The following is a 56,775-nucleotide window of genomic DNA, read 5'->3' on the forward strand; positions in this document are numbered from 1 at the left end:
GAACTCATCACCGACGCTCACCTGGCTGACGGGCTTGCCGTTCAGGTCGAGGTATTCGTGGATGATTTCCAGGCCATTACTGATGGAATGGAGGGTCGCACTCCGATCAAAACCGGCCTCGCTGAGCATGTAGAACGCAGCAGGACCGTCAGTTTTTTCCATCAGCAGTTTTTGCGTGCCTGGCGGGACTGCCGCACGAGGCGGTTGACCGGCCATCTGTAACAGTTGTTGCTGCTTGTCTCCCAGCCAGGCCGTGGCTTTGAGGGTCATGTTGCTTTGCGCCCGTTGGCCGTAGTTGTCCAGGGCGCGCAACAACAGTGCGGCCGACAGCGAGTTGTAACGCTGCTCATTGAGGCGCTTGCCGAGCTTGTCCAGCAGGTTCACCGGCACGTCGCCCAGCAACTCGGGGAAGTGGCGGCTGAGCAAATGCAGGTGCTCGGCGTCGTGGACCAGTGGGTCGTAATACAGGCCGTCGCTGTCCCAGGCATCGCTGATGGAGCGCCACGGGATTTTGCGCACCAGTGCATCAGCCTGACGATCCTGCTTCAGTAACTTGTAACTGGCGGCGAGGTAGGCGGCGCCCAGGTCATTCTTCCAGCTGTCGCGGAAGTAGCTCTCGTAGCGCTCGCGGATATCGCTCAAGGCACCACTGACCAGAATCCCCTGACGGCTCAGCAGGTAGCTGGCGTAGGCACGGTTGCGCAATTCCGACAGGCCTTCGCTGGGACCGTTGGCCAGGTCGGTGAGGTAAGCGTTGGCGCGCACCAGCACATCTTCCGGCACCGGCAGACCGCGCTCCTTGGCTTCGATCAGGAAGTCAGTGGCATACAGGCTGGCATAAGGCGCGACGTCAGGATTGGCGGCCCACAGGCCGAAACCACCGGCTTGATTCTGCCGCTGTCGAAGCATGCGCACCGCACCGGTAAAGGCCTGTTCCGCTTCTGGTGCGGTGCCGCCCCAGATCAACGCCGGCATGGCCTTGGACACCAATTGCTCGGTGCAGGCGTAACCGTAGTCATCAAGGTAGTGCTTGAGGCCATTAGCCCAGACCAGAGGCGAGGCGGCCACCCCCAGTTGCACATTGCGCAGTTGGGGGAACAGTTCGCGCGTGGGTTTCAACTCTTTGCTGGTGCTGTCGAAGCGGCCGAGGCTGAGGGCGACCCGGTGTTCACTCAAGGGCCGGATCGAGGTGGTTTCGGCCACCTGGATACGCTTGCCGTCCGGCAGCACCGCGACAAAGCGCAAATCCGCCGAGCCGAGGTTTTCCAGGACCTTGATCCGGAATTCGGCTATGTCTTCCTTGCGCGGTTGCAGGTCCAGGGTGCTGTTGGGGTCGCCTTCGACTTTCAGGCCGGCGCTGGTTTGCAGCTCAAATTTCACACGGGTGGGCGCTTCCAGATTGCTGAAGACCCCGGCACTGACACTGAACACATCCCCAGGTGCAACGAAGGCCGGCACGTTCGGCGTGATCACCAGTGGCCCGCGCACATCGGTGCTGGCCTCGCTGACACCGACGCTGTCGGCATCCACCGCCACCGCAAACAGGTGCAACTTGCCGTTGAAGCTGTCCGGGATCTGGTAATGCAGCACGGTATCCCCGGCCGGCAAGTCGATCAGCCCTGACCACCATGCCACGGGCGGCTGGTGTTTGCGTTTGAACGGGTTGAGGTGCGAGGCCAAGGCGTTTTCCGTATCGCCACCGGGTGCAGCGCCACTGAGCAAGCGGCTGAATTCCGGCAGGATCAGGTCAAGAATCTGGCTGGTACCGACCTCCAGCGCCCGTTTCTGAAAAAAGAAGCCCAACGGGTCCGGCGTCTGGTAACGCGCTACTTGCAGAATGCCTTCGTCCACTGCGTAGACCACGGCGCGGGAAGGGCGGTCGGCATTGACCTTGATGTCCAGCACCTGCCCCGGCTCGGTCTTCGTCGGGCCTTCGACCTTCAGCGCCATGCGCCGCGCATCGAGGTTGATGCTGAACGGCACCACGCCGTAGGACAATGGACTCATATAGACCTCGGATGAGCCGATGTCCCGCACGAATTGCACGTTGATGTAAGCATTGCCCTCCAGCCCGGCTGGCACACGGATGTGCTGCACGCTGTTGGTGCTGTCGGCCTTGAACCACTGCTGGGTGTAGACCTTATCGCGCTCGATGGTGATCAGCCCGGCGCCGGTGTAAGGCGCGCGGATGCTGATGGCGATCTCGTCGCCAGTGGCATAGCTGCGTTTGTCCAGGCGCAGTTGCAGCTCGGCGTTGCGCTCCAGGGAGCGGGAAGTGTTGCCACGCCCGGCGACGCTGTAGTCGATGGCGTTGAGCAGGTTGCCGTTGGCGTCCTTGAGTTGCAGGGTGTAGTCGCCTGGTGTGGCGGTGTTCAGCGTCTGTTTCGCGCCGTCCTTACCCAAGGGCAGGGGCGTGGCTGACTGGTTGATGTGCTTGATCCGCGACTCGTATTTGTAGGTGCCGTTGGATTGCTTGATCAGCACCGAAACGTAGCGGTGTTCCACCAGCTCGGTGCTCAGACCCTCGACCGCTACCGGCGTGAGGTCCGGTGCGACGGCCAGCCATTGCACCTGGCGCGACGCATCCTTGGCCACGTAGCCCAAGGAATCCTGGCTCTTCACACCTACCAGGTACGGCGCCGAAGACACCAGCAAAGCACTCTGGGCGGCGACGTTGCGACCGCCTTCGGCCTCGTAGACCTGAGCCATGACTTGCAGGCGATAGGTGCTGTTGGCAAAACGTTGCAAGTTGAGGTCAAGGACGGCCTGGCCGTTGTCGTCGGCCTCGGTCTCTGCCAGGTCCTCGGAGTTGGCTTCTTCCAGGGAGTCTCTGAGACGGAAGCGGTAATCCGGGAAGCGATCGAAGGCGGCCAGCGTTGGGCTCAGGGACATTTTTGCGGTCACCCGCCGACCCGACGCCGGAGCGCCGAACAGGTGCAGCGCAGTGACCTTGGCCACCACTTGCTCCGGCGGTATCCAGCCTTGTACCGGCGTATCGTGCAGGCTCAGACTGACTTTCATGCGGTCCGGCTCGAAGTCGCGAACCTTGAAGCTGACGCTGCCCAAATCGGTGCGGGTCTGTTGTTCGCCAATCAGTTGCAGGGTCGCGGTGTAATCCCCGGCCGGCGCTACTTCACTGCTGGCGAAATCGAAGCTTTCAAAACCCGAGGCCGACAGCTTCAGCGGCTGGCGTATCACTTCGAGGCCCCGGGGGTCGGTGATTTGCAACTCCAGTGGCAGGCCTTGCAGCACACCTTTCCAATTGCCGCTACGCACGATCATGCCCAGATGCGCGGTCTCGCCGGGGCGATAGAGGCCGCGGTCGGTAAACAGGTAAGCGCTCAAGCGGTCGATGGCGCCGTCTTCTTTCAGACCGCCGACGTCGAAACGCGACAGGTCCAATTGCTGGGACTGTCGGGCAATTGGCAGGAAGGACTGGTCGTTACCACGGGTTACCACGTACATCAGTGGCGTTTTTTCGCGGCGCAACTCGTCGAGTTTGGCAAAGTGGGCGTGGCCTTCGGTGTCGGTTTTACCGCTGCTCACTGGCAAGCCATTGCGGCCGATGATATCGACCTGAGCGTCGGCCACGGGTGAACCGTTGCCGATGGATTGCACGTACACATCGTGGCTGCCGTCGCTGGAGCGTTTGGCTATGATCCCCAGGTCTGTGACCACGATAAAGCGCAGGTCACTGGTGGTGTTGCGCGAATAACCGTCGAAGGTGCGCTCGGCCGGATCGTCCTGGGGGCTCAGCTTGAGGACGAAAATCCCTCGACGGCCACCGTTGGCGGTGAGGTAACGGCTGAGATCTACGTTGTCATAGAGGGTTTTCGACGGATCGGCGGCCGAAAGCGGAATGTCCAGGGACATGCGCTCTACCATCCGGTCGAAATAGTCGTTGCCGAAGTTTGGCCGGGCGAAGCTGCCGCTGCTTTGATCCACCAGGTGCTGCAATTGGTTGGGCAGTAAACGGGCGATTTCCACATGGGCGCCGGGCACGCCACGAGCCATGAAACCCAGGCGTTTTTCGCCGTTGAGGCTCAGCAATGCACCGTTGGAGAGGAACTGCAAGGTACGCGGATAGGCCGGCATGCTCACCAGCGACGCCACAGGATTTTTTGCCAGGTAACCGCCGATGGCTTCCAGATTGGCCGGAACCCGTGCATACAGCATGCGGCCCGCCGGGGCCTTGAACTTGAAGGCGTGCTGAGTGTTCAGCGGCTCGATGCTCGGTACGTGGGTCAACTTGACCGGGATGCTGCGGGCCAACAGTTTTTCGTCTATTTCGCTGGTGGACCAGGGGCGATGGTCATTCTCGGCTTTTTCCGGCAGCAGCCAGGCCTGGACCTTACCGGCGATGGTCTCATCGGCCACAGCGTTGGAGCTGCTGAACATCAGCACAGGTTCCGGCTCGCCGCGTTCGTTGTCGACAAACTGGATGTCGGCGCTGCTGAAGGTCAGGCGATAACGCCCGGGCACCGTCACATCGGCGCTCAACGGCGCAGGGCTGGTGTTGCCGCCATCTCGAGCCTTGATGCCTTCGTCGAGTTTGATCGTAACCGAGGCGTTTTCCAGCGGCGTGGCCAGGGCGGCGGAACGGATGTAGGCGTTGAGCTTGCGTTCGTCGAAGCTGATTTCCGGCAGGTTAGGCGCCTGGGCATCGCGGTAGGCCAAGCCTTTGCCAAGGGTAACGGACACTCGCTTGCGCAGGCTTTCTTCGTCCACCGGGTGGGAGAAGCGGAAGGTCGCCACCTGCTGTTTCAGTGTCGGATTGACTGGGTCCTGGTACAGCTCGTTTTGGGTCAGTTGGCCGCGGAATGGCGGGGTGGTTATCTGGCTGTTGTATTCCGCCAGTAGCACACCGTCAGCCAGCAGGTTGCTCTTTGAAAGTTCGAGACTGTAATGGGCGTCAATCGGCCAGTCCTGGTCCGGCACGAACAACAGGCTGCGATCATCGGCCCAGCTCCAGGTGCCTTGGACGGCGGGCTTGAGGCTAATACCCTGAGTGACGGGCTTGCCAATGTCCTGCAACGGCGCCACCGATTCGGCGAAGCGGATTTGCAGGGTATCGACGATGGGGGGCTGCTGGGTGTAATCCGTCAGGTTCGGCTTGTGCACCGAATAGGCCACGGTGTGCGGTTTTGGCAGGTTTGAATACCAGTGCCAGCCGTAAAAAACCGCTGCCACTACCAGCAGCAAGCCCAACACGCCGCCAGTGGTCTGGCGCGGATAAGCTCGGGCCTTGTGCCCCAGCGTCGTCAGCCCAGCGCCGATAGCCCTCAGCCAGAAGGGCGGCTGCCACTGGCCAAAGAGGCTTTTCAGCAACCAGCCAACGACTTTGGAAAGAACGCTCACCACGGTGAGAAAGACCCCGGATATCCGGCGCCAGGCTTCCTTGCACGAGTCAAACATTGTGAGCATCCTTGGCAAAATGGCACATATCCTACACGCGAACAGGCTAGAAGCCCTAAGGACTACCCCCTATTCAGCGAATTGCTGTCTCACTGGTCAACGTAGTGCTGCCCGGCTGCTCCAGCACGGTCCGTGCAAGCGCATTCGCGCTCATCATCCCCCCGCCTTATTGCACACCATTCAGCCTCAGCCCTGTTGATTGTGACTGCCCGCGCCGTGCCTGACACTCGGGCTCACTGTCCCTGGCCTGCTGGAGTTTGGTAATGAAAGAGTCTGTGCGCTTTGAAGATAAAGTGGTGATCGTCACCGGTGCGGGTGGCGGTCTCGGACGGGCTCATGCGTTGTTGTTCGCCAGGCAGGGCGCCAAGGTACTGGTCAATGATCTTGGTGGTTCGGCTCAAGGCGAAGGCGCCAATGCCTCGGCAGCCGACCGCGTGGTGGCAGAGATTCGCGAGGCTGGCGGCAGCGCCGTGGCCAACCACGATTCGGTGACCGACGGCGACAAACTCGTGCAGCACGCCCTCGATACCTTTGGTCGCATCGACGTGGTGGTCAACAACGCCGGGATATTGCGCGACAAGACCTTCCACAAAATGGAAGACGGCGATTGGGACCTGGTTTACCGCGTGCATGTCGAAGGTGCTTATAAAGTCACCCGTGCCGCGTGGCCGCACATGCGTGAGCAAAACTACGGTCGAGTGATCTTCACTGCCTCGACCTCCGGCATCTACGGCAACTTCGGCCAGTCCAACTACGGCATGGCTAAACTCGGTCTTTATGGCCTGACCCGCACCCTGGCCATCGAGGGCCGCAAGAACAATATTCTGGTCAACGCTATCGCCCCAACCGGTGGCACGCGCATGACCGAAGGCTTGATTCCGCCACAGGTCTTCGAACAGCTGAAACCGGAACTGGTCAGCCCGCTGGTGGTGTACCTGGCCAGTGAGAACTGCCAGGAAACTTCCGGCCTGTTCGAAGTCGGCGGTGGCTGGATGGGCAAAGTACGCTGGGAGCGCAGCCTCGGCGCCGGTTTCGATCCGCGTGAGGGCTTCTCGCCGGAAGATGTTGCTGCTCACTGGCAGCAGATTTGCGACTTTGAAGGTGCGGTGCATCCCAAGGACAACATTGAGGCGCTGAAGGAAATGATGGCGAATCTGCAGAGGTATTCGTTGTAACTCCGAAGACTATTGCCAGCGTACGCTCAATCAGCTTCGCCTCCGAGCACTTCCCCCATCGAACCCCGTGCTCACGGGGTTCTTTATTTCGCCCATAAAAAAGGCCGCTGCAAACGCAGCGGCCAAGGTAAGACGTTGGATCAAGGAGCTACAAATCAACGTCAGTGAACACGGGTCGATGAGCTGAAACGGATTCAAATCACCTGGATTCTGTTGCTGATGAGGCGGGAAAATCACACCTCGGTACTTCGTGCTTTCGGCCCCATTGCCCTGAAAGCCAGGCAAGGATAAGTCCTTATCCCCAAAGGAAAAATAGCGATTCGAGACAATGACTGTTACAGCATCGGCAACAGTCGCTGCCATGGGCCGATGCACGTCAGGTGGCGCCTTTTGTACAAAAACCGTTGAGTTAACGTGAAATAGAAGTGCTCAAGTTAGTCTCTCAAGGTAACGCGAACTAACGAATAGCCGACCTCTTGTTTATATCGTTACATGCGGTAAATGCCCTGGCGCGACGGATCAATGGAACGTTGGGCGTGGGGCGAGGAACTCCAGCGGTGGCCAGGGAAACAGTGCAGGGGGTCAGTGTTTTAAGTGTGGGTGGAACATGATCTTGTTGTGGTTATTTACGAATGCATACATGTTTCGGGGTGTACTTTGATGGCTGGAATCTTTATAAGGTGTTCGTCAGCCCGGTTCATCTGAATTTATCTGTTGTGCAGGGCGATCACTTATTTATTAAAAGGATTTAAGAGATGTCGAATATGGATTTGTTGAAAGAAATCAGTGCGATGCTGGATAAGGATTTTAAACAGTTGAAGTATGGTATCAAAGCCGATGAGACTTACCTGACCTCGACAGTGGTCAATGATCTTGGGCAGCCGGTAGTCGATTACTCGCAAACCCTGAGCTGGGCGATTATGGAGAAGGTCCAGGATGACGAATTTCCTGCGTTCGGCGACGAGTATGCGGGTGTGTTTACCCGGCAGTGGACGTTTGATCCGCTTTATCGCGTGGATAACAACATCTTCAATATTGAAAAGCTGAATTTGTTTGGCCGCGGTATCGTCGAGTATTACCGAGCCCAATAAGCAGCTTCTTATAAGCCTGTGCGGTGGCCGATGAATGGATGGAGTCGGTAGAGTGCCCCGCGCGATCAGTGTGCGGGGTGTTAAAGAATTTTATTGGCTGTGACTAATGATAATAATTTGTACTTGGTAATGTCATTGGATGCCAAAAGGAAGTGTGCATGAGTGTTAATGATTTAACGATAGGTGCGGGTAATGAAGTTCAGGAAGAACTTCGGCGCCCTTCGAAACGAGCAATGGCCGAACAACCTCATCTGATACCGGATTGGTTGCAGCGTGCCAGTGAAGAAGACCGCCAGTATTATGTCGATACGGAGCAGTCCCTGGCAGCAAAAGAGCAAGCGCTTGATGCACTGCTGAAAGAAACCAGGTCACTCAAGGCGTTCGCACATTTTTATGCCCGGGAGTTTGTCCGGATTCTCTCCGGTGAACTCATCGACCCGGAGCAGATTTTCGTCAATGCTCGTCATATGTTCTATGTGGGTCAGCAAAAGGTGGTTCAACGTAATCGCCTGATGCTTCCCGAGTTCATGCTCAATGGTTTGTATGATCCGTCCTCTGTTCCATTGGAGATCACTCTTGAAGGTGAGGCGCTGCCGTCAGGCGTGACCGAACAAGACCTTTTGGAGGTGATAGGCAGCCAGAGCATGCGCTCGCTGTATGCCGAGAAATTTGAAGAAAAATACACCAGCGAAGCGGTGCTGCAAGCCCTGCAAGCCGTGCTGGACAGTCGCACGGACCTGAGTTCGTTCAGCGCGAAGTTGCAAGGGCATCTCAGTGACGACAGCCTCAAGATCGTCGAACTGGCCAGCCAGAACGTCAGAAACTATTCCATGGGGAGTCTTTCGTTTGACACCTGGAAACACGCCTTCCAAGGGATGATTGTTTATTGTGGACCGGAAGGTGAGGACGGTCCTTGCGTGCTCTATGCGCCGCAAGCCCCCGGGGGCAGGGTCTGGTTCGAGTTTGTGAGCATCAAACAACTGAACTTCCATATGGCCGATTGGACGAATCAGCCGGCAGGACGCAGTTACCTGAGTCGGCAGTCTCACGCCGCTGAGCGAGAGCGCACCGATGCTTACATGAGATTTGTGCTGGAGTTGCCGAGTCAATGGCGCGGCCTCAAGCGTACCCCATGGCCGCAGTTCGGTGCAGGGGCATTACGCCAGGCTGTTCTGCTCAATGTCGGTTGGCTGCGGGGCGAAGTGGAGGCGGTCATTCCTGCTGGTTATCGTTCGGCGTCCTCTTACCATCGACGGTATTTCGCTCGTTTGAATACCGAGCTTAAAGCGTTGACCCGGCTCGCCAGCCATGAGGCGGCGCTGATCAGTTACGAGAAGTTTGCGTACAACCTCATCAAACAAAGGGTTGAAGATGTTCTGGCGGAACACGGCGAAACAGTCGTCGTGAACCCCGATCTGATAAAGGTGGTGCTGGACGAGTCGCAAGAAATGACCTTGTCTCAGCTCATCATCAAGGAACAACACATCACGGAAGATAGCGGGCCGATACATAACCCGGGAATCTACCCGAAACTGCGTTTGTTGGCCGGCCATCCCCCCATCTCCGACACCTTGATGGCCGACGTGCTGATGAAATACATGGTGGGCTGGTCGAAGACGTTGCGTCCGGGTGAAAAATATATCGACATGCTGTCCAGCGACTACCTGGACCCCAATGCCCCTGGTTACGCGCTGAAACGCGATGTGTATGTAAACACGCAACTGCATGAGATGCAGCGCGCCGCATTGGCGGAACTCTTCAGCGGCAGAATTGATAAGCGTCAAAGTTGGGATATCGAAGAAGCTATTGATCGGTTGCGAGTACCGGAGTCCACCGATCCAATAGAAAATGATGAGCCTGAATCTCCCCAACGCAACGGTGTGTACCAGTTTTATCTGCAAAACCGCAGGGTCCAGGGCGTTTATGTTTTCCGCTTGATGAACGATGGCGTGGCCACGGATCTGTTGTATACCCCGAATGCACCTGACGGCCGATGGTTTCGACCACGGGCCGAGTTCACCAGGTCGGTGAAAGTGGGGGGGTTAGGCAGTTATTACTGCAAGCGCGTCAAATACACCGACCAGCGAGTGATCAGCGCATACATCGAAGAGCTGACGCAACGTAGTACCGACGACGAGCCGCCGGCACTGCACGTTCATAGCCGGGTATTCGACTTTTCGCATTGTTACAGCGAGATGATCAGGCAGATCATTGACGGTGTCGATGCACAAACCACGAGTCTCATCGAGATTGTTGCCAAACTGAGCTACGACGCTGCGGTAGCGGCAGTCACCGTCATAGGCTGTATCTTCCCACCGATCGGTCTTGGATTAAGCGCGGTCGTGATGGCTAAAGGGGTGTTCGAGGGGGCAAAGGCTTATCACGAAGGAGATCATTCGGGGGTATTCGCAAGCTACCTCGATTGCATGCTGGAACTGGCCACGATGCGTATCGGCAAGTTGGGTTTCTCGCAGGTGCAGAAGGCGATTGCCAAGCGCTTGGGCGATGCGAATACCTGTTTGAGCGTTGTCTCTGCGTGCAGTGGAAAAACCGTGGATCTGGCGGTGATGACCGCATTGATGAAGGAGGCGCTCGAAGAGCCTGATTCCAGCGAGCAGACGCTACTGGAATAAACACAGGCGTTCAGCGCCGTACAATTTAACCGGCGACGCTGGGCTCGTAGCCCATCCGCCAACTCACGGCCCGGGTCGCCGCCAGCAATCGCTGCGCCGCCGGGCCGTTTTCGTCGGCGTGGAACAACGACGTCGGGCCGACGATGGTCAGCACTGCCGCCACCTGGCCGACGGCATTGAACACTGGAGCCGAGAGCGCATCGACTCCCGGCATCAGCAAACCATGCACATGATGCAGGCCGCGTTCGCGGATCTGTTCACACAAGGTCGCGTAGACCTGGTCATCGGCCAGCGGATGGGCCGCCATTGCCTGCACTTCCAGTTCGCGTAACTCAACGGTTTCGCGGTTCGGCAAAAAAGCGCTGAACACCAGGCCGGTGGATGAGCTGAGCAGCGGCAAGACCGAACCCAGTTGCGTCACCACCGTCACTGCACGCACCGCCGGTTCGATATGCACCACGGTTGCGCCCTGGTTGCCCCATACCGCGAGGAAGCAGGTTTCGTTCAGGTCGTCGCGTAACTCGGCGAGTGGCAGGGCGGCGACTTTCAGCACGTCCATACTGTTTAAAGCGGCCAGGCCGACGCGCAAGGCTTCGCGGCCGAGACCGTAATGATTGGTGGCGGCGTTTTGCTCGGCAAAGCCGCTGGCGATCAACGCCTGTAAATAGCGATGAACCTTGCTCGCTGGCATCTGCACGTGTTCGGCCAAGCGCGACAACGATGTCGATGGCGACAACTCGGCCAAGGCCTTGAGGATGTCGGTGCCGACCTCGGCCGAGCGGACTTTTTGTTTACCGCTGTCGGCGGTGCTGCTACGCGGCTTTTCCATGGAGGCGGTGTGATCCCGGGACGAATGGGCGTCTTTATAGCTTGACGGTCAATACCAATCAAATTACGTTATGCGTAATCGAATTACGATAAAAATAACCTGGGCGTGCCGAGACTTCTGAAAGGGAGCCACAGGCCACGGCCTACTCCCTGTTCAGGAGGCTCCATGAACCTTGATTCAACGGCGCCAGCGCTGGTTTACCAGTCAGGTTTCGGCAACGAATTCAGCAGCGAAGCGTTGCCCGGCGCACTGCCCGTCGGCCAGAACTCCCCGCAAAAAGCCCCGTACGGTCTCTACACCGAACTGTTCTCCGGTACTGCGTTCACCATGGCGCGCAGTGAAGCGCGACGCACCTGGATGTACCGTATTCAGCCGTCGGCCAATCACCCGGCGTTCGTTAAACTGGAGCGGCAATTGGCTGGCGGACCGCTGGGCGACGTGACGCCCAACCGCTTGCGCTGGAACCCGTTGGAGATCCCTGGCGAACCGACCGATTTCATCGACGGCCTGGTGTGCATGGCGGCCAACTCGGGTTCGGAGAAACCGGCCGGGATCAGTATTTATCACTACCGCGCCAATCGCTCGATGGAGCGGGTGTTCTTCAACGCCGATGGCGAGTGGTTGCTGGTGCCGGAGCAGGGGCGGTTGCGCATCGCCACCGAACTCGGGGTGCTGGAACTGGAACCGCTGGAAATTGCCGTGCTGCCGCGCGGTTTGAAGTTCCGCATCGAATTGCTCGACCCGCAAGCCCGTGGCTACCTGGCCGAGAACCACGGCGCGCCGCTGCGCCTGCCGGACCTCGGGCCGATTGGCAGTAACGGTCTGGCCAATCCACGGGACTTCCTGACTCCGGTCGCGCACTACGAAGACCTCAAGCAACCGACCACCCTGGTACAGAAATTCCTCGGTGAGTTGTGGGGCTGCGAGCTCGACCATTCGCCGCTGAACGTGGTCGCCTGGCACGGTAATAATGTGCCGTACAAATATGACCTGCGCCGCTTCAACACCCTCGGCACGGTTAGCTTCGATCATCCGGACCCGTCGATCTTCACCGTGCTGACGTCGCCGACCAGCGTCCACGGTCTGGCCAACCTCGATTTCGTGATCTTCCCGCCGCGCTGGATGGTGGCCGAAAACACCTTCCGTCCACCGTGGTTCCACCGCAACCTGATGAACGAATTCATGGGCCTGATCCAGGGCTCCTACGACGCCAAGGCCGAAGGTTTCCTGCCGGGTGGCGCGTCGTTGCACAGCTGCATGAGCGCTCACGGGCCGGACGGTGAAACCTGCACCAAGGCGATCAATGCCGAACTGGCGCCGAGCAAAATCGACAACACCATGGCCTTCATGTTCGAGACCAGCCAGGTGTTGCGCCCAAGCCGCTTTGCCCTTGATTGCCCGCAACTGCAAAACAACTACGATGCATGCTGGGCCTCGCTGCCCGTCACATTCAATCCGAACCGGAGATAACCCATGACTCAGACCACCCCCACTCGTAGCTGGGTTGCCTCCGCCAACGGTCACACTGACTTCCCGCTGCAGAACCTGCCGCTGGGCGTGTTCAGCACCAAGGGTTCGGCGCCGCGCAGCGGTGTGGCGATTGGCGAGCATATTTTCGACCTGGAAGCGGCGCTCGAAGCAGGTCTGTTCGACGGTGCTGCGCGTGCAGCCGTCGAAGCCACCCGTGGCGGTCAGCTGAACGCGTTTTTCGACCTCGGGCGTGGCGCCCGCGTGGCCCTGCGTGAGCGTCTGCTGGAGCTGTTCACCGAAGGCAGCACCCTGCGCGGCAAGATCGAAGCCCAAGGCGCAAAACTGTTGCCATTGGCCGCCGATTGCCAGATGCACCTGCCAGCCAAGATCAATGACTACACCGACTTCTACGTCGGCATCGAGCACGCGCAAAACGTCGGCAAACTGTTCCGCCCGGACAACCCGCTGCTGCCGAACTATAAGTATGTGCCGATTGGCTACCACGGCCGTGCATCGACCATTCGCCCATCCGGCACCGACGTGCGTCGCCCGAAAGGCCAGACCCTGCCCGCCGGTCAGACCGAGCCAACGTTTGGCCCGTGCGCGCGGCTGGACTATGAACTGGAACTCGGCATCTGGATCGGCCAGGGCAATGAAATGGGCGACTCGATTGCCATCGGCGACGCCGCCGAGCACATCGCCGGTTTTTGCCTGCTGAATGACTGGTCGGCGCGCGACATCCAGGCCTGGGAATACCAGCCACTGGGGCCGTTCCTGTCGAAAAGCTTCATTACCAGCATCTCGCCATGGGTCGTCACCGCTGAAGCATTGGAGCCGTTCCGCCGTGCCCAACCGGCGCGTCCAGAGGGCGATCCGCAACCGCTGCCGTACCTGTTCGACAAACGCGATCAGGCCGCGGGTGCCTTCGATATCGAACTGGAAGTGCTGCTGCTCACCGAAGCCATGCGCGAACAAAACCTGCCAGCCCATCGCCTGACGCTGAGCAACACTCAATACATGTACTGGACCGTGGCGCAAATGGTTGCGCACCACAGCGTCAACGGGTGCCAGTTGCAGGCCGGTGACCTGTTCGGTTCGGGCACCTTGTCGGGGCCGGAAAACGGTCAGTTCGGCAGCCTGCTGGAAATCACCGAAGGCGGTAAAAAGCCGATCGAGCTGGCTTCGGGCGAGGTGCGCAAGTTCCTTGAAGACGGCGACGAAATCATCCTGCGCGCACGCTGCAGCCGTGACGGTTTCGCCTCCATTGGTTTCGGTGAATGCCGCGGCAAAATCCTGCCGGCACGTTAAGAGGTTCAGGCCATGGAACTCTTTACCTACTACCGTTCGACGTCGTCCTTTCGGGTGCGCATTGCCCTGGCACTCAAAGGGCTGGAGTACCAGGCGCTGCCGATCAACCTGATCGCGCCGCAAGGTGGCGAACACCAGCAACCGGCGTATTTGCATATCAACCCGCAAGGCCGGGTGCCAGCCTTGCGTACCGATGAAGGCGAGTTGCTGATCCAGTCCCCGGCGATCATCGAGTACCTGGAGGAGCGTTATCCACAGGTGCCGCTGCTGTCCAAAGACCTGGCCAGGCGCGCGCATGAGCGTGGGGTGGCGGCGTTGATCGGTTGCGACATTCATCCGCTGCACAACGTCAGCGTGCTCAATCAACTGCGCCAACTCGGTCACGATGAGCCGCAGGTGGTGCACTGGATCGGCCACTGGATTACTCAGGGGCTGGCGGCGGTCGAGCACTTGATTGGCGACGAGGGGTACTGTTTCGGCAGCGCGCCGGGGTTGGCGGATGTCTACCTGATCCCGCAGTTGTACGCGGCCGAGCGGTTCAACATTTCCCTTGAGGCGTATCCACGGATTCGCCGGGTCGCGGCGCTGGCAGCGCAGCATCCGGCCTTCATCAAGGCCCACCCGGCGAATCAGCCCGATACCCCATAGCTGAGTGGACACTGATTGTTCCTGTGGCGAGGGAGCTTGCTCCCGCTGGAGTGCGAAGCGCTCCAAAAACAGGCAGTAACACTGTTTCTGAAGGATCTCATTCGCCGGTTTTGGGGCTGCTGCGCAGCCCAGCGGGAGCAAGCTCCCTCGCCACAGGAATGCAGTGGTTAAAGGGTTAATGCACGATGGCGTTAGGTGGCAAATGCCCCAATCGTTCGGTCAGGCGGATGCGCTGGATCGGGTCGTCGGTGAGCAACAAGGCATGCTCCAGGTCGAAACGCTCGGCGTTGGGGCATTCCAGCCGTTGATAGAGGCTGGCGCGGGCCAGGTAGTCGCTGACGCAAGCGTTGCCGAGTTCCAGCACCCGCTCGGCATCGATCAGCGCGTCGATGTTGTCGTCGTTGGTTAAATGCAACTGGCGCAAATTGCGCGACAGTCGCTGGAGCATCTGGACCGGTTCGCTGGTAAGCAGATGCTCGGCGTTGAGCTGCATGTTCGGACCGTACTGGCGCTGCAGCAACTCGCGGCAGTCGTTGGGGTACAAGCGCCGACCGCCACACGGGTCGAGCAAATGATCGGCACCCGGCACCCGCAACAGAAAATGCCCGGGAAAATTCACCCCGACCATTGGGATCTCCAGCCGTCGGGCCAGCTCCAGCGCGATCAAACCGAGGGCCAGCGGTTGTCCGCGCCGGCGTTCCAGCACCTTGTTGAGCAGCGCCGCCTGCGGGCGCAGCGGGATGGACTCGTCCTGTCGATAACCCATGTCATTGAGTCGCCGCAACAACGGTTGGGCCAATTCGCTGACCGGCAACATGGGTAAACCGGCACTGACCCGTTGTTGCAGGTCCTTGAATTGCTCCAGCAGTACCTCGGGCTTCACCTGTGGATCGTGTTCGGCAGCGATCCACAGCGCCGCTTCGAAGAGCGCCGGTGGCGAGCGTTGCAGACAAGCGAAAAAAGCGTGGCGCGGGTTCATCAAAATCTCCGGCGGATGCCTCGTTTTAGCCCCGTCTCAGGCATTCGTCCAGTGCTCTACACATGCGGTTGCAGGTTATGTCTTAAAGGCTGTAAAACCGCTTCTGCTTATTCCGGTGCGCTTCAGCAATTTTCAGCCGCAGGCCTATACTGGCGACTACAAGAAGTGATTCGGGAGCCCTACGATGTTCGCTCTCATGCAAAGCACTCGCCTTGAATCGCTGCACCTGAGCGTTGACCCGGTGACCGGGTTGAAGGCGGTGATCGCCATTCATTGCAGCCGTTTGGGTCCCGCCCTTGGTGGCTGCCGTTACCTTGCCTATCCCGACGATGAAAGCGCCGTGGTGGATGCTGCGCGCCTGGCGCAAGGCATGAGTTACAAGGCCGCGCTGGCCGGGCTGGCGCAGGGTGGCGGGGTGGCGGTGATCGTTCGTCCGCCCCATGTCGAAAGCCGCGCAGCCTTGTTCGAGGCCTTCGGCCGCGTTGTCGAACAGCTCGACGGTCGCTACATCACGGCCATCGACAGCGGTACTTCGGTCGCCGACATGGATTGCATTGCCCAGACAACCCAGCATGTCACTAGCACCACCGCCGCCGGCGATCCGGCGCCGCATGCCGCCATGGGGGTGTTCGCCGGTATTCGCGCCACGGCCATGGCCCGCTTGGGCAGTGACAACCTCGAAGGCCTGCGGGTGGCGGTCCAGGGGTTGGGCAATGTCGGTTTTGCCCTCGCCGAGCAACTGCATGCCGCCGGGGCTGAATTGCTGGTCAGCGACATCGACGCCGGCAAGGTACAACTGGCCATCGAACAGTTGGGCGCCCGTCCGATTGCCAACGAATCGCTGCTCAGCACCCCGTGCGACATTCTCGCGCCTTGTGGGCTGGGCGGCGTGCTCAACAGCCACAGCGTTGCGCAATTGCGCTGCGCCGCAGTGGCCGGTTCGGCCAACAATCAGCTGACCAACCTGCTGGTGGCCGACCAGTTGGAAAACCGCGGCATTCTGTATGCGCCGGACTACGTGATCAATTCCGGCGGGTTGATTTATGTATCGCTCAAACACCGTGGCGAGGCGTTGTCGAACATCACCGCGCACCTCTCGAAAATCAGCTCGCGGCTGACTGAAGTCTTCGCCCATGCCCAGGCTGAAAAACGCTCGCCGGCCCGGGTGGCGGATGAGCTGGCAGAGAAAGTGCTGTACCGATGACGGAGTGAGGGCCTTACCCGGTCGACTTGCTCCCTGAGCCTGGCGCCACAAGCATCAGGCCCGACAACGGCACGCTGACCCGGCGTGCAAGGAGCCGTTTCATGCCTCGTAACAAGGTCGACCTTCCCTATACCCGTTATTTATCCCCCGACGGCCAGGCATTGAGCGAACTTCCCGCCTGGGCCGACGACTTCAATCTGCTGACCCGCCTCTACCGGCAAATGGTCCTGACCCGTCTCTTCGATCAAAAAGCCGTCGCCCTGCAACGCACCGGGCGCATCGGCACTTACGCGCCGACCCTCGGCCAGGAAGCGATCGGCGTGGCCGTCGGCAGCCTGATGCATCCTGAGGACGTGCTGATCCCGTATTACCGCGACACTGGCGTGCAATTGATGCGCGGGGTGCGCATGGAAGAGATTTTGCTGTACTGGGGCGGCGATGAGCGCGGCAGCGACTTTGCCGAGCCGGCGGCGGTCGAGGACTTCCCGATCTGCGTGCCGATCGCCACCCAGGCGCTGCACGCGTGCGGAGTCGCCAGTGCATTCAAGATTCGTGGCGAGCACCGGGTGGCGGTGACCACCTGCGGCGATGGTGCCACCAGCAAGGGCGACTTTCTTGAGGCCTTGAACGTCGCGGGGGCCTGGCAGTTGCCGGTGGTGTTCGTGATCAACAACAACCAGTGGGCGATCTCGGTGCCTCGGCGGATTCAATGCGCGGCGCCGACCCTGGCACAGAAGGCGATCGGCGCCGGTTTCCACGGTGAGCAAGTCGATGGCAACGACATAATCGCAGTCTACGACCGGGTGCAAATCGCCCTCGAGCGCGCGCGTCACGGTAAAGGTCCGGTGTTGCTGGAGTGCGTGAGTTACCGCCTCGGCGATCACACCACCGCAGACGACGCGACCCGCTATCGCCCGGCCGAAGAGGTCAAACAGGCCTGGCTTGAAGAACCGGTAAAACGCTTGCAACGTTATCTGGCCGGGCAGGGCGTGTGGGACGAAGGGCGTGAACAGGCGCTGATTGCCGAATGTCAGGCGCTGGTGCAGGGCGCTGTGGATAACTTCGATGCGGCTGGCCAACAGTCAGCTGAATCGGTGATCGATCACGTTTATGCCCAGTGGCCGGCGGCTTTGGCCGAGCAGCGCGAGTGGTTGCTCGAACGCGCGGCGCGCCGAGCAGGAGGGCCCGCCCATGAGTAACGGCAAAGTCACGCTGCTGGAGGCGATCAACCTGGCGTTGCATCGAGCGATGCGCGAGGACGAAAACGTGATTGTGCTCGGTGAGGACGTTGGCGTGAACGGCGGTGTGTTTCGCGCCACGCTAGGATTGCGCGACAGCTTTGGCTTCAAGCGGGTGATCGATACGCCGCTGGCCGAAACCATGCTCGGCGGGCTGGTGATCGGCATGGCGGCCCAAGGTTTGAAACCGGTGCTGGAAATCCAGTTCATGGGCTTCATCTACGCGGCCATGGAGCACCTGGTGTCGCACGCCAGCCGCATGCGCAATCGCACGCGCGGGCGGATCACTTGCCCGATGGTGCTGCGCACACCGATGGGCGCGGGCATTCGTGCGCCGGAACATCACAGTGAAAGCACCGAGGCGCTGTTTGCGCATATCCCAGGGTTACGCGTGGTGATTCCTTCGTCACCGGCGCGGGCTTATGGGCTACTGCTGGCGGCCATCGATGACCCGGACCCGGTGATCTTTCTCGAACCGACGCGGCTCTACCGAATGAACCCGCAACCGTTGATCGACGATGGCAAACGCCTGCCGCTCGATACCTGCTTCACCTTGCGTGAAGGCAGCGATATCACCCTGATCAGCTGGGGCGCCAGCGTCATGGAAACCTTGCAGGCGGCCGATGCGCTGGCGGAACAAGGGATTTCGGCCGAGGTGATCGATGTCGCGAGCATCAAGCCGCTGGACCTCGACACGCTGGAGGCCTCGGTGCGCAAGACCGGCCGTTGCGTGATCGTCCATGAAGCGCCACGAACCTGTGGCGTCGGCGCGGAAATCGCCGCCAGCCTCTATGAACGTGCGTTGCTGGATTTGCAGGCGCCGATTCTGCGGGTCACCGCGCCGGACATTCCGCCACCGCTGTATCGGCAAGAGTTGCTGTACATGCCCAACGTCGAAGACATCCTTCACGCCTGCGACAGCGTGCTGCACCACTTCTAAAGAGGCGCCTGAGGCCCGGGAGGCTGCAATGAAATATTTCAAACTGCCTGACTTGGGCGAAGGGCTTCAAGAAGCGGAAATCGTCGAATGGCACGTCAAGGTCGGCGATACGGTGAAGGCCGATCAACTGTTGGTTTCGGTGGAAACTGCCAAGGCCCTGGTGGATATTCCCGCACCTTACGACGGTGTGGTGGCGAAAACCTTCGGCGGTGAAGGTGACATCCTGCACGTCGGCGAGCCCTTGCTGGGGTATGAAGGCGAGGCGGATGCCGGCACGGTGGTGGGGCGGCTTGAAGGCGGTGGCAGCCATCAGGACGATCAGTTTTTCGTTGGCGCCGCGCCCTCGACCCGTGAACACATGAGTCCTCGCGCAACCCCGGCGGTGCGGCAACTGGCCCGGCAACTGGGCGTCGAGTTGACTGGGCTGAGCGGGTCCGGCCCCGATGGGCTGATCACCCGCAGCGACGTGGAAAGTGCCTCGCAAACCGCGCGCGACAAATTTGGCGGGGAGAAGCTGCGCGGGGTGCGCCGCAGCATGGCGCAAAACATGGCCAGGTCCCACGCGGAGGTGGTGCCGGTGACCATCTACGCCGATGCCGACCTGCATCGCTGGGGCCGTGCCCGCGATCCGTTGATCCGTTTGGCCAAGGCCATGGCGGCTGCCTGTGCCGTGGAGCCGATGCTCAACAGTGGCTTTGATGGCAAGTCCTTGTCGATCAAGCACCACGACGCCCTGAATCTGGGCATTGCCGTCGACACCCCCGATGGTTTGTTCGTGCCGGTGTTGCGCGATGTGGGTAATCGCTCGTTAGATGATTTGAAAGAAGGCATCACCCGCTTGCGCGCCGACGTGCAGGCGCGTTCGATCCCGGCCAAGGAAATGATGGGCGCGACCCTGACCTTGTCGAACTTCGGCACCATGTTCGGGCGCTATGCCAACCCGGTAGTCGTACCGCCGCAAGTAGCAATTCTTGCCGCCGGAGCCATTCGTGACGAGCCAGTGGCAATGGACGGCAAGGTGCTGGTGCACCCGATACTGCCGCTGTCGCTGACCTTCGATCACCGGGTGGTGACGGGAGGGGAAGCGGCACGGTTCTTCAAGGTGTTGGTCGAGGCACTGGAACAACCGGACAGTTGAAACGCGGGCATGAAAAAGGCCCTGAGTCAGTGACTCAGGGCCTATTCAATTCGGGCGTTGCTTACTTCGCGGGCTTAGCCGATTTTGCGGGTTTGGCAGGTTCCGCTGGCTCGGCTGGTTCCGTTGGCTCTGCAGGTGCAGCGGCTGCAACCGGCACGTTGAGCAATTCGGACAGGGCGTCCGGCTGGCTCTTGAACGCCTTGGCGAACACATCGCGGTTTTTCGCCATGTAGATCCCGGCTTCTTCCACCTGTTGCTCGGTCAGCGACGGAACCGCTTTTTGCAACACTTCAGCCAGCAATTCGGCCAGTTCGAGCATTTTGTCATGACGGTCAGCTTCGGCTTTATCCATGAACAAGCGCTCCAGATCTCGGCTGCTGCGGTATACCACTTCGACGGCCATTCACCACCTCACATGCCTTCACGATAGTTGTCTTTTGCGACTACTGTATTTATATACAGCCAAAAGGATAAGCGAATCCCTGCGCTTTGGGTAGTGGCTTTTTAATGTAGACCGGATTCAGGATTTGTCAGGCGGAGCGAGTGGCCCAATCGCTGGTAATAGCTCCCGTTACTGCCGTAGCAGCTGTCGAGCCTGCGAGGCTGCGTCCGGCCGCAAAGCGGTCGTAAAATCAGGCAATGCGTTCTTTCAGGCGAACCGCGTATCCAGGATTTGCGAGGACTGCGCCCGATCGCGGTCCGCCTCTGACGCAGCCTCGCAGGCTCGACAGCTGCTACGGCAATAACGGGAGTTACGGCAATAACGAGAGTTAGGCGCAGGCCGTGGTTACTGTGCCGCGATGCTGTAGCCGTCGAACGCCGTCTGCTGTTGCAGGGCGGTGACGATGGCTTTGCGGGTGGCCGGTTGTTCGGTACCGGCATTGTCGATGAAGGTCTCGCTGGCAAGCTCTGCCTCGTCGCCTTCACCCACAAAGGTGAAACCGAGGAATTCGAAGGCTTCACGGTCGACGTACGGTTTGGAGCGCGGATTGCGCAGCGGCAGGCTGACGCTGACACCGTCCTTGCTGATGCTGAACACTTCGATTTCTTTCTTGGCGCGGGCTGCTTTGCTCTTGCCGGCGCTTGGGTTGCTGATGGCCTGATGGGTCTGGTTCAGCACTTTCAGCGCCAGGCCGTAGACCAGCTCCTGAAAGTCTGGGTCATCCTTGAAGCTCGACAGAATCCGGCTGATCGGGAACTTGCTGCTCAGGTCTTCCAGGGCTGCGATATCGGCGGCCTCGGCGTCCTTGAGTTGTTTGAGTTCGCCCATCAGTTCGTAGGCTTTGTCGTCGTCGAAGCGGTCGTGAGCCTGGCGGATGGCCGCGCGAAGCTCGCGAATCTGGTCGCTTTCTTTCGAGGTGTGGAAGGCGTCCAGGACCATCTCGCTGATGGTTTTGGCCTGCGGCACGTGTTGTGAAAGATTGATGGAGTTTTCGTATTCCGCTTTGGACGACAAGGTGATTACGGATTCAGCGGTGTTGGAATCTGGCATTGAAAATTCACTACTTCTTTAAACAGAATTTGAGACGAGAACGGCATCGGCGTTTTCGGGTCGCTTAATCTATTGGACCGCTGCGATGTTGTCACGGACCAACGGACGATCAGGGCAACACAGCGACCGATGTGACCGCAACAGCGGCCAATCGTTGCGCAAAAAAAGCCCCGCGTTCGATTCGAAGGCGGGGCTGGCAGTCCGGCGGGCATTGGGTATTCAGTTCATTTCGGCGACCAGCACTTCAACCATGGCCTTGGCGATAAAGCGTGGGTTGTTTTTTAACCAGCGGGAGCGCTTTTGAGTGCCCGCAGCGTCATCAACTCGCGGTACAGCGTGATTGCCCGACCGCAAAAGAGCCCGAGCGTAAACCCCGAGGCGATACCGGTGAGTGCCAGCATCTGCACACTGGCCGAGTGCTCCGGGTGAACGGCGGATTGATAGCCGATGAAGTACTTCACCGCAAAGAACAGCAGAGAGATGTAGAGAATTTTCCAGGTGCCGGGAACGATCAGGTCTTTACCGTCGCTGTCCAGCGTCAGGCCATGGCGCGAGAACAACGCAATCGCCGCCAGACTGCCCAGAGCGATACCGGCGAGCCAGCTGCCCAGCGCCAACTCGGGTTGTTCGTGGTAGTTCAGTGAAAAGAATGACCAGAGCGTCAGGATGCCCGGTGTGATGAACAGGGACCGTTTGCTTTCGCGGCTGGGCGTCCTGGCCCTGAGCCCGTAATAACAGATCAACAGGAAAACCCCGTAGACCCACAGCGGTGTGCCTTGCAGGATATCGAGCATCAGCGGATACCTGCGCGGGGTTGAGGCGGGGTGGTTTGGTAAAACATGGTCAGCGTCCTTGCTTGAGTCAATGTCAGGGAGGCTAGTGGATTATCGCTGGGGCGAATTCAGATTCATCGAACGAACCGCCAACGTGCTCGCCGTTTCCTCATCCACCGGCAGCGAAAAACGGAAGGTCGCGCCTTGTCCTGGCACATCGAGCAAGTGAATCTCGCGGCCATGCAGCTGCAGAATCCGGTGCACGATGCGTAATCCCAAACCACCGTCGCGGCGTGCGCCACCAATGTTGAAGGGCCGCAGGAACAAGCCCTCGCGCAGTTCTGTGGCGATGCCCGGGCCGCTGTCGCTGACGGTGATCTCGACGAACTTGCCTTGCGGGGCAAGGCTGATGTCGATTTCCCCACCATCGGGCGTGTGGCGCAAGGCGTTGTCGAACAGGTTGGTCAGCACGCGCTCGATCAACCCAAGGTCGGCGCAGACCGCCGAGACATTCGGTGCGAAGCTTGCCTTGAGCTGCACGTGTCGGGCTTCGGCGGTCAGCTCGAATTTTTGAAAGATGTCCTGCACCAGATCGGTCAGGGAAAAACGCTCCAGCACCGGTTGGACGAAGCCGTGTTCCAGGCGCACCAGTTCCAGCAATGACTGCGCCAGGCCGCCGACCTTGCGGCTCTGGTCGAGGGCGATGCCCAGATAGCGGCGGCGCTCGGCCGGGGTCAGGCTGGCGTCTTTCAACGACAGGGTTTCGAGGTAGCCATGCAGCGATGCCAGCGGTGTGCGCAGGTCGTGGGAGATATTGGCGACCAGCTCGCGGCGCTCCTGATCCTGGCGGGTCAGGGAACGCCATTGTTCGCCCAGGCGTTTTTGCATCTGCCGGAAGGCGGCATCGAGCACGGCGATTTCGTCCTGAGTGGCGAGGTTCTCCGCTGGACCTGAGGGCGCCGGCGAGGGCGGGGCGACCGGTACGCCGTCAATGTCGAAATGCGCGACCGTGTCGGTCAAGCGGCGTAGCGGCCGGGTGATCAGGGTAAACGCCGTGAGACCGGCGATCAGGCACAGCAATGCGACCATCCCGATCGACCACAGTGCGGTGTTCAGCGCGGCGCTGGTGGCGCCGCGTTCGGCGTAGCGGTCATGTTCTTCGCTGAGCAGCACCACGTAGAGATAGCCGACCTGCTGACCGTTGACCTTGAGCGGTGCGGCGCTGAACACCTTGCATCCGTCGATGCTGCGCGGGTCGTCGCCGAGAATCGGCAGGGCTTCACCGTTGAGCAGGCGCCGCACGGGCGCCAGATCGACCTGCTCGCGACGCAGGTGGCCTTCGGGCGCCGCATTGCCGACCACCCGGCCGCTGCTGTCGAGCAGGTACACCTCGACGCTCGGGTTCACCAGCATCAACTGGCTGAACAACTCGCGCAGTGCATCGGGTTTCAGGCCATTGGCGTCCATCAACTGGGTGTCGTGGGCGATGTGCTGCGCCAGATCCCGGGACAAGCCTTGCACCACTTCCAGCTCATGCATGTGGTTGGAGCGCACTTGCATCCACACCGACGTGCCGCTGCACACCAACAGCAGCAGGGCGAACACCGCCGACAGGCGCTGGGTGAGTGTCAGTCTCATGGCTGCTCCTGCGCCGGGGCGAATTTATAGCCACGGCCCCACACCGTGAGAATCCGCACCGGTTGCGCCGGGTCGGTTTCGATCTTGGAGCGCAGACGATTGATGTGAGTGTTGACGGTGTGCTCGTAGCCTTCGTGGCTGTAACCCCAGACGGCGTTCAGCAGGTCCATGCGCGAGAAGACCTTGCCCGGCTGCCGGGCGAAAAAGTACAGCAGGTCGAACTCGCGTGGGGTGAGGTCCAGGCGCTTGCCGTCGAGTGACACGTCGCGGGTGATCGGGTCGATGAACAGCCCGTCGCAGGTCAAGCTGCCAGCGTCCATTTTCAGGTTGCGGGCCATGGCGTCGACCCGTCGCAGCAGGGCCTTGACCCGCGCCACCAGCTCAAGCATCGAAAACGGTTTGGCCAGGTAATCGTCGGCGCCCAGCTCCAGGCCAAGAATGCGGTGCATTTCGCTCGACCGGGCGCTGGTGATGATGATCGGGGTGTAACGGGCCATGGCGCGGGCGCGGCGGCAGATTTCCAGGCCGTCGACGCCCGGCAGCATCAGGTCGAGGATCAGCGCATCCCAACTGCCTTGCTCGAGCAGGCGCAAGCCTTCGTTGCCATCGGCGCTGTGCACGACCTCGAAGTGTTCGTCGCGCAGGTGCAGGCAGATCAGGTCGGCGATGTGTTTGTCGTCCTCGACCACCAGGACGCGTTTGGGTTGATCCATTGGGACTTAATCCTGTTGCGCAGTGCACGTATTGTGCGGGGTTTTCCCTCGGCGAGTTATCACGAATTGTTTAACTCCACGTGAGGATTTGGCGATCACCTCAAGCCTAGGCTGTGTTCCATGTCATCCACGGCGGATTTAGGGAGAGGGCCATGTTTTCACGGCGACAGATTCTTCTAACGGGCGGCGGGCTGGGCCTTGCGGCGCTGGTTGCCGGTGTATTGCCAAAAATGACCGGAGGCTCGCTGCTGATCAGCGAGGCGAGCGCTGCCGAGACCTTTGAGGTCACCCATAGCGATGCCGAGTGGCACAAGCTGCTCAGCGCCGAGCAGTACGAAATCCTGCGCGAAGAGGGCACCGAACGGGCCTATTCCAGCGCACTGAACAATGAACACCGCGACGGTATCTTCGCTTGCGCCGGGTGCGATCTGGCGCTGTTTTCATCGAAAACCAAATTCGACAGCCATACCGGTTGGCCGAGTTTCTGGGCGCCCCTGGAGCATGCCGTCGCGACCCGCGAAGACCGCTCGTTCGGCGTGCTGCGCGAAGAAGTTCACTGTCGACGCTGCGGGGGGCATTTGGGCCATGTGTTCAACGACGGGCCAAAACCGACCGGTCTACGCTACTGCATGAACGGTCTGGCGATGACCTTCAAGCCGCAAACGGCCTGACACCATGGGCAGGTTCTTTCCTTCACTTCATACAGGTCCTTGTTATGTGGCTTCTGGTCCTCGCTTATCTCGGTGGTGTGCTGACGATTCTCAGCCCGTGCATTCTGCCGGTACTGCCGTTTGTCTTCGCTCGCACCGGGCAGCCGTTTATCAAGAGTGGCTTGCCGCTGTTGGCGGGGATGGCGCTGACCTTCGCGCTCGTCGCCTCGTTGGCGGCGGTGGGCGGCGGTTGGGTGGTGCAACTCAATCAGTACGGTCGCTGGCTCGCGTTGCTGTTCGTAGCACTGTTCGGGCTGACGCTGTTGCTGCCACAACTCGCCGAACGGCTGACGCGTCCACTGGTGGCCGCCGGCAGTCGACTGTCGGAAGCGGCGGGCGCCGATGCCCGGCCGCGTCCCGCTGCTTCGTTGCTGATCGGCGTCGCCACGGGCCTGCTTTGGGCACCGTGCGCCGGGCCGATTCTCGGGCTGGTGCTGACCGGCGCGGCGCTGCAAGGGGCAAGCATCGGCACCACCTTGCTGTTGCTGGCCTACGCGTTGGGCGCCGCCACTTCCCTCGCGGTCGCCTTGCTGCTGGGCGGTAAAGTCTTCGCGGCGATGAAGCGTTCGATCGGTGCCGGCGAATGGCTGCGCCGTGGTCTTGGTGCGGCGATGCTGGCGGGTGTGGCCGCCATCGCCCTGGGCCTGGACACCGGGATTCTGGCGCGGGTGTCGACCGCGTCCACTGGTGGGCTTGAACAGGCGCTGGTCGGTCGACTGGCAGGTAAATCACCGGCCAACAGCGGGGCGATGATGGCGCAGATTCCGCCGTCCGCCGACGATCAACCAGGCTCAGCCATGATGGCCGCCGGTGGTGCGATGAAAGTGGCCGCCAACGCTCCCGCGCCGCTGCCCGTCGAAGGTAACCTGCCGTCGTTGGACGGTGCGGTGCAGTGGCTCAACTCGCCGCCGCTCAGCGCTCAAGCGTTGAAGGGGAAAGTGGTGTTGGTGGATTTCTGGACCTACTCCTGCATTAACTGTCTGCGCACCTTGCCGTACGTCAAAGCCTGGGCCGAGAAATATCGCGATCAGGGCCTGGTGGTGATCGGTGTGCACGCGCCGGAGTTTGCCTTCGAACGGGATGTGGGCAATGTGACCAAGGCCATGAAGAATCTGGGTATCAATTACCCGGTGGCCATCGATAACGACTACCGGATCTGGCGGGCTTTCAACAACGAATACTGGCCGGCGCACTATTTTGCCGACGCTCAGGGACGCATTCGTTACCACCATTTTGGCGAGGGCAACTACGCCGAATCGGAACGGGTGATCCAGCAGCTGTTGCGTGAAGCCGGTGCGGCGAAAGTCGCCGATGGCCTGATCGACGCCAGCGCCCAAGGCGTGCAACAGGCACCGGACATGAACGAAGTGCGTTCGCCGGAAACCTACGTCGGCTACCAGCGTTTGGAACATTTCGTACCTGAGGCGAGCCTCGCGCCCGACAAGGTTGCCGCCTACAGCGCACCCGCGACGTTGGCGCTGAATGACTGGACGCTGGACGGTCACTGGAACGTCGGTTCGGAGCGCGCCACCTCGGCGGCCCCGGCCAGCCGCATCGTTTACCGCTTCCACGCCCGCGACCTGCACCTGGTGCTGGGCCCCGGTGCCGACGGCAAACCGGTGCGCTTCAAAGTCATGATCGACGGCAAGGCCCCGGGCGATGCCCACGGCACCGACGTCGCTCCGGATGGCAGCGGCAGTGTGACCGAACAACGCCTCTACCAATTGGTGCGCCAACCCGGCGACGTGGCAGATCGGACCTTCAGCATCGAGTTCCTTGACCCGGGCGTGTCGGCGTATGCGTTTACCTTTGGTTGATGAACATTCAGTTGCCCAGAGCGTGCACTGATTACTGTGGCGAGGGAGCTTGCTCCCGCTGGAGCGCGTAGCGATCCCAAAACCATTGACCGGGATGCATCAGATACACCGCATTAACTTAATTACGACGGCTTCGCCGCCGAGCGGGAGCAAGCTCCCTCGCCACGGGTGTTGTGCTCGCCACATTACTCAGAGTTGTTTATGCAGGAGTCGTCATCATGAAAACCCGATTTACCTGGCGCCAGACCCTGCTCGGGCTGACCGTCGCTGCAGTTGCAGGTCAATGCATGGCTTTTTCATTCGGCGCTGCCGAGGACGCGGTTGCCATTGCGCCGCCAGCCGTGGATGAAACGCCCAAGACCAACAGCGAGACGGCGGTGTTCGCCGGTGGTTGCTTCTGGGGCGTTCAAGGCGTGTTCCAGCATGTCAAAGGCGTCAAGAATGCGCTCTCCGGTTACGCCGGAGGTGCTGCGAACACCGCGCAATACGAGCGTGTCAGCGAGGGGGATACCGGCCATGCGGAATCCGTTCAGGTCACTTTCGATCCTGCTCAGGTGAGCTACGGCACCTTGCTACAAATCTACTTCTCGGTCGCTCACAACCCCACCGAGCTCAATCGCCAGGGCCCGGACACCGGAACCCAATATCGCTCGGCGATCTTTGTCGAAAGTGCCGAGCAACAAAAAGTCGCCCAAGCCTACATCGCACAGCTCGATGCCGCACATGCCTTCAACAAACCGATCGTGACCAAACTCGAAACCTACAACGGCTTCTACCCGGCAGAGGCCTACCATCAGAACTTCCTGACGGAGCATCCGACGTATCCCTACATCGTGATCAACGACCTGCCGAAAGTGGCACAACTCAAACAGCTGTACCCGGAGCGGTATCAGGAGAAACCGGTGTTGGTGAAGACCGGTATGTAGTGCTGGATCAACCGGAAATCATGTTCTTGCCGATGATCTTCGAGCGATACAACGCCTGATCCGCCCGAGCCAGCAGGCCGGTTTGTTGTTCGTCTTCAAAGCGTTGCGCCACGCCGAAGCTCATCGTGACCTGGAAGTCGCCCACCGGTGGCAGGCTCGACAGCTCAAGGCGGATATTTTCAGCGAGGGCGCGTGCGGTGGCCGCGGTGCTGTTGGGCAGGATCACGATGAACTCGTCGCCGCCCCAACGGGCCAGCAAGTCACCCTCGCGCACGCAGCGTTTGACGCTTTCGACCACGTGCACCAACGCCGCGTCGCCCAAGGCATGGCCGTAATGGTCGTTGATATTTTTGAAGTCATCGATGTCCATGGCGATCAGCGACAGCGGCTGACGAAAACGCTGGGAACGCTCGCATTCCAGTGGCAAGGCTTTTTCCAGGAGATAGCGGTTGGCGATCCCGGTCAGGGTGTCGCTTTCTGCCAGTTTACGGTTCTCGTCCAGCTGCGCCTGTAACTGCTGATTGAGCAGAGACAACTCGCGGGTCCGTTCCTCGACCATCGCTTCGAGGGAGTGATTGCGCCGTTCGAGTTGCTCGAGCAGACGCTTCTTGTCTTCAATGCAGCGGCTCGCCCCGATCATTCGCGCCACTGAGCCATCGCTGTTACGTGCGATCACATGACCGCGATCTTCGATCCAGATATAGCGGCCATCCCGCCTGCGGCAACGGTACTCGGTTTGATAGCGGGGCGAGCGCTGATGCAGGTGAGCATCGAATTGCAGCATCACCTGCTGGTAATCGTCGGGATGGATCGCGTTCTCCCAGGCCAGCACGTTGTTCTCAAGTGCATGAGGCGCGTAGCCGAGCATGTCGTACCAACCGCGATTGCGGTAGACAAACCCGGTGTTGGCGTTCCAGTCCCAGATCCCGTCGCTGACCAGTTCCAGAATCGCGTGCAGCATGTCTTCATTCAAATCAGTCAGGCTGACCTTCAACGGCTCGATACTGGACAACTCAACCATCACCGCTCTCCCTGCTGCCCTGATCTTCAAGTGGCCGGCCAGTCGTACAGACTAACTCATGGCGCGTTGACACTGTAGCGCCGGAAATCAAGGGATAGAAGCCTCTTACGTAGTAATAATGGCGTGCGCGATCAGTTCTGTTTACCCCATGTCTGCAACGCAAACTCGACAAAACTGCGCAGCTTCGGCAAACGGTATCGGTCCTGCGCGTAGATCAGATTCATCGGGCGACGGGGCAGTTGATAGTCCTGCATCAGGGCCACCAGTTTCCCTTCCTGAAGGTCTTGATCCACCAGTGCATCCGGCAGCATCACCACACCCATCCCAGTGCGCGCCGCCTGGTGCAGGCCCGATGAACTATTGATCAGCATCGGGCCGCTCACCGCCACGACGATCTCCCCGTCAGGGCCGCTCAGGCGCCACTGTTTTTCCACCGAGCGCCATTCATCGCCCGCCGGGTAGGCAAAGGCCAGGCAGTCGTGATCGGCCAGCTCCTCCGGTTTTTGCGGTGTGCCACGGCGTGCCAGATACGCCGGCGAGGCACACATGGTCAGCGTGTAGTCCTCCAGTGGCCGGGCGATCAGGTTGGGCGGTTCGGTATTACCCAGGCGAATCGCCACGTCAAAACCGTTGTCCAGCAGATCAAGACGTTGATTGGTCAACACCACATCCAGCTTGACCTGTGGGCAGCGCTGCACGAATTCACTCAAGGCCGGCGCCAGGCGTTCCGTGCCAAAGGTCAGCGGGGCGGTAATGCGCAACGTTCCGCTGGGTTCGCCCTGGGTTTGTTCGGCCAGCCGCTCGGAGTCGGCCACCAGCCCCAATACCTCAAGGCAGCGTTGATAGTAGGTCGAGCCAAATTCGGTCAAGCGCTGACGCCGTGTCGTACGGTGCAGCAAACTGACGCCGAGACGTTGCTCCAGCGCTCGCAGGTGATTGCCGACCATGGTGGTCGACATTTCGCACTCCAGAGCGGCGGCGGTCATGCTGCCAGCCTCGACCACCTTCACGTAAACCGACATCGCCAGCAGTAAGTCCATTATCAAGCCCAGCTTTAAAATGATTGAAGTGTTTCGGCGTTTATCCAGCTCAGGTGGCTAACGATACTGCAAAAACACTGACCAATGATGGAGCTTGATGTCATGACCGCCGCCTGCCTGATGACCACGTATCAACCCCTGGCCTTGAGCTTTACCAGAGGGTTGGGCACACGCCTGTGGGATCAGGCTGGTCGTGAATACCTGGATGCGGTGGCGGGCGTGGCCGTGACCAATGTCGGCCACTCGCACCCGAAGGTGGTCAGCGCCATCAGCGAACAGGCCGGCCTGTTGCTGCACACGTCCAACCTGTACAGCATCGACTGGCAGCAACGGTTGGCGCACAAGCTGACGCAGTTGTCGGGGCTCGACCGGGTGTTTTTCAACAACTCCGGCGCCGAGGCCAATGAAACCGCGCTGAAACTGGCCCGGCTGTACGGTTGGCACAAAGGTGTCGAGCAGCCGTTGGTTGTGGTCATGGAGAACGCCTTTCATGGCCGCACGCTGGGCACCTTGTCTGCCAGCGATGGTCCTGCGGTGCGTTTGGGGTTTCAGGAGCTACCGGGGGATTTCATCAAAGTGCCGTTCGGCGATCTCGCCGCACTGGATAAGGCGCACCAGACTCATGGCCAGCGCATCGTGGCGGTTTTGATGGAGCCGATTCAGGGCGAGAGCGGTGTGCAACTCGCGCTGCCCGGCTACCTGAAAGCCCTGCGCGAATTGTGCAATCGGCGCAACTGGCTGCTGATGCTCGACGAGATCCAGACCGGTATCGGCCGTACCGGGCAATGGTTCGCCTTTCAACACGAAGGTATCGTCCCGGACGTCATGACCTTGGCCAAAGGCCTGGGCAACGGCGTCCCGATCGGCGCTTGCCTGGCTCGCGGCAAAGCCGCCGAACTCTTCACTCCGGGCAGCCACGGCAGCACCTTTGGCGGAAACCCGCTGGCGTGTCGGGTGGGCTGCACCGTGCTGGAAATCATCGAAGAACAAGGTTTGCTGGAAAACGCCAAGCGTCAGGGCGAACGCCTGCTTGCACGCTTGCACGCCGAGCTCGATGGCAGCCCGCAGGTGCTGGCGATCCGTGGCCAAGGCTTGATGATCGGCATCGAACTGGCCCGGCCCATTCGCGACCTGACCCTGATCGCCGCGCGGGACCACGGGTTGCTGATCAACGTGACACGGGGCAAGACCATCCGCTTGCTGCCACCGCTGACCATTGATGAGCGCGAGGTGGAGATGATTGTGCGGGGGGTAGGGCGGGTGGTGAGAGGGGATTAACCAACTCCATCTTTGTTTACGGCAGGCGGTATTTCAGAGTGTTTTTGAAATACCACCTGCCGGCACTCGTCTTTTACGTCCTTCACTGCGCGCAAGTTGCAGATTGAGGCTATGAGACGTTCAGAGTTGGCTCGTGAAGCAAGAAGATAGGTTGTTTCGTTGGCGTTGGTTGAGGTGGTCATGATGGGTCGAAACGCTCGGAGTTTAGTAACCAGCCTCGATTAGGCGCTCGGTATGCTCCGTTGTCTTCAAGACGTTTCCTTGAAAAAGGTAGGTTCGATCCGAGTAAAACGTGCTCAGATTTACTGCTGCAACTTACGCTTGTTTCTCAGGTGCACGATTACCGCCACAACCACAACGACCAGCACAACACCCAAGGCAATCGGCAACCGGTAAGGTCTGAGATCACCAAACAATTGCTGAAGCGCTTCGCCCGCCCAATAACCGCCGCTGACAAACAGTGTGGCCCAGACCATTGCACCGAGCATGTTCCACAGTGAAAAACGCAACGGCGACAGGCCACTGGCACCGATCACCATGGGGCCCACCAACCGCATGCCGTACAGAAAGCGCACCGAAAAAACCGACATCGACGGGTAGCGTGCGATCAATCCGCTGACGCGCTTGATCTGCGTTTGCTGGCGTTTGAGGCGAGGCAACAGTCGCGTGCCGAAATAACGGCCGCTCCAGAACAGCAATTGATCCCCCAACATCCCACCGGCGCTGGCCCAGGCGATCACCGGCCAAAGCTTCAGCAAATGCTGATGCGCCGCCATGCCGCCCAATATCAGGATGGTTTCGCCTTCCATGACACAGCCAATAAAAACCGCCCAATAGCCGTAGGTCGCGAGGAGGTGATTGAGGTCTATGTGCTCGAACATGGGCGGTTGGCGGCCTTTGGCGTGTTGTGGAGGCTGGGTAATGGTGGACCGCTATCGGCTGGGGTCGTTGCCCGTGCATTCATGATTGAAGCGATTATGTGGCTGCGACATTCGAGAGCGGACGCTCCCCCAGATACTCAACCAACCGTAGCAGATAACCGTCCGGGTCCTGCACCAACAGCTCATGCTGGCCGACCTCCACCGTACCGGATCGATACCACTTCTCGGCAAGCGGGCGAAACATTGGCCACTCGGCAGCGGCCAACCGCTGGAGAATCGGCTCGACACTGTCGACCGTCATTTGAAAGTTGATGCCGCGCCCAAATGGCGGTTCCAGTGGAGCGGTCACCCATTGCCCTTCGAGCGGGTCGTACTGCTCCAGCATGACCTGCACCCCGTCGAAATCGAGGTAGGCAAATCCCTCTTCGGGGCGGTCGTAGGCGACCCTGAAGCCAACCAATCCGGTCCAGAAATCCAGACTGTTCCTGATGTCGCCGACCATCAGTTCGGGGACCATTCTGTTCCTTGAAAACATACCTCTCCTTAGTGAGCGTCCAGCCCGATCAATGTGCGTTCAGGATAGCGCCTCAATCGGATTCGGCCTGCTCAATCGCCTTCTTGATATTCGGTACCGCATAGTTGGTAAACCAGTGGTTCATTCCATTGATCGCCTGTTGCGCTGGCGCCGCATCCCGAGCCCCGATCAGTTCGCTGCACGCTTGGGCCATGGCCAGCAACATCCGCGCCGACTCAGGCACATAGGGCAGGCTGACACCTTTGTCGTGGCGTTCCTGAATGATCCGGTAGCGAAGGTTCTCCGGCAACGTCCAGGCACTGATCAGAAATTCATGAACAGAGTACGGATGGCCGTTGACCTCCACCGTGGCCGTGCGGTGCTCCTCTCGAAAACCGGCGTTCTCGATCTGCTCGCAGCTGTCGATGACAGTGTTCATCATCTCGCGGATTTGCTTCCAGTCAGTGTGCATGTGAAGAGTCCTTTTCAAATGGCGATAGCTATAGGCTATAGGTTGCGGTGCCTGTCTTCCAGATCATCGGGCAGGTCGAAGATCAACGTGTAATTGATCGCTCCCACGCGGGAGCCTGAGAACGATCAATCGGCAAGACTTCCGAAGCGTCCCCACCCTGCACCAACGTTTGCGCCTCACCATGTTCAATCACCCAGCGCAGCAGGTCGGTCACCGGCACGCGGTGGCTGCGTTCGACCCATTGCAGGCCGTCGGGGCTGTAGTGTTCGGTGTAGCGGGTGAGGATCAACTCGCGCTGGTCACTCGACAGTTGGAGGCTGACTTCGCGGCAGTGCAGGTTGGCGTTGGCGTGTTTCACCACGCGTTGTTGCAGGATCAGCGGCTGGTTTTCAGAGATCATCGGTCTGGGCTTCCTGGCAGCGGTGTACGCGTGCGCAAACAGTCTTCGGGAAAAGGTGACAGATGCTGACATTCCGGCCTTGCGCAAAGATGTCTGCTTTTTTACCTGGCTGTCGCTTTGTTACCCGATTGAAATATATGACGGAGCGCGCCGAATGGTTTTAGATGTGGGTTCTTTCAGACCTTAAGTGATGCCGCTGGTGAGCAGTCTTTTGATCGTGGACGACGACCTTGAGGTCCTCGCGCTGCTGAAGAAATTTTTTGTACAACAAGGCTATGCGGTGGAGGTGGCCACCGATGGCGCCTCAATGTGGGCGGCGATTGAGCGCCAGGCGCCGGACCTGATCATTCTCGACCTGATGCTGCCGGGCGAGAACGGGCTGACGCTGTGCCAACGCTTGCGCCAGCAATACCCGACGCCGGTGATCATGCTGACCGCCATGGGTGAGTTGAGTGATCGGGTGGTCGGGCTGGAGATGGGCGCCGATGATTACCTGAGCAAACCGTTCGACGCCCGGGAGCTGCTGGCCCGCGTGCGCGCCGTGCTGCGTCGTGCAGGCGAAAGCCGCCCGCTGACCGGGGAAGCGCCGCGCCCGCTGATCAAGTTCGCCGACTGGCAACTGGACCTCACTCGTCGGGAACTGCGTTCACCGGATCAGGTGATGATTCCGCTGTCGGCCGGGGAGTTCGACTTGTTGCTGGTGTTTGTCGAGCATCCGCAGCGCATTCTCACCCGGGAACAGTTACTGGACCTGGCGCGAGGCCGCACCCATGAGGCATTTGATCGCAGCATCGACGTTCAGGTCAGCCGCTTGCGGCGCAAACTGGAGTACGACACCAAGCGCCCGGAAATGATTCGTACCGTGCGCAACGGCGGGTATCTGTTCACCCCCAGTGTGACCCGCCAGTGAAAAAACTCATGGCCGCTTTGCGTCTGCGACCGCGTGACACCGTGGCCCGCTGGATCGCCCTGACCACCCTCATCGCGATGCTCACGTCGCTGGCGTTCAACGCGCTGTTCATTCAGTTGGCCGGCGTCTGGGCTTATCCTCCGTTGGCCGAAACCGGCCTCCTGGAAAAGACCGCATCCATTACCCGGATGATGGAAGCCTCGCAAGCGTCGCAGCGCGAACGCCTGGCCGAGGCCGCCAGCGAAAACTCCTTCAGCGTCAGCTGGCATGCCACCCGTCAAGGCCTCGACTTGCCGGACACTCCCGAAGCGGCTTACCGCACGGCCTCACCGGAGGCCCAGCGACTGTTCAACACGCCGACCCGCCGAGTCGAAGCCTATCAACCCGGCGACTGGCCACAGAAGAACGGTCACTACGCTTTGCTGGTGCAACTGGCGGATGAATCCTGGCTGATGTTCAGCGTACCGTCCCGCAGTTGGGGGCTGGCGGAAGGGCCACGAACCCTGATCGTGATTCTGCTGGTGTTGCTGTCGACCGGTATTGTCGCGCTGATCGCCACTCGCCGACTGGCCAAACCCTTGCAGCACTTTGCCCAAGGTGCACGACGTTTTGGCGTCGACTTTCGTGCACCGCCCATCGACCCGGTCGGCCCGCATGAAATCCGTCAGGCAATCCTCGCGTTCAATGCCATGCAGGCTCAGTTGCAGCACTTCATCAAGGACCGCACGCAGATGCTCGCCGCCATCTCTCACGACCTGCGCACCCCGCTGACCCGCATGCGCCTGCGTGGCGAATTCATCGAAGACTCCGAACAGCAACAACGGCTGTTTCGCGACGTCGACGAAATGCAGGCCATGATCAACTCCGCCCTGGAGTTCTTCCGCGACGACGCTCGCCTGGAACAGGCAACCCAGTTCGACCTGGCCGAACTGCTGCAAACCCTGATCGACGACTACCGCGACCAGTCCATCGACATCACCTTCAGCGGCCCACCCCGATTGGTCTACTTCGGCCGCCCGCTGGGGCTGAAACGGGTGATCACCAATTTGCTGGACAATGCAATCAAGTACGCCAGTGAACCGGCGATTGAACTGTGCCAGGAAGACGAACAGGTGATCGTTCGGGTACTCGACCGTGGGCCGGGGATCCCGGCTGACAGTTATGAACAGGTGTTTGCGCCATTCTTTCGGCTGGAAGGGTCGCGGAATAAAAGCACGGGGGGCGTGGGGCTGGGGTTGTCGGCGGCACGGGCGATTGTTCTGGAACACGGCGGCACGCTGACCGTGAGGAACCGCACGGGGGGAGGGTTGGAGGCGCGGGTGGTGTTGCCGGTGCAGGTGGGTTAGAGAGGATTTATGCGGGGACAGACGTGCTGTTCCTGAAAGGTTTTTTCGTACAGAACCAAGTGAACTTTGGGCAATCCAACCGCAAGTGCCAACCAAGGCGCCGAATCATCTGGCCTGAGGATCAAGAGTGAAAGCCCTGATGCAATTCAAGTCAATTTCCCGAATAAGACCTGGGCACACGGCGGCCCCCGGCTGGTGAACGGCCGCTATCAAATGAATTGGGGCCGAGGCACACTCGGAAACCTTCCATGCGTTGATAAACGCGAACGGACGCCCACTGTATGATTCTTCGTAAAATCGTGCCAAACCGGCTATCCACCAGAGTTCGAAACCTGGCTGCCGCTGTCCTCTGGATTCAGGTCTGTACGGGCTGTGCTGCCCAGGAAGCTCAACATGCCGCGTCTTCCAAAACAGTAGTGCCCGGCAAGCAGGCAGCCTGGCCAAGTGCGGAACTGGTCGATTCGCTACGCGCGTCACCAGAGCGATGGTCCGCACTTCGTGCGACGTGCGATCGGAACCTCGACTACACCCCGCATCCAGTCGCTGATTTCACCCCGCCAGCGCATTATGTCGACCGGGCAGGCGAGCAACGCATCGCCAAGTCACTGGGAGACGACGGTAACGTCGCCTATCAAGAGGCGCTGTGTTTTGCGCTGAGCGGCGATCGGCAATACGCGAAAACCAGTGAGAGCATACTCGATGCGTGGGCGGCAGGTGTGCAACACATCGACCGTGGGCAAGGTACCGCCGATTTCAACTTCACGTTTCCCAAGTATGTGTTGGCCGCGGTGATGCTGCGTGCTGACAGTCAGTGGCATGACGCTGCGTTCAAGAGTTTCCTGCGCGAACGAGTGCTGCCCCTGTCGGTCGCATCGCGAGCAAACAACTTTGGCAACTGGGGTGTGCTGCTTGAAGCCAGCAGTGCCGCCTATCTCAATGACCGTCACCTCATGGAGAAGGCAAAAAATCGATGGGGCGCCCTGATGCTTAGTCAGGTGTCGTTAGATGGGTCAATGGCGGCTGAGATCTGCCGGAGCAACACCACAGATTGGTGTGGCGGACCCGATAAAGGAGTCAATGGCCTTTCGTATACCCACTATACGTTGCTGCCCACCACACTGGCCGCGGAGGTCTTTCGCAATGAGGGCTTCAACGTTTATACAAGCAATGCTGGTCAGCGACTTGCCCTGGCCTATGCAAGAGCCGCCGGTTGGACCTTGCATCCGGAAACCTTCCCTTACTACGCCAGTAATGGTGGGCATTTGAACGGTGTGCGCAACGCGGCATATTTCCGGATTTTGCAGCACAGGATTCCCGGTACCGACGGCGGTGTTGCCATTCACCAGGGCAATCTCGGAATGGATGGATACGAAATCGCCCTGTTGTATGGAGAGGCTCTGTAAGTCATTGCCCGCGCTCCCCGGCCACAAAAAAACGGGACTACGTTTTCTCACCTCTAAAGTCGTGGTCTGTCGCCGTATCCCCCTTGGCGTTTCAAGGGGGAGCGATTTCAGGCCGAGCGAAGTTCCAATGCATAGGCTTTTTCCACGGGTGGAAATAGCGGCACCGTCAACAGGGCACAAAAGGCTGCAGCCAGCCACACCACGCCCCATGAGAAATGAGTCATGAGGGCGGACGCCGCGATAGGGGTAGCGAACAGCACGACAAACACGCAGGTATTGCCCATGGCCAGCGCGGTGCCGGCCCGGCTGGCGCCTGCCAGTGTCGCGAGTTCGGTGTAAGCCACGCCGTGCCAGGCAGAAACACTGATCCCGGCGATTACCATCACGCCAATGATCAGGGCGCTGGCCAGTGGTGTTTCGCTCATGCCGTAAAAGCTCGCGGCCGATACCGTGCTGCCCAGAATCAAAAAGGTCAGGGCACTCAACCATGCACAGGTTTTAAGGTAGCTACGGCGGTTTTTATTTTTATCGGTCCAACGTCCGCTCCAGATTCTGCTGACGATCGCGCCGATCTGTATAACCGCCAACGTCGCGGAAACCAGCGTGATGTTGATGTTGCCAACGTCATGAAAGAACACGGCGGCATAAGTAAGAATGGCAAATTGCGGGGCGCAGAGCAGGCCGATGGCTAAAACGATTCGCCAGACTCTGGAATCTTTCAACGGGCTGGCTGTGGGCTCCTGACTCTGTTTTTTTGCCGCGTCGCTGGAGAAGTCCGGCTCATACAACCAGAACCCGGCAAACAGGCAGGCAATAAGACAGAAGATGGCAGAAGCACTGAATACTTCGACAAATCCATAGGTATGGGCAAGGTAGGGCAGCACGACCGCCCCCAAGGCATAACCGCCCGGGACCGCCGTTTGCCGAATGCTCATGGCCAGCCCTCGTTCGCCCTCTTTGAACCAGGCCATGATGGCTCGACCACTGGCGCCGTTGACGCTGCTCCCCAGCAGGCCCACCACGAACAGCCCGATGGCCAGCAACACTATCGTGGGTGCATACAAGGCCAGCATGGCCAGCCCAATCAGTGCGATCCCGGAAGTGAGAAGCCCCGTCAGCAGCACAGGGCGATCACCCCAGCGATCAGTCAATAATCCCCACGGGATCTCGCTGACGGCAATACCGAGTCCCAAAATCCCCAAGACCAGCCCCAACTCGGCGTTATCGAGCTGATACGTTGCTCGCATATAAACCGCTGTCGCGGGTAGTCCACCCACGACACTGGAAAAGCTTGCGTTGGCAGCAACGCCGACACCCAGCACTTTCCAGCGGTGACCGTTATCCACAGGCATAAAAATCCCACTCGTTGAATAGTTGTGGGCCAAAAGACTCTCATGAGGGTATCGTCTCGAATATCAAATTATTTTTCGTATTCGTCCCGAAAAACAGGATTGTTATGAGGCCGGTAAATTTCGATCTAGATGCCATGCGCAGTTTCGTCACCGGGGTCGAACTGGGCAGCTTTGCCAAGGCGGCGCAAAAACTCGCGCGTTCGACGTCAGCCATCAGCGCCCAGTTGAAGAAACTGGAAGCCCAGGTGGGCTCAGCACTTTTCAAAAAGGCAGGTCGCGGGCTTGCCCTGACTGATACGGGAGAGGTGCTGCTCAATTACTCTCGGCGTCTTTTGAGTCTCAACGACGAGACCATCACTGCCGTCTCCGAGCTGAAGCTCAAGGGATGGGTACGCCTCGGGCTTCAGGAGGATTTCAGTAGCTTCTTGCCGACGGTGTTGGGCAGGTTCGCCAGGGCTCATCCCGATGTTCGAGTGGAAGCCCGGATTGCGCGCAATGCTGACCTGCTGAACCGGATCGAAAATGGCTCGCTCGATTTGGCGGTGGTGTGGGGTGACGTGCCGGACGTCGGATACCGGGAGAGGGTGGCGGAACTGCAAATGGAGTGGATTGGCTCTTCTCACCAGTACCTCGACTGGCGCGTCGAATCAGGGACACCGCTGCCCATCATTGCGTTTGACACGCCATGTCCTTTTCATTCGATGGCCACTGCGGCGCTGAATCGCGAGGGAATTCCCTGGCTGCTGTCGTTTACCAGTTCCAGCCTTAACGGCCTGTCCGCGGCGACCGAAGCCGGTTTGGGCTACACGATCAGGACAGCCCTGGGCTTGCAATCGGGGACCGAACTGTTGGCTGCCGGCGAACGAGGTTTGCCGCCTTTACCCTCCATAGCCCTGATGCTGCACCGAAGAGAGGCTAACCCTGATCCGCTGACCGAGCGTTTGTCGAATATCGTCATGCAGGCAATTCGAAGTGAAATTGTTTACTGAGCGATAAATGGCGAGCGTTAGTGTGATGTTCGTGTAAAACGGACATGAGAGGACAAACCACGGTTTCTCATATTCATTATCGTGGTCTGTCCCTGTATTTTCACTGCGTGATGGCTGCTATTGGCTGGACGTGGTTGGGCGCTCCAACTAATGCCACTGACTCCTTACTTCCTGCCACTGAGTTTCTGACAGCCACTTATCTGCCATCGGGAAGAAGATGTTCTCCTCGGACTCCATATGATCATAGTATTTCTTGATAAAGTCATCGATGGTATCAGCGATCACTTTCATTTCCTGAGTTGAATCTTCCAACGCCTTGAGTTGTCCAGCAATGCGCCCAAATGCCAGATGGTCGCGCTCGATATCCTTGACCCGTGGATGGATCGGTGCCTCGGTCTCCAGCAAGGCCCGCCGGATAATCTCTTCATTTTCATGGTGATGCCGCTCTGCGTCGCCATGCAAGGCTTCCAGTTCCTGAAACAACAGCTTGCGATCATCGGCATCGGCGGACTCATGTTTCATTTTTCCCAGTAATCCTTTGATCTGGGTAATTTTTTTAGCCACCTCATGATGGTAAGTGTGCAGTTCATTCAACAGGGTGTTCATATAAAGTCCTCTCCGCTGCACCAAGGCATCATGAATAATTAATATTAATCACCAACTTCCAAGGGTGGTCATATATGAACTTCCATCACGTCTAATGCCTCCACCCACAGCATTCATCACTATGTACTAAACCTTCTTAGTATAGTCGGGCGCCCAATACTCACCCCGGGAAATGTGCAGCCCTTGGATGAATTGGAAATATCAGGTCAGTGTTGATATGCGTTATTTGATCGACTGCAGGAAAGGCTGCAAATAACAGGGGGACGGTGGTTTTTGGGGGAGGAGCGGCGGGGCGTTATCAAGCGGAGCATGAGGTTGCCCCTTGGCCTGTCTTCACAAACCAAGGGGCAATTTCAATGGATCAGATGAACCTAAGCCTCCCAGCCCGCCTCACTGACTGCCGCCTGCACCAGCGGGTGCAAGTCTGCCCCTTGATGCTCTGTCTGCCAGGCCAGCAATTCCTTGCGCATGCCGGGCGTCCAGTACATTTTCAGGTGATTACGCACGTCGAGCACGGCCTGTTTCTGGTCCGGCTCGCTGGCGAAGTACTGGGCGATCTGGTTGGCCATTTTGATCAGGTTGGCGGTGCTCATCGGCGTACCTCGGCTTTTGCTCCGGCAGCGCGGGCCTGACGGCGTTCGTCGAGCAGGCGTTGTTGTTCGTCGCTGAACTCCTGATAGCGTTTTTGCCATTCGGAAGGGTGGTAGACGCGGCTGACTTCCACGGCGGTGACCTTGTACTCCGGACAGTTGGTGGCCCAGTCGGAGTTGTCGGTGGTGATGACGTTGGCCCCCGATTCCGGGAAGTGGAAGGTGGTGTACACCACGCCCGGGGCTACTCGTTCGGTGATTCGCGCACGCAGGACGGTTTGTCCGGCGCGGCTGCCGATGCCGACCCAGTCACCTTCGTTGATGCCGCGGCTCTCGGCGTCGGTCGGGTGGATTTCCAGGCGGTCTTCGTCGTGCCAGGCGACGTTTTCGGTACGCCGGGTCTGGGCGCCGACGTTGTACTGGCTGAGGATCCGCCCGGTGGTCAGCAGCAGCGGATAGCGGCTGTTGACCTTTTCCTCGGTGGGCACGTAGCCGGTGAGCATGAAGCGCCCCTTGCCGCGCACGAATTCCTCGATGTGCATGGTCGGCGTGCCGTCCGGTGCTGCGGCGTTGCACGGCCATTGCAGGCTGCCGTGGCGATCCAGCGAGGCGTAGCTGACGTTGGTGAAGGTCGGCGTCAGGCTGGCGATTTCATCCATGATTTGCGACGGATGCTGGTAGTTCATCGGGTAACCGAGGGCGTTGGCCAGGGCCACCGTGCCTTCCCAGTCGGCCTTGCCGCCCAGCGGTTCCATGACTTTGCGTACTCGGGAGATGCGTCGCTCGGCGTTGGTGAAGGTGCCGTCTTTTTCCAGGAACGAACTGCCCGGCAAGAACACGTGGGCGAACTTGGCGGTTTCGTTGAGGAAAATGTCCTGCACCACGATGCATTCCATGGCCGACAGGGCCGCGGTGACGTGCTGGGTATTCGGGTCGCTCTGGGCGATGTCTTCACCCTGGCAATACAAGCCCTTGAAGCTGCCGCCCAGGGCGGCTTCGAACATGTTGGGAATACGCAGGCCCGGATCGGGTTGCAGCGTAACGTTCCAGGCTTGTTCGAATTGCGCTCGTACCACCTCGTTGGAGATGTGCCGGTAGCCGGGCAACTCGTGCGGGAAGGAGCCCATGTCGCAGGAGCCCTGAACGTTGTTCTGCCCACGCAGCGGGTTCACGCCCACGCCTTCGCGGCCGATGTTGCCAGTGACCATGGCCAGGTTGGCGATGCCCATGACCGCGGTGCTGCCCTGGCTGTGTTCGGTAACGCCCAAGCCGTAGTAGATCGCCGCATTGCCACCGGTGGCATACAGCCGGGCGGCGGCGCGGATGTCGGCAGCGGCGACGCCGCAGATCTCGCCAAGGACTTCCGGCGAGTTTTCCGCACGGCTGACGAACGCCTTCCACTGGGCGAAATCGCTGCCCTCGCAACGGGCGTCGATAAAGTCCTGGTTGAGCAGGCCTTCGGTGACGATGACGTGGGCCAGGGCGTTGAGCATGGCGACGTTGGTGCCCGGGCGCAGGGCCAGATGCAGTTCGGCGCGGGCATGCACCGTGTCCACCAGGTCAATGCGGCGTGGGTCGATAACGATCAACCGCGCGCCTTCACGCAGGCGGCGCTTGAGCTGGGAGGCGAACACCGGGTGGGCGTCGCTCGGGTTGGCGCCCATCACCAGAATCACGTCGGCCTGCATCACCGAGTCGAAGCTCTGAGTGCCGGCGGACTCGCCCAGGGTTTGTTTCAGGCCATAGCCGGTCGGCGAGTGGCAGACCCGCGCACAGGTGTCGACGTTGTTGTTGCCAAACGCGGCGCGCACCAGTTTTTGCACCAGGTAGGTTTCTTCGTTGGTGCAGCGGCTGGAGGTGATGCCACCAATGGAGTCGCGGCCATATTTTTGCTGCAAGCGGCGGAATTCACTGGCGGCGTAGGTCACCGCTTCGTCCCAGCTGACTTCCTGCCAAGGGTCGTTGATGTGCTTGCGGATCATCGGCTTGGTGATGCGATCCGGGTGGGTCGCGTAGCCCCAGGCAAAACGCCCTTTGACGCAGGAGTGGCCGTGGTTAGCCTGGCCATTCTTGTCGGGGACCATGCGCACGACCTGGTCGCCTTTCATCTCGGCGCGGAACGAGCAGCCCACGCCGCAATAGGCGCAGGTGGTGATTACGCTGTGTTCGGGCTGACCCAGCTCGACCACGCTTTTTTCCATCAGGGTTGCGGTTGGGCAGGCTTGTACACAGGCGCCGCAGGACACGCATTCCGAGTCGAGGAAGTTCTCGCCACCGGCGGCCGCGACCCGGGATTCGAAACCGCGCCCGGTAATGGTCAGGGCAAAGGTACCCTGGGTTTCTTCGCAGGCGCGCACGCAGCGGTTGCAGACGATGCACTTGCTCGGGTCGTAGTCGAAGTAGGGGTTGGAGGTGTCCTTCTGGTCGTCCAGATGGTTCTCGCCTTCATAGCCGTAACGCACTTCCCGCAGGCCGACCTGGCCGGCGACGGTTTGCAGCTCGCAGTTGCCGTTGGCCGAACAGGTCAGGCAGTCCAGCGGGTGATCGGAGATGTACAGCTCCATGACGTTGCGGCGCAGGGTCGCGAGCTTTGGCGTCTGGGTGTGCACGCTCATGCCTTCGCTGACCGGCGTGGTGCAGGACGCCGGGTAACCGCGCATGCCGTCGATCTCGACCAGGCACATGCGGCAGGAGCCGAAGGCTTCCAGGCTGTCGGTGGCACACAGTTTGGGAATAGTGGTGCCCAGCAGCGCGGCGGCGCGCATCACCGACGTGCCTTCGGGCACGCTGATGCTTTGGCCGTCGATGTTCAGGGTGACCTGCACTTCGCTGTGGCGAGCCGGGGTGCCCAGATCGATATCGGTGTTCGGGTCGAAGAGAGTGATCATTGGTCGGCCTCCGAGGCTTGCAGACCGAAGTCAGCGGGGAAGTACTTGAGAGCGCTGACCACTGGATAGGAAGTCATGCCGCCCAGCGCGCACAGCGAACCGTACTGCAGGGTGTCGCACAGGTCCTTGAGGATGATCACCTGTTCATCGCGACTGCTCTGGTCCGGCGCGGCCAGCAGGCGGTCGATCACCTCCACGCCACGGGTCGAGCCGATGCGGCAGGGAGTACATTTGCCACAGGATTCCTCGGCGCAGAACTGCATGGCGAAACGCGCCATGTGGGCCATGTCGAGGCTGTCGTCAGCCACCACCACACCACCGTGACCGAGCATGGCGCCGATGGCGGCGAACGCTTCGTAATCCAGCGGCGTGTCGAATTGCCCCGGTGGCACCCAGGCGCCGAGAGGGCCGCCCACTTGCGCGGCTTTCAGCGGTCGGCCACTGGCGGTACCGCCGCCGTACTCTTCCACCAGTTCGCGCAGGGTCAGGCCAAAGGCCCGCTCTACCAAACCGCCGTGACGAACATTGCCCGCCAGTTGGAAGGGCATGGTGCCCAGGGAACGGCCCATGCCGTAATCACGATAGAACTGCGCGCCCTTGGCCATAATCAGCGGCACCGAGGCCAGCGTCAGCACGTTGTGCACCAGGGTCGGCAGGCCGAACAGGCCCTGCAAGGCCGGGATCGGCGGCTTGGCGCGGACGATCCCGCGCTTGCCTTCGAGCGAGTCGAGCAGCGCGGTTTCTTCACCGCAGATGTAAGCGCCGGCACCGACCCGCACTTCCATATCAAAGGCTAGACCGCTGCCGCCGACATTGGCGCCGAGGTAACCGGCCGCCCGGGCGATGTCCAGCGCCTCGCGCAATGTGGCCACGGCTTGTGGATATTCCGAGCGCACATAGATGTAGCCATAGCTGGCGCCGACGGTGATGCCGGCAATGGCCATGCCTTCGATCAACAGGAAGGGGTCACCTTCCATCAACATACGGTCGGCGAAAGTGCCGGAGTCGCCTTCGTCGGCGTTGCACACAATGTATTTCTGCGCCGCCTGAGTGCCGCGCACCGTGCGCCATTTGATCCCGGCCGGGAACGCCGCGCCGCCACGACCACGCAGGCCCGAATCGAACACAGCAGTCGCGGTCTGCTCACCGCCCAAGGCGACGGCCTGGGTCAAGCCCTCGAAACCGCCGTGAGCGCGGTAATCGTCCAGCGACAGCGGCCGGGTAATGCCGGCGCGGGCGAACAGCAGGCGTTGTTGCGACTTCAGATAAGGCAATTCCTCCACCAGGCCCAAAGCCAGTGGATGGGCGGACGGCTCGCCTTGCAGCGCATCGAGCAGCGATGGCACATCGGCGGCGGTCAGCGGGCCGAAGCCAATACGGCCTTGCGGCGTGTCCACTTCCAGCAGCGGTTCCAGCCAGTACAGACCACGAGAACTGGTGCGTTGCAGGTCCAGCGGCAGATTGCGTTCGCGGGCCTGAGTGGCCAGGGCCACGGCCACCTCATCGGCGCCCACGGCACGGGCAAGCGAATCACAGGGCAGATAAAGACTCGGCATCATGCGTCCTCCAGGCAAGCGTCGAGCAGGGCATCGAGGCGCTCGGCACTGAGTCGCGCATGCACCTGACCATCCAGCTCCAGAGCGGGCGAGCAGGCACAGGCGCCGAGGCAATACACCGGGCGCAGGCTGATGCTGCCGTCGGCACTGCTGCCGTGGTCGTCCAGTTGCAGGCGTTCACGCAATTGCGCCGCGAGCTGCTCGGCGCCGCGGCTCTGGCAGGACTCGGCCCGGCACAAGCGCAGGATATGCCGCGCCGGAGGGGCGGTACGGAAGTCATGGTAGAAGCTGATCACCCCGCGAACCTCGGCCTGACTCAGGTTCAGCGCATGGGCAATCTCGGGGACGGCGGCATCGGGGATGTAACCGATGCCCTCCTGAATATCATGAAGGATCGGCAACAGCGCGCCGGGCGAACCCTTGTGGCGCTCCAGCAGGTTGTTGACCATAGACAGGTGCAACATCTCATCAGGCATACAGCATTCCTCACGATCACGGGCAAACCAGGTGGTTGTCGGTTGTCCGAAAGTGTCGGCTGCGGCAGTCACGCCACGTCACGGTATCGTGGCATTTTCAGGCCGTTGGCCAGGCACCCTGAGCGGGCATCTTGTTGGGCCCGGTACGGTCTTTGCCGCACCTCTTCAGGGCATATAGGGCAGCTTGCCACGCCGCCTTTGAATCATCTGCACGAAAGCGACGTGTTCGGTTCTGCCTACGACTACCCGTTAAGTCTAGAAGAGTGTGGCCGAAGGCGCCGTCTCTGGAGGGGATTTATGCTTTTTTGCTTTAGAGGTTATGCAAAAAAGATTGCTGGCGGGAGGGTTTTGCGGCGTGATTGTCATCATTGTGCAACGGTGCAAGCCACTGTCATGCTGCTCGGTGATGAGGGATTGCACCTGAGGTTTTCGCACGCTAGCGATATCAAAGGCTTGCGCATGGGCACCTCCGTGAAGTGGGGGAGCGATCAGTGATTTCCCCCGACCGCATAACTGGCAACCGCCTGAACTGGCTTACCTCACTAATCGAAGGATATAGAATGCTCATTGTCTTCAGCGGCCTTCCAGGCACTGGAAAGACGACTATCGCCAGAGACCTGGCTACCAGAATCAGTGCCGTGTATCTGCGGATCGATACGATTGAGCAGGCTATCCGAAATGCGGGGGTCCTGGCACAAGACGTGGGGCGAAGCGGTTACTTGGTCGCTAATGAGCTTGCACTGAGCAATCTTCGTTTTGGTAACACGGTCATAGTTGACTGTGTTAACCCAGTTAGCGAAAGCCGAAAGGCGTGGAGCGAAATCGCCACACGTTCTGGTGCTCCATTAGTGAATATTCAGGTGGTCTGCTCTGATAAACATGAACACCAGCGACGGGTAGAAACCAGGAAGGTAGATGTTCCTGGGCTGACTCCACCCACCTGGCAGTCTGTACTGGATCATGACTATGAGGCGTGGGATAACGCGCCGTTTAGTATTGACACGGCCCTGACGTCTCCAGCGGAGGCAGTGGCGATGATCACTAAACGATTTTTATCCGGGGAGTAGAGGAAGAAACGGGGACAGAACACATCTTCTCACGCCCGTAATCGTGGTCTGTCCCTGTATCTCCTACCCGTCTCATCGCTCGGCATGTCGACTTTCAAATAAGGAAAAATAATATGGACATTAAACGCTTCTGTCCTTCAGTACGCCGCTTCATACAGATGGAAGCGATTATCTTGCTTCTGATGACACCGTTTTTTGCTCGTGCGGACATTACCGAGGAACAGGCGACGGCCAACTGTTTGAAAATTAGTGAATACTCCGCTGAAGGTGGGAGGTATTACAAACTCAAACAGTACACCAAGGCTCGGAAACAGTATGAGCAGCAGGCCGGCTGGTCTGAAAGTTGTCAGCTGGATGAGCAGAAAATTGCGCTGGCCTACAATAACGTTGCACTCACCTACGTACATGAAGGCAATTACCTGAAGGCCCGTGCGTGGCTGAGTATTCTGCCAAACGACAAGAAATCGATCTTCAATCTTGGCAAGATCAGTGATGATGTAAAAAAAGCACTGGAGAAGCTGCCGAATCAGTCAGAAGGGCTGTATTGGCAATATGCCGGGGCGGCTTTATGGAACTCGATGACGATCAAGCCGCAAGGTCGGAAATACAAAGTTGATTTCCAGGGTTATTATGCTGGCCTGATGGCGATGTATTACGGTCCCAATATAGGTGAATTTTCAACGGTCTTAGAAGTTGATAATGGGAAGGCTAATTACGCCATGAGTGGAGAGGGCGAAGGCGACTGTGTCTATGACTTCGATATTAAAAAAGAACTGATGACGGTAAAGCGTACTGCGGGTGAGTGGTGCGGTTTTGGTCATAATGTGGGTGCTGAAGGTATTTATCACAGAGTCGAGTTCTAGCCGCTTTCGGAATTTGCGTAACCCAGTCACGCTGATCCCGTACAGAGGACGTAAACAACTTTCCGGGTCCACTCAAGCAGAAACTTGTGTTGGTGCAATGGAGCGCTATAGGGCTGCTTTCTGCGATGACTGTGCTGGTTGCTGTGGGTAAATCAGGGTAAGCGTCCGGGGACACACCTGTTTGGATACGCCACCGCTCATAGCCCTAAGGACGGTGGCACATGCGGCCTGTTCAAATGTAGGATTGACGCAAAATGGTGATAGATATCCATATGAATCTTGCGACGCTAGCGTTATTCCTGCCCGCCTGCTTTGCCCTGAATATGGCCCCAGGGCCTAACAACCTGCTGTCTATCAGCAATGCAACACGCTACGGATACCGCACATCATGCATGGCAGGTGTTGGTCGCTTGCTGGCGTTCGCGCTGATGATTGCGCTGGTTTCGGCAGGCTTGGCCGTAGTGTTGCAAACTTCAGAGCTGGTCTTCTACGGGATCAAAATAGTTGGCGCGGCCTACCTTTTTTACTTGGCATATCAGTTGTGGAGGGCTGAACCACGAGCGGAAGCCGAGTCAAAAAACGCCCCGTTAGGTCTTTTCGCGCTGGCAAGGCAGGAATTCCTCGTCGCCGCAGGCAACCCTAAAGCCATCCTGATTTTTACCGCGTTCTTACCTCAATTCGTCGACCCAACGGCAGACATGGGTTCTCAGTTTGCGTTGCTAGGTCTTCTGTTTTTGGTATTGGAGTGGATCGCCATTGGCATCTATGCGTACATCGGATTGTATATGCGACGTTGGTTTGCCCAGCCTCAGGGTAAGCAAATTTTCAACCGTTGTTGCGCTGGTTTGTTGTCGGCTGCCGCCTCGATGCTATTGATGGCACGTCGAGCGTGATTCGCAGTTAGCAGATGATGCGAAGCGTCTGCGACTCATCTGCGTAGTTGGACGGGTTGCCAGTCCTATGCTGGTTCTCCTACCACGCCTCCCGGCATGAAATCCGTACTTCGATCTCGAGAGTGGCCGATTATTAATGAGCACCTGGCTCATTCCACATACCGGGCCCGACTAAAAAACAGCCCCGTCCCGCTACCGATGGCATAGGTCGAAGCGATGCCCAGATCGAAGCCGGCAATGAAAGGCGGCAGCATGAAAATACTCATAAACCCCAGAACGAACAGGGTGATGCCCAGCCATTTTCTGAGGCGGTAGGATTTCAGATAGAAGAAGAACAGCAGGAACACCGCGTAAGCACCGGCATACAAGCCATATTCGCTCATGGTCTATCCGCCTTGATTCGCTGCGGCGAAAACACCACTGGTGAGGATGGCGATACTCGTTCGTTGGGCATTGAGTAAATCCCCCTGTTGCCGGGTCAGGGGGTTGGAGATTCCGACCATCATTTGGCAGGGCAAATCCTTGGCGAGCATTTTGTCGTACAGCTCCACCACCAGATTGCTCACTTCATAGTGAGCGGCTTTCGCTTCACCAAAATGCAGCGTTCTGAGGCTACCCCGTTCACTGGCTGACAGGGTGAAGCGCGATACGTTGAAGACAATTCCATGGTTGCCGGAAAACTGGTCGCTCTCAAACTTCAATGCTCGCATCCTTATCGAGTCTGGAAAGGCGGGGAGTCTGTCTTAGCCCGTGGGCCTTCGCAAGCGCTTGGTAATACGCTGAAAAAGACTTTCATCTCGGGTGAAAATGGAGGCGCTTTGACCTGCCCCTGTACTTCCCAACAACTTCGCTATCGAACGCTAGCGATGAAACGCAGGATTTCCCGCTCGACCTTTTCGGGCTGGTCGAGCTGTATCCAGTGTCCCGTATCCGCCACCACGGCGTGGGGTAACTCCGGTCGTAACGCGTAGAGCGCATCGGGATTGTCGTTCGCGCTACTGACCAGCAGAAAAACAGGACCTTTCCATGCATCCAGCGCGGGTTCCGGGTTCCAATTGGCGAACGCCACCGCAAACCCCAACCGTGCTGCTGCATCGACCGCAGCACAATCTTCCAGAACTCTGGACGTTACCTTTACGTTATTGCCCGCAATCGTGGCGTAGAACCCCTGTTGCACATCAAGGCTCGCAGGCCCTGCAAGCGCTTCCAGCATTCCGGCGCGAACCTCATCGGGAAGTGCCCTTGGATCGGTCGCGGGATCAAGCAGGAACACGCCAGCCACGCGGTCGGCGTACTTGGCGGCATAGTCCAGCGCTGCGGCACCACTTCCACTGTGGGCCACGATGATGAAACGCTCAAGCTTGAAGGCGGCGGCTGTATCGATGATGTCCTGCGCACGCCCTGCATATGAATAGTCAGCATCCGCAGCCGGGGAGCTGTCTCCGCTGCCCCGTGAATCAAGGGCATAGACTTTCCTGCCGCGTCCGATAGGTTCGAGCATTTCCGCCCACTGGCTTGCTCGACCGGAGTCCGCATGGAGGAAGAGCACCGGCAAACCTTCGCCGTGTCCTGCTTCAATCACAGCAAGATTGCCCTGCGTTCCAGCGAATAGTGTCTGCTTCATAGTGTTCTCCTTTGTGTGTTCCGTACCGTCCGTGGAAAAAGATAAGCCGACGACAACGCCGATCGGCAGCGTAGGGCAAAGAAGGGGGGCAGGCTATGTTTTCTCATGTCCATGATCGTGGTCTGTCCCGTATTTCCCCTGGGCAAAATCGCAACCACCGTCCTAGGACATTTCCCGCAAACCGTAGCGCCTTCCATGAACTGGCGGGAAGCATTCATGGAAGATAACCTACTGTCTTCGCTGCAGCCGAGCGGACGGTTTTGACAGGCCGAAAAAACGCAGGGTTCCTGAAAATCCTGGAGATTCCTTATGAAAAAGACAACCCGAAATCCACTTGAAATCCCATCGCTCTCTACATCAGAAGATCTCGATCCAATAGAGCTTTCCGAAACCGCCCAACGCACCGTCAGTGCCCGTTTGCGTAACCCCAGTCACCCTGATCCCGTCAGCCATATATTCACCATTGTCCCCGACGTAGACACGGCAACCTTACTGGTCCACGCCAGCGAAACCCTCGCCTCGATCAACGCCATGACCACCGACCTGGCGTTCGAACTCGAAGGCTCGCGGCGCAATGTGGCACTGGCGATTCAGCAGTTGGCCGTGCTGGCCGAGTTGTTGGTAAACCGAGCACTGGACCACCTCGACCCGCCTGATGAGGCGGTTGAGAGTCAGCCTACCGTCCACCACTGAGTGGCCGTGCTCGTTTACCCAATGGAGGTTTGTCATGGATCGATACATGCCAGTCACTGGCATTGACTGCACCATCCCGTCACTGCTGATTGATACCCAAGCACCGCTCGACGTACTGCACGAAACCGCGGCCTACCGAATCCGCACCGCGACTCAACTGCTGGAGAACATTGCCGAGGGCGAGGGGATTCACAGTGAGCTGGCGCGGGTGCTGGTGACTTCACTGCGCGATGGTTGTGATTTGCTGGATGTGGTGGGGCGACGATTGCAGGTGGAGGTATTGTTGGTATGAGAAATGGGCGACCTTGTTTAGGTCGCCCATTTTAGTTGGGGTAGGAAAAGGGAGGGTGGATTACGTTTTACATCAGACGATGTAATCGTGGTCTGTTCCGTATTCTCCTCACCGCTCAGTAGTTTTCAGCGAACTCGTGAAACCTACTAAACACCTGAAACCCAACATAGTCGGACCGGTGCTTGTACTGAGTCCGGTAGTAGCAATCCCAGTAACTGATCATGCGATCTTGCGTCGCTTGAAAATACGTCTGATTATCCCGAATGAAGCTGCCGTAAAGCGTCGGACTGATTGTGGGCAGGTGGGCTTCAACGGTGTTAAGAATATCGATTACGTACTCGCCAGTAAGCTGGAAAACGAACGGGACAATCCATGGTTCGTGAACTGAAAGAATGCGTTCCAGTTGACGTTGACGCACACGCCCATCGTGGTGTCGTGTCAGAAGACATGAGTACAAGATGCTCTGAACACCAGTCAGCTGCCCACAGGCTTGCTCATCACCTTCGTGATGAATCCGATAAGGAATGATCAGGTTCTCTTCACCGATTTTGACCTCTATACCCCGATGCGTTGCTAGCCTGGTAAGGCCCATGATCTGGCTAAGACCTTCTGCCTCCAATCTGAGGGAGGATGGGAAAGCAGTGGTGATTGAGCCTAGTGGAACTGGTGGAAGGGAGGCAGAACAGAGCGACATATGAATATCTCGACGGACTGGACGATTCACAGCATGCCTACTTTGGCAGAAAACAGCACGGTTGGATGGGGGATCTAGGTGGCTAGGTGAGTCTTAGCTAGCAGCCACCGGCAATTGGTGGGCATGGAGTAATGATGGGGGAACCAAACTTGCGCCAATCCTTGAGAAATGTCCTGTCGTGCGTAAAGTGCGTCCCATTTTGCCTGGCTTTTTCCTACTTTCTGATGGGCGAATTAATAGTTGGTATTATTAAAAAATTCTGATGGCAATGCATTTATTACGCATTTGGTTTTTTGGTTAATACATAAAAATTTCTTCTCTGGTCTCCATCAAATCCTGTGGCAAAGTCACTAATTTGATAGCCCCCTGGCGTAGCTATTTTTTGTACTAATGCGGGATCATTTTTGGCATCGTCTGGGATTTTGACGTACTCTGTATTCATCAATATACCAAATACTTTTCTCATGTCATTTCTCCATGCTATTTTTTCTTCCTCCTTAAGCTCATCAGCATTGGCAGGGATTTCATAGAGAACGGATGAGTGTCTGTCTTGCTCGATTTGTTTGATGTTATCTCCTGTTGCAATAGGTAGCGCTTGTATATCCTCTAATGTTAATCCTTGAGAAACCCCTTGTGAGATATCTGTTATTTTTTGTTGAGTGCGCGGCGACAGAAGATCCCATTCAATAGTAATTCTGTCTGTTGTTCCAGGTCCATAGAGCTTGTATTGCATGTCTCTATATTTGTCAATTGTAAAAGAAGAGGCGATGCCTCCCAATTTACTAATGCTTAGTTTTGCAATTTCACCCCGTAAAGGGCCTTGCATCCATTCGATTTTAGTAGAGTCCTTTTCTAAGGCATCATTTGATTGGAGTAGTCTTAGATGAAAGCCAATAGCATTTTTACTTCTATTTTTTTCTCTAACTCCCAAGAATGTAGATTCCAATGAATTGTTTTTTCCACCAAAAACAAATCCAAAACCTAGCCATCCTTCATCTGTAAATCCTTCCTTTTCAGTGTATGCAACAAAAGCGGATCCGCCAGTTTTTGCAATATTACTTATAAGGTAAGGGGGCATGATGTCACGATGATCCTTCATGCCAAAAATACTTTCTTGTTGTTGGGAGGCAAGCTCTAAGCCATTTCCTTTCTGACCATTCTTCAAATTTGTTAAGAAGTGAGCGTGTTCCCAATCAAGAGGGGTGAAAATAGTTGAGCCTATTCCAGGTATAACTTTTTTCCAGCCAGTCCCGTGCTTTTCAAAGCCAAAATTTTCGGGAGCAAAAAAATCTCGCGCTGCTGCAATTTCTAGCTCTCGTGGAGTATGTTTAGATGTAATCATGCGTTTAGTCCTTTAATCGTTCAGTCCTATAATTTGTCTCGCAGTATAGTCGTAGGTGATAAGAATATGAGTGGAGATTATTGTCTTGTTGTTACAAGTAGTTGCTGATTTTTATCTTTTGTAAAATGTGTAAGCTGCGCCCCATTTGCGGCACCAGTAGTCCATGGTATTGAGCGTAAGTGCTCCATAACCCCCATATTCAAAGTCATCACCTGATCCCTGATGCTGTGCTCCCGATTCCTTTCCTGAGCCAGCACCTCATGATGCGTCCCGCCGCAAAAGTCGAAAAAGTCTGTCTCTACCCCAAGCCCGTCGACTTCCGAAAATCCATTGATGGCCTCGCTGCGCTGGTCTAACGGGACAGTAGAGAAAAAACTGTCCTACTTTTTCTCCACGTCAGGCCGGTTCCCCGATGCACCACCACTGTACCGCGACCTCATCGTCAGGCTGAGTTACGTCATGCCCGTGCTCAATGAAATGCGCTGGCGTGTGCAACGCAAGAGCATCACTGATCCGCTCTGGCTTGAGAGCGTTGGTTTCACCGAGAAAACCCAGATAGTAGTCCCGGTCATAGAAGACGGTGATCTCGCTCTGATGAACCCATGGCCACACCAGCAGGCAGGCGACCCGGTAGTAACCCTGTGAGCGGTCAGCAGCGTTGGACAGGTGGCTAGCGGCTTCGAGCAGTTGCTGAATGCAAAAGGCCTGAACTTCGATCCTGGCTTGAGAGCCTTGAACCAGGGCTGCGTGCACCGGGATTTTCCAATGTGTGTAGCGCTCCATGTGCGCGGATCGTGGGTGAAACTCGTCGCGAAAACTGGAGGCCCAACGTTCCAGAGCGCGAAGGCGGCGGGGAATGCCTCTGAGTGGCTTGTTGCTGAGGGCGATTTGCCGCATTGATACGTCCTTGTGATGCCGAAAAGTCTTTCGTTGTTGTCTGCTGGCGCAATGGAAAAGTGGATGGGGCCACTTTCATATCAGCCAAAGCCTGCCCAGTATCAGTCCATGAAAACGGGCAAACTGCACCCAACCCAATAATTCACTGAATATCTTTCAAATAATCCTTAAGCGCAATCAGCGGACTATCAAGCTGCTCCAGCGTCTGCGCCGCGCTGAAATCTCCCGACAATCTATCCAGCTCCCGACCCAGCGGCGTACCCGCCCCACCTATCGCCTCAAGCGCCAGCCCCACGCATTCAGCCACTTTGACCTTGATCGTCTCGACATCACCTCTGCGTACCAGCAAGCCGAATACGTCCCGCTGGTAGTCGCCCATCATCAGGTCGTCACGCAGGATCGGGCTTTGATCTTCCGTTTCGTAAGCCAGCTTGAGGGAGAAGAGGGCGACTGTTTCCAGTGGTAATTCCATGGGGGGAATCCTTGTGAAATGGTCCGCCGGTCAAGGGGTGTGGAAGAGAAGCAGGATCAAAAGATCGTCCGAACGCGGCCCGAACCTTCGGCAGCTCCCACGGGGCGGGGTGGCTTTTCTGTAGGCGAAAAAAAAGGCCTTGCTAAGCAAGACCTTTCTTAATTTTGGTGCCCCGAGGGAGACTCGAACTCCCACTCCTTTCGAAAACGGATTTTGAATCCGCCGCGTCTACCAATTCCGCCATCAGGGCTCAATGGCGGCGAAGTATAGAGATGAGATAACCGTCGGTCAATCAGGTACATGGAGAATTTTCACTATTTCCGCTAGACTTCCCGGCCCTGCTAGACGAACCCCATCATGCGCGTTGCTGACTTTACTTTCGAACTCCCTGATTCGCTGATCGCTCGCCACCCTTTGGCTGAGCGGCGCGGCAGTCGCCTGTTGACCCTGGATGGGCTCAGCGGCGCTCTGGCGCACCGTCAATTCACTGATTTGCTTGAGCATTTACGCCCGGGCGATTTGATGGTGTTCAACAATACCCGGGTGATTCCGGCGCGGCTGTTTGGCCAGAAAGCTTCCGGCGGCAAGCTGGAAATTCTGGTCGAGCGGGTGCTCGATAGTCATCGCGTGCTGGCCCATGTGCGCTCCAGCAAGTCGCCGAAGCCGGGTTCGACGATCCTCATCGACGGTGGTGGCGAAGCGCAAATGCTCGCGCGTCATGATGCGTTGTTCGAACTGGGGTTCGCCGAAGAAGTGCTGCCGCTGCTCGACCGCGTCGGGCACATGCCGTTGCCTCCTTATATAGACCGCCCGGACGAAGGCTCGGACCGCGAGCGTTATCAGACGGTCTACGCCGAGCGCCTGGGCGCGGTGGCGGCACCGACGGCGGGGCTGCATTTCGATCAGCCGTTGCTCGAGGCGATTGCCGCCAAGGGTATCGAGACGGCGTTCGTGACCTTGCACGTCGGCGCGGGCACCTTTCAGCCGGTGCGGGTCGAGAAGATCGAAGATCACCACATGCACAGCGAATGGCTGGAAGTCGGCCAGGACGTGGTGGATGCGGTCGCTGCGTGTCGTGCGCGGGGTGGGCGCGTGGTGGCGGTGGGGACCACCAGCGTGCGTTCGCTGGAAAGCGCGGCGCGCGATGGCGTGCTCAAGCCGTTCAGCGGCGACACCGATATCTTTATCTACCCAGGCCGGCCGTTCCATGTGGTCGATGCCCTGGTCACCAACTTTCATTTGCCCGAATCCACGCTGTTGATGCTGGTTTCGGCGTTCGCCGGTTATCCCGAGACCATGGCCGCCTACAAGGCCGCCGTCGAGCATGGATACCGCTTTTTCAGCTACGGTGATGCGATGTTCATCACCCGTAATCCCGCGCCACGCGGCCCTGAGGAAACAGCATGAGTCGCACCAGTCGTATGTCTTTCGAATTGCTGGCCACTGACGGCAAGGCTCGCCGTGGTCGCCTGACCTTCCCGCGTGGCACTGTCGAAACCCCAGCCTTCATGCCGGTCGGCACGTACGGCACAGTCAAGGGCATGTTGCCGCGGGATATCGAGGCGACCGGCGCCGAGATCATTCTGGGTAACACCTTTCACCTGTGGCTGCGTCCTGGCACGGAAGTGATCAAGAAGCACGGCGACCTGCACGATTTCATGCAGTGGAAAGGCCCGATCCTGACCGACTCCGGCGGTTTCCAGGTGTTCAGCCTGGGCGCCATGCGCAAGATCAAGGAGGAGGGCGTGACCTTCGCTTCTCCGGTGGATGGCGCGAAAGTGTTCATGGGCCCGGAAGAGTCGATGCAGGTTCAGCGCGACCTGGGTTCCGACATCGTGATGATTTTCGACGAATGCACGCCGTACCCGGCCGATGAAGACGTGGCGCGGGTGTCCATGGAGCTGTCGTTGCGCTGGGCCCAGCGTTCGAAAAACGCTCATGGCGACAACACGGCGGCGCTGTTCGGCATCGTTCAGGGCGGCATGCACCAGGACCTGCGCATGCGCTCCCTGGAAGGCCTCGACAAGATCGGTTTTGATGGCCTGGCGATCGGCGGTCTGTCGGTCGGCGAGCCCAAGC

Annotated in this window: 50 protein-coding genes, 1 tRNA gene and 2 pseudogenes (2 of these 53 cut by a window edge); 25 read left to right on the forward strand and 28 right to left on the reverse strand. The window is 58.7% G+C overall.

Annotation, left to right across the window (positions count from 1 at the left end):
- Positions 1–5,415, reverse strand: the 5' portion of a protein-coding gene (locus AABM55_RS05075) for an alpha-2-macroglobulin (RefSeq protein ID WP_347928975.1). The gene continues 417 nt to the left of window position 1, outside the view; the window shows 5,415 of its 5,832 coding nt (coding positions 1–5,415); its start codon is at positions 5,413–5,415; its stop codon lies beyond the left edge, outside the window.
- A 263-nt stretch (positions 5,416–5,678) separates the two neighbouring features.
- Between AABM55_RS05075 and AABM55_RS05080 the strand changes: the two genes are divergently transcribed.
- The 3 genes from AABM55_RS05080 to AABM55_RS05090 all read left to right on the forward strand — a co-directional run bounded on the left by AABM55_RS05080 (position 5,679) and on the right by AABM55_RS05090 (position 10,314).
- A complete protein-coding gene (locus tag AABM55_RS05080; protein ID WP_347928976.1) occupies positions 5,679–6,590 on the forward strand; it encodes an SDR family oxidoreductase in 912 nt (303 codons plus the stop codon).
- 755 nt (positions 6,591–7,345) lie between these two features.
- Complete coding sequence (locus tag AABM55_RS05085; protein WP_054595748.1) at positions 7,346–7,681, forward strand: hypothetical protein; 336 nt, start codon at positions 7,346–7,348, stop codon at positions 7,679–7,681.
- A 158-nt stretch (positions 7,682–7,839) separates the two neighbouring features.
- Positions 7,840–10,314, forward strand: a complete 2,475-nt coding sequence (locus tag AABM55_RS05090; RefSeq protein ID WP_347928977.1) for a DUF6543 domain-containing protein — start codon at positions 7,840–7,842, stop codon at positions 10,312–10,314.
- Positions 10,315–10,339: 25 nt separating this feature from the next.
- Here AABM55_RS05090 and AABM55_RS05095 read toward each other — a convergent pair whose 3' ends face one another.
- Entirely contained in the window at positions 10,340–11,143 is an 804-nt protein-coding gene (locus tag AABM55_RS05095; protein WP_347928978.1) for an IclR family transcriptional regulator, read from the reverse strand.
- A 165-nt stretch (positions 11,144–11,308) separates the two neighbouring features.
- Between AABM55_RS05095 and hmgA the strand changes: the two genes are divergently transcribed.
- From hmgA to maiA, 3 genes are read left to right on the forward strand one after another with little or no spacing between them, the layout of a single operon-like run.
- Positions 11,309–12,613, forward strand: coding sequence for a homogentisate 1,2-dioxygenase (gene hmgA / locus AABM55_RS05100; RefSeq protein ID WP_347928979.1), 1,305 nt, complete (start codon positions 11,309–11,311; stop codon positions 12,611–12,613).
- 3 nt (positions 12,614–12,616) lie between these two features.
- Positions 12,617–13,921, forward strand: a complete 1,305-nt coding sequence (gene fahA, locus AABM55_RS05105) for a fumarylacetoacetase (RefSeq protein WP_054595752.1) — start codon at positions 12,617–12,619, stop codon at positions 13,919–13,921.
- A gap of 12 nt (positions 13,922–13,933) precedes the next feature.
- On the forward strand, positions 13,934–14,569 hold the full coding sequence (maiA, locus tag AABM55_RS05110; RefSeq protein ID WP_103318145.1) for a maleylacetoacetate isomerase: 636 nt from the start codon (positions 13,934–13,936) through the stop codon (positions 14,567–14,569).
- Between the two features lie 175 nt (positions 14,570–14,744).
- On the opposite strand, the gene AABM55_RS05115 is transcribed toward maiA, so the two are convergent.
- Complete coding sequence (locus AABM55_RS05115; RefSeq protein WP_054595754.1) at positions 14,745–15,548, reverse strand: SirB1 family protein; 804 nt, start codon at positions 15,546–15,548, stop codon at positions 14,745–14,747.
- 184 nt (positions 15,549–15,732) lie between these two features.
- Between AABM55_RS05115 and AABM55_RS05120 the strand changes: the two genes are divergently transcribed.
- From AABM55_RS05120 to AABM55_RS05135, 4 genes are all read left to right on the forward strand, one after another.
- On the forward strand, positions 15,733–16,752 hold the full coding sequence (locus AABM55_RS05120; RefSeq protein WP_054595755.1) for a Glu/Leu/Phe/Val dehydrogenase dimerization domain-containing protein: 1,020 nt from the start codon (positions 15,733–15,735) through the stop codon (positions 16,750–16,752).
- 101 nt (positions 16,753–16,853) lie between these two features.
- Positions 16,854–17,951: a pyruvate dehydrogenase (acetyl-transferring) E1 component subunit alpha gene (pdhA, locus tag AABM55_RS05125; RefSeq protein WP_347928980.1), complete on the forward strand. Its 1,098-nt coding sequence runs from the start codon at positions 16,854–16,856 to the stop codon at positions 17,949–17,951.
- Positions 17,944–18,930, forward strand: coding sequence for an alpha-ketoacid dehydrogenase subunit beta (locus AABM55_RS05130; RefSeq protein ID WP_054595757.1), 987 nt, complete (start codon positions 17,944–17,946; stop codon positions 18,928–18,930). Before pdhA ends, AABM55_RS05130 begins: the two co-directional genes overlap by 8 nt.
- A 28-nt stretch (positions 18,931–18,958) precedes the next feature.
- A complete protein-coding gene (locus tag AABM55_RS05135) occupies positions 18,959–20,068 on the forward strand; it encodes a dihydrolipoamide acetyltransferase family protein (protein ID WP_347928981.1) in 1,110 nt (369 codons plus the stop codon).
- A gap of 163 nt (positions 20,069–20,231) precedes the next feature.
- On the opposite strand, the pseudogene AABM55_RS05140 reads toward AABM55_RS05135, so the two are convergent.
- From AABM55_RS05140 to AABM55_RS05160, 5 genes and pseudogenes are all read right to left on the reverse strand, one after another.
- Positions 20,232–20,471: pseudogene (locus AABM55_RS05140) on the reverse strand (YebG family protein); the annotation flags it as partial.
- A gap of 384 nt (positions 20,472–20,855) precedes the next feature.
- Positions 20,856–21,560: a hypothetical protein gene (locus AABM55_RS05145; protein WP_054595759.1), complete on the reverse strand. Its 705-nt coding sequence runs from the start codon at positions 21,558–21,560 to the stop codon at positions 20,856–20,858.
- Positions 21,561–21,841: 281 nt separating this feature from the next.
- On the reverse strand, positions 21,842–22,354 hold the full coding sequence (locus AABM55_RS05150) for a hypothetical protein (RefSeq protein ID WP_347928982.1): 513 nt from the start codon (positions 22,352–22,354) through the stop codon (positions 21,842–21,844).
- 90 nt (positions 22,355–22,444) lie between these two features.
- Positions 22,445–23,971 carry a HAMP domain-containing sensor histidine kinase gene (locus tag AABM55_RS05155; RefSeq protein WP_347928983.1) on the reverse strand — a complete coding sequence of 509 codons (1,527 nt, stop codon included), beginning with the start codon at positions 23,969–23,971 and terminating at the stop codon, positions 22,445–22,447.
- A complete protein-coding gene (locus tag AABM55_RS05160) occupies positions 23,968–24,684 on the reverse strand; it encodes a response regulator transcription factor (protein WP_054595762.1) in 717 nt (238 codons plus the stop codon). The genes AABM55_RS05155 and AABM55_RS05160 overlap by 4 nt, the downstream gene beginning before the upstream one ends.
- Before the next feature lie 152 nt (positions 24,685–24,836).
- On the opposite strand from AABM55_RS05160, the gene msrB reads away from it, so the two are divergent.
- From msrB to msrA, 3 genes are all read left to right on the forward strand, one after another.
- Positions 24,837–25,355, forward strand: a complete 519-nt coding sequence (gene msrB / locus AABM55_RS05165; RefSeq protein WP_347928984.1) for a peptide-methionine (R)-S-oxide reductase MsrB — start codon at positions 24,837–24,839, stop codon at positions 25,353–25,355.
- 44 nt (positions 25,356–25,399) lie between these two features.
- Positions 25,400–27,211, forward strand: coding sequence for a cytochrome c biogenesis protein DipZ (locus tag AABM55_RS05170; protein ID WP_347928985.1), 1,812 nt, complete (start codon positions 25,400–25,402; stop codon positions 27,209–27,211).
- A gap of 218 nt (positions 27,212–27,429) precedes the next feature.
- Complete coding sequence (msrA, locus tag AABM55_RS05175; protein ID WP_054595765.1) at positions 27,430–28,137, forward strand: peptide-methionine (S)-S-oxide reductase MsrA; 708 nt, start codon at positions 27,430–27,432, stop codon at positions 28,135–28,137.
- 7 nt (positions 28,138–28,144) lie between these two features.
- Here the strand turns inward: msrA and AABM55_RS05180 are convergent, their stop codons facing one another.
- Positions 28,145–29,158, reverse strand: coding sequence for a diguanylate cyclase (locus AABM55_RS05180; RefSeq protein ID WP_347928986.1), 1,014 nt, complete (start codon positions 29,156–29,158; stop codon positions 28,145–28,147).
- A 131-nt stretch (positions 29,159–29,289) separates the two neighbouring features.
- A complete protein-coding gene (locus AABM55_RS05185; protein WP_347928987.1) occupies positions 29,290–30,198 on the reverse strand; it encodes a LysR family transcriptional regulator in 909 nt (302 codons plus the stop codon).
- A 102-nt stretch (positions 30,199–30,300) separates the two neighbouring features.
- On the opposite strand from AABM55_RS05185, the gene AABM55_RS05190 reads away from it, so the two are divergent.
- Positions 30,301–31,476 (forward strand): aspartate aminotransferase family protein, encoded by a 1,176-nt coding sequence (locus tag AABM55_RS05190; RefSeq protein WP_054595768.1) that lies wholly within the window; start codon positions 30,301–30,303, stop codon positions 31,474–31,476.
- A 302-nt stretch (positions 31,477–31,778) separates the two neighbouring features.
- On the opposite strand, the gene AABM55_RS05195 is transcribed toward AABM55_RS05190, so the two are convergent.
- From AABM55_RS05195 to AABM55_RS05210, 4 genes are all read right to left on the reverse strand, one after another.
- Positions 31,779–32,357, reverse strand: a complete 579-nt coding sequence (locus tag AABM55_RS05195) for a DedA family protein (protein WP_347928988.1) — start codon at positions 32,355–32,357, stop codon at positions 31,779–31,781.
- A 94-nt stretch (positions 32,358–32,451) separates the two neighbouring features.
- On the reverse strand, positions 32,452–32,892 hold the full coding sequence (locus AABM55_RS05200) for a VOC family protein (protein ID WP_347928989.1): 441 nt from the start codon (positions 32,890–32,892) through the stop codon (positions 32,452–32,454).
- 52 nt (positions 32,893–32,944) lie between these two features.
- Positions 32,945–33,343, reverse strand: coding sequence for a hypothetical protein (locus tag AABM55_RS05205; protein WP_347928990.1), 399 nt, complete (start codon positions 33,341–33,343; stop codon positions 32,945–32,947).
- A gap of 82 nt (positions 33,344–33,425) precedes the next feature.
- Complete coding sequence (locus AABM55_RS05210) at positions 33,426–33,743, reverse strand: hypothetical protein (RefSeq protein WP_347928991.1); 318 nt, start codon at positions 33,741–33,743, stop codon at positions 33,426–33,428.
- A 199-nt stretch (positions 33,744–33,942) separates the two neighbouring features.
- Here AABM55_RS05210 and AABM55_RS05215 point away from each other — a divergent pair, with 199 nt between their 5' ends.
- From AABM55_RS05215 to AABM55_RS05225, 3 genes are all read left to right on the forward strand, one after another.
- Complete coding sequence (locus tag AABM55_RS05215) at positions 33,943–34,653, forward strand: response regulator (RefSeq protein WP_033865698.1); 711 nt, start codon at positions 33,943–33,945, stop codon at positions 34,651–34,653.
- A gap of 8 nt (positions 34,654–34,661) precedes the next feature.
- A complete protein-coding gene (locus tag AABM55_RS05220; RefSeq protein WP_347928992.1) occupies positions 34,662–35,999 on the forward strand; it encodes an ATP-binding protein in 1,338 nt (445 codons plus the stop codon).
- Between the two features lie 281 nt (positions 36,000–36,280).
- A complete protein-coding gene (locus AABM55_RS05225; RefSeq protein WP_347928993.1) occupies positions 36,281–37,402 on the forward strand; it encodes an alginate lyase family protein in 1,122 nt (373 codons plus the stop codon).
- 107 nt (positions 37,403–37,509) lie between these two features.
- Here the strand turns inward: AABM55_RS05225 and AABM55_RS05230 are convergent, their stop codons facing one another.
- On the reverse strand, positions 37,510–38,724 hold the full coding sequence (locus AABM55_RS05230; RefSeq protein WP_347928994.1) for an MFS transporter: 1,215 nt from the start codon (positions 38,722–38,724) through the stop codon (positions 37,510–37,512).
- Positions 38,725–38,888: 164 nt separating this feature from the next.
- Here AABM55_RS05230 and AABM55_RS05235 point away from each other — a divergent pair, with 164 nt between their 5' ends.
- Positions 38,889–39,743, forward strand: a complete 855-nt coding sequence (locus AABM55_RS05235; protein ID WP_347928995.1) for a LysR substrate-binding domain-containing protein — start codon at positions 38,889–38,891, stop codon at positions 39,741–39,743.
- Positions 39,744–39,890: 147 nt separating this feature from the next.
- Here the strand turns inward: AABM55_RS05235 and AABM55_RS05240 are convergent, their stop codons facing one another.
- The 5 genes from AABM55_RS05240 to AABM55_RS05260 all read right to left on the reverse strand — a co-directional run bounded on the left by AABM55_RS05240 (position 39,891) and on the right by AABM55_RS05260 (position 45,859).
- Positions 39,891–40,349, reverse strand: coding sequence for a hemerythrin domain-containing protein (locus tag AABM55_RS05240; protein WP_103318104.1), 459 nt, complete (start codon positions 40,347–40,349; stop codon positions 39,891–39,893).
- A gap of 371 nt (positions 40,350–40,720) precedes the next feature.
- Positions 40,721–40,942 (reverse strand): formate dehydrogenase subunit delta, encoded by a 222-nt coding sequence (locus tag AABM55_RS05245; protein ID WP_347928996.1) that lies wholly within the window; start codon positions 40,940–40,942, stop codon positions 40,721–40,723.
- Complete coding sequence (gene fdhF / locus AABM55_RS05250) at positions 40,939–43,827, reverse strand: formate dehydrogenase subunit alpha (RefSeq protein ID WP_347928997.1); 2,889 nt, start codon at positions 43,825–43,827, stop codon at positions 40,939–40,941. The genes AABM55_RS05245 and fdhF overlap by 4 nt, the downstream gene beginning before the upstream one ends.
- On the reverse strand, positions 43,824–45,386 hold the full coding sequence (locus tag AABM55_RS05255; protein WP_347928998.1) for an NADH-ubiquinone oxidoreductase-F iron-sulfur binding region domain-containing protein: 1,563 nt from the start codon (positions 45,384–45,386) through the stop codon (positions 43,824–43,826). Before AABM55_RS05255 ends, fdhF begins: the two co-directional genes overlap by 4 nt.
- Positions 45,383–45,859, reverse strand: a complete 477-nt coding sequence (locus AABM55_RS05260; RefSeq protein ID WP_054595777.1) for a formate dehydrogenase subunit gamma — start codon at positions 45,857–45,859, stop codon at positions 45,383–45,385. The genes AABM55_RS05255 and AABM55_RS05260 overlap by 4 nt, the downstream gene beginning before the upstream one ends.
- Positions 45,860–46,419: 560 nt before the next feature.
- On the opposite strand from AABM55_RS05260, the gene AABM55_RS05265 reads away from it, so the two are divergent.
- From AABM55_RS05265 to AABM55_RS05275, 3 genes are all read left to right on the forward strand, one after another.
- Positions 46,420–46,926 (forward strand): AAA family ATPase, encoded by a 507-nt coding sequence (locus tag AABM55_RS05265; protein WP_347928999.1) that lies wholly within the window; start codon positions 46,420–46,422, stop codon positions 46,924–46,926.
- A gap of 113 nt (positions 46,927–47,039) precedes the next feature.
- The gene (locus AABM55_RS05270) at positions 47,040–47,789 is read left to right on the forward strand and encodes a tetratricopeptide repeat protein (RefSeq protein WP_347929000.1); all 750 of its coding nucleotides are present in this window, start codon (positions 47,040–47,042) and stop codon (positions 47,787–47,789) included.
- Positions 47,790–48,061: 272 nt separating this feature from the next.
- Positions 48,062–48,682, forward strand: coding sequence for a LysE family translocator (locus AABM55_RS05275; RefSeq protein ID WP_347929993.1), 621 nt, complete (start codon positions 48,062–48,064; stop codon positions 48,680–48,682).
- Positions 48,683–48,831: 149 nt separating this feature from the next.
- On the opposite strand, the gene AABM55_RS05280 is transcribed toward AABM55_RS05275, so the two are convergent.
- The 3 genes and pseudogenes from AABM55_RS05280 to AABM55_RS05290 all read right to left on the reverse strand — a co-directional run bounded on the left by AABM55_RS05280 (position 48,832) and on the right by AABM55_RS05290 (position 50,306).
- The gene (locus AABM55_RS05280; RefSeq protein ID WP_054595783.1) at positions 48,832–49,065 is read right to left on the reverse strand and encodes a hypothetical protein; all 234 of its coding nucleotides are present in this window, start codon (positions 49,063–49,065) and stop codon (positions 48,832–48,834) included.
- Positions 49,066–49,083: 18 nt separating this feature from the next.
- Positions 49,084–49,383, reverse strand: a pseudogene (locus tag AABM55_RS05285) (hypothetical protein); the annotation flags it as partial.
- A 149-nt stretch (positions 49,384–49,532) separates the two neighbouring features.
- Positions 49,533–50,306, reverse strand: a complete 774-nt coding sequence (locus AABM55_RS05290) for an alpha/beta hydrolase (protein WP_347929001.1) — start codon at positions 50,304–50,306, stop codon at positions 49,533–49,535.
- A gap of 309 nt (positions 50,307–50,615) precedes the next feature.
- Here AABM55_RS05290 and AABM55_RS05295 point away from each other — a divergent pair, with 309 nt between their 5' ends.
- Both AABM55_RS05295 and AABM55_RS05300 read left to right on the forward strand, forming a co-directional pair.
- Positions 50,616–50,999 (forward strand): DUF6124 family protein, encoded by a 384-nt coding sequence (locus AABM55_RS05295; protein ID WP_347929002.1) that lies wholly within the window; start codon positions 50,616–50,618, stop codon positions 50,997–50,999.
- 34 nt (positions 51,000–51,033) lie between these two features.
- Positions 51,034–51,291, forward strand: coding sequence for a hypothetical protein (locus tag AABM55_RS05300; RefSeq protein WP_347929003.1), 258 nt, complete (start codon positions 51,034–51,036; stop codon positions 51,289–51,291).
- 115 nt (positions 51,292–51,406) lie between these two features.
- Here AABM55_RS05300 and AABM55_RS05305 read toward each other — a convergent pair whose 3' ends face one another.
- From AABM55_RS05305 to AABM55_RS05325, 5 genes are all read right to left on the reverse strand, one after another.
- On the reverse strand, positions 51,407–52,015 hold the full coding sequence (locus AABM55_RS05305) for a hypothetical protein (RefSeq protein ID WP_347929004.1): 609 nt from the start codon (positions 52,013–52,015) through the stop codon (positions 51,407–51,409).
- Between the two features lie 247 nt (positions 52,016–52,262).
- The gene (locus AABM55_RS05310) at positions 52,263–53,327 is read right to left on the reverse strand and encodes a hypothetical protein (protein ID WP_347929005.1); all 1,065 of its coding nucleotides are present in this window, start codon (positions 53,325–53,327) and stop codon (positions 52,263–52,265) included.
- 396 nt (positions 53,328–53,723) lie between these two features.
- A complete protein-coding gene (locus tag AABM55_RS05315; RefSeq protein ID WP_347929006.1) occupies positions 53,724–54,224 on the reverse strand; it encodes a DUF3916 domain-containing protein in 501 nt (166 codons plus the stop codon).
- 142 nt (positions 54,225–54,366) lie between these two features.
- Complete coding sequence (locus AABM55_RS05320) at positions 54,367–54,696, reverse strand: hypothetical protein (protein WP_347929007.1); 330 nt, start codon at positions 54,694–54,696, stop codon at positions 54,367–54,369.
- 165 nt (positions 54,697–54,861) lie between these two features.
- Positions 54,862–54,946: transfer RNA gene (locus AABM55_RS05325), tRNA-Leu, on the reverse strand.
- Between the two features lie 107 nt (positions 54,947–55,053).
- On the opposite strand from AABM55_RS05325, the gene queA reads away from it, so the two are divergent.
- Together queA and tgt are read left to right on the forward strand one after the other, a co-directional pair.
- On the forward strand, positions 55,054–56,103 hold the full coding sequence (queA, locus tag AABM55_RS05330) for a tRNA preQ1(34) S-adenosylmethionine ribosyltransferase-isomerase QueA (RefSeq protein WP_347929008.1): 1,050 nt from the start codon (positions 55,054–55,056) through the stop codon (positions 56,101–56,103).
- Between the two features lie 14 nt (positions 56,104–56,117).
- Positions 56,118–56,775: the 5' portion of a tRNA guanosine(34) transglycosylase Tgt gene (gene tgt, locus AABM55_RS05335; RefSeq protein WP_162130405.1), read on the forward strand. Its footprint extends 458 nt past the window's final position; 658 of the gene's 1,116 nt are visible here — the first part of the coding sequence; its start codon is at positions 56,118–56,120; its stop codon lies beyond the right edge, outside the window.

This window comes from Pseudomonas helvetica (assembly GCF_039908645.1).
Taxonomy (GTDB): Bacteria; Pseudomonadota; Gammaproteobacteria; order Pseudomonadales; family Pseudomonadaceae; genus Aquipseudomonas; species Aquipseudomonas helvetica.

What these genes read in the sequence shown, in the direction of transcription:
- AABM55_RS05190 (WP_054595768.1), top strand. Translation starts at nt 30,301, where the DNA reads ATGACCGCCGCCTGCCTGATGACCACGTATCAACCCCTGGCCTTGAGC.
- AABM55_RS05095 (WP_347928978.1), bottom strand. Translation starts at nt 11,143, where the DNA reads ATGGAAAAGCCGCGTAGCAGCACCGCCGACAGCGGTAAACAAAAAGTC.
- AABM55_RS05085 (WP_054595748.1), top strand. Translation starts at nt 7,346, where the DNA reads ATGTCGAATATGGATTTGTTGAAAGAAATCAGTGCGATGCTGGATAAG.
- AABM55_RS05090 (WP_347928977.1), top strand. Translation starts at nt 7,840, where the DNA reads ATGAGTGTTAATGATTTAACGATAGGTGCGGGTAATGAAGTTCAGGAA.
- AABM55_RS05180 (WP_347928986.1), bottom strand. Translation starts at nt 29,158, where the DNA reads ATGGTTGAGTTGTCCAGTATCGAGCCGTTGAAGGTCAGCCTGACTGAT.
- AABM55_RS05135 (WP_347928981.1), top strand. Translation starts at nt 18,959, where the DNA reads ATGAAATATTTCAAACTGCCTGACTTGGGCGAAGGGCTTCAAGAAGCG.
- AABM55_RS05185 (WP_347928987.1), bottom strand. Translation starts at nt 30,198, where the DNA reads ATGGACTTACTGCTGGCGATGTCGGTTTACGTGAAGGTGGTCGAGGCT.
- msrB (WP_347928984.1), top strand. Translation starts at nt 24,837, where the DNA reads ATGTTTTCACGGCGACAGATTCTTCTAACGGGCGGCGGGCTGGGCCTT.
- AABM55_RS05245 (WP_347928996.1), bottom strand. Translation starts at nt 40,942, where the DNA reads ATGAGCACCGCCAACCTGATCAAAATGGCCAACCAGATCGCCCAGTAC.
- AABM55_RS05225 (WP_347928993.1), top strand. Translation starts at nt 36,281, where the DNA reads ATGATTCTTCGTAAAATCGTGCCAAACCGGCTATCCACCAGAGTTCGA.
- pdhA (WP_347928980.1), top strand. Translation starts at nt 16,854, where the DNA reads ATGCCTCGTAACAAGGTCGACCTTCCCTATACCCGTTATTTATCCCCC.
- AABM55_RS05145 (WP_054595759.1), bottom strand. Translation starts at nt 21,560, where the DNA reads ATGCCAGATTCCAACACCGCTGAATCCGTAATCACCTTGTCGTCCAAA.
- AABM55_RS05270 (WP_347929000.1), top strand. Translation starts at nt 47,040, where the DNA reads ATGGACATTAAACGCTTCTGTCCTTCAGTACGCCGCTTCATACAGATG.
- AABM55_RS05160 (WP_054595762.1), bottom strand. Translation starts at nt 24,684, where the DNA reads ATGGATCAACCCAAACGCGTCCTGGTGGTCGAGGACGACAAACACATC.
- AABM55_RS05260 (WP_054595777.1), bottom strand. Translation starts at nt 45,859, where the DNA reads ATGCCTGATGAGATGTTGCACCTGTCTATGGTCAACAACCTGCTGGAG.
- AABM55_RS05320 (WP_347929007.1), bottom strand. Translation starts at nt 54,696, where the DNA reads ATGGAATTACCACTGGAAACAGTCGCCCTCTTCTCCCTCAAGCTGGCT.
- AABM55_RS05295 (WP_347929002.1), top strand. Translation starts at nt 50,616, where the DNA reads ATGAAAAAGACAACCCGAAATCCACTTGAAATCCCATCGCTCTCTACA.
- fahA (WP_054595752.1), top strand. Translation starts at nt 12,617, where the DNA reads ATGACTCAGACCACCCCCACTCGTAGCTGGGTTGCCTCCGCCAACGGT.
- AABM55_RS05115 (WP_054595754.1), bottom strand. Translation starts at nt 15,548, where the DNA reads ATGAACCCGCGCCACGCTTTTTTCGCTTGTCTGCAACGCTCGCCACCG.
- hmgA (WP_347928979.1), top strand. Translation starts at nt 11,309, where the DNA reads ATGAACCTTGATTCAACGGCGCCAGCGCTGGTTTACCAGTCAGGTTTC.
- maiA (WP_103318145.1), top strand. Translation starts at nt 13,934, where the DNA reads ATGGAACTCTTTACCTACTACCGTTCGACGTCGTCCTTTCGGGTGCGC.
- AABM55_RS05195 (WP_347928988.1), bottom strand. Translation starts at nt 32,357, where the DNA reads ATGTTCGAGCACATAGACCTCAATCACCTCCTCGCGACCTACGGCTAT.
- AABM55_RS05240 (WP_103318104.1), bottom strand. Translation starts at nt 40,349, where the DNA reads ATGAACACCCTGTTGAATGAACTGCACACTTACCATCATGAGGTGGCT.
- AABM55_RS05315 (WP_347929006.1), bottom strand. Translation starts at nt 54,224, where the DNA reads ATGCGGCAAATCGCCCTCAGCAACAAGCCACTCAGAGGCATTCCCCGC.
- msrA (WP_054595765.1), top strand. Translation starts at nt 27,430, where the DNA reads ATGAAAACCCGATTTACCTGGCGCCAGACCCTGCTCGGGCTGACCGTC.
- AABM55_RS05275 (WP_347929993.1), top strand. Translation starts at nt 48,062, where the DNA reads ATGAATCTTGCGACGCTAGCGTTATTCCTGCCCGCCTGCTTTGCCCTG.
- AABM55_RS05155 (WP_347928983.1), bottom strand. Translation starts at nt 23,971, where the DNA reads ATGAGACTGACACTCACCCAGCGCCTGTCGGCGGTGTTCGCCCTGCTG.
- AABM55_RS05200 (WP_347928989.1), bottom strand. Translation starts at nt 32,892, where the DNA reads ATGTTTTCAAGGAACAGAATGGTCCCCGAACTGATGGTCGGCGACATC.
- AABM55_RS05300 (WP_347929003.1), top strand. Translation starts at nt 51,034, where the DNA reads ATGGATCGATACATGCCAGTCACTGGCATTGACTGCACCATCCCGTCA.
- AABM55_RS05310 (WP_347929005.1), bottom strand. Translation starts at nt 53,327, where the DNA reads ATGATTACATCTAAACATACTCCACGAGAGCTAGAAATTGCAGCAGCG.
- AABM55_RS05080 (WP_347928976.1), top strand. Translation starts at nt 5,679, where the DNA reads ATGAAAGAGTCTGTGCGCTTTGAAGATAAAGTGGTGATCGTCACCGGT.
- AABM55_RS05265 (WP_347928999.1), top strand. Translation starts at nt 46,420, where the DNA reads ATGCTCATTGTCTTCAGCGGCCTTCCAGGCACTGGAAAGACGACTATC.
- AABM55_RS05235 (WP_347928995.1), top strand. Translation starts at nt 38,889, where the DNA reads ATGCGCAGTTTCGTCACCGGGGTCGAACTGGGCAGCTTTGCCAAGGCG.
- AABM55_RS05130 (WP_054595757.1), top strand. Translation starts at nt 17,944, where the DNA reads ATGAGTAACGGCAAAGTCACGCTGCTGGAGGCGATCAACCTGGCGTTG.
- AABM55_RS05170 (WP_347928985.1), top strand. Translation starts at nt 25,400, where the DNA reads ATGTGGCTTCTGGTCCTCGCTTATCTCGGTGGTGTGCTGACGATTCTC.
- AABM55_RS05255 (WP_347928998.1), bottom strand. Translation starts at nt 45,386, where the DNA reads ATGATGCCGAGTCTTTATCTGCCCTGTGATTCGCTTGCCCGTGCCGTG.
- AABM55_RS05150 (WP_347928982.1), bottom strand. Translation starts at nt 22,354, where the DNA reads ATGCTCGATATCCTGCAAGGCACACCGCTGTGGGTCTACGGGGTTTTC.
- AABM55_RS05205 (WP_347928990.1), bottom strand. Translation starts at nt 33,343, where the DNA reads ATGCACACTGACTGGAAGCAAATCCGCGAGATGATGAACACTGTCATC.
- AABM55_RS05220 (WP_347928992.1), top strand. Translation starts at nt 34,662, where the DNA reads ATGGCCGCTTTGCGTCTGCGACCGCGTGACACCGTGGCCCGCTGGATC.
- queA (WP_347929008.1), top strand. Translation starts at nt 55,054, where the DNA reads ATGCGCGTTGCTGACTTTACTTTCGAACTCCCTGATTCGCTGATCGCT.
- AABM55_RS05280 (WP_054595783.1), bottom strand. Translation starts at nt 49,065, where the DNA reads ATGAGCGAATATGGCTTGTATGCCGGTGCTTACGCGGTGTTCCTGCTG.
- AABM55_RS05120 (WP_054595755.1), top strand. Translation starts at nt 15,733, where the DNA reads ATGTTCGCTCTCATGCAAAGCACTCGCCTTGAATCGCTGCACCTGAGC.
- AABM55_RS05210 (WP_347928991.1), bottom strand. Translation starts at nt 33,743, where the DNA reads ATGATCTCTGAAAACCAGCCGCTGATCCTGCAACAACGCGTGGTGAAA.
- AABM55_RS05290 (WP_347929001.1), bottom strand. Translation starts at nt 50,306, where the DNA reads ATGAAGCAGACACTATTCGCTGGAACGCAGGGCAATCTTGCTGTGATT.
- fdhF (WP_347928997.1), bottom strand. Translation starts at nt 43,827, where the DNA reads ATGATCACTCTCTTCGACCCGAACACCGATATCGATCTGGGCACCCCG.